Origin of the sequence: Terrimonas sp. (assembly GCF_003075435.1) — a bacterium.
Classification (GTDB): Bacteria; Bacteroidota; Bacteroidia; order Chitinophagales; family Chitinophagaceae; genus Agriterribacter.
In genome coordinates this window covers 403,701-461,371 of record NZ_QCZJ01000001.1, presented here as the reverse complement: position 1 = coordinate 461,371, position 57,671 = coordinate 403,701, and the positions used below count along the sequence as shown (strand labels likewise).

The 57,671-nt window shown below is 41.1% G+C and carries 48 protein-coding genes and 1 pseudogene (2 of these 49 cut by a window edge); 18 read left to right on the top strand and 31 right to left on the bottom strand.

Features of this window, described 5'->3' with window-relative positions:
• The 4 genes from DC498_RS01835 to DC498_RS01820 form a co-directional block, all read left to right on the top strand.
• Positions 1-1,481, top strand: the 3' portion of a protein-coding gene (locus DC498_RS01835) for a TonB-dependent receptor plug domain-containing protein (protein WP_116872404.1). The gene continues 925 nt to the left of window position 1, outside the view; only the last 1,481 of its 2,406 coding nucleotides appear in the window; the start codon falls outside the window, past its left edge; its stop codon occupies positions 1,479-1,481.
• 211 nt (positions 1,482-1,692) lie between these two features.
• Positions 1,693-2,238: a hypothetical protein gene (locus DC498_RS01830; RefSeq protein WP_133176733.1), complete on the top strand. Its 546-nt coding sequence runs from the start codon at positions 1,693-1,695 to the stop codon at positions 2,236-2,238.
• A gap of 141 nt (positions 2,239-2,379) precedes the next feature.
• The gene (locus DC498_RS01825; protein ID WP_116872402.1) at positions 2,380-2,556 is read left to right on the top strand and encodes a type II toxin-antitoxin system Phd/YefM family antitoxin; all 177 of its coding nucleotides are present in this window, start codon (positions 2,380-2,382) and stop codon (positions 2,554-2,556) included.
• Between the two features lie 82 nt (positions 2,557-2,638).
• A complete protein-coding gene (locus DC498_RS01820) occupies positions 2,639-2,914 on the top strand; it encodes a Txe/YoeB family addiction module toxin (RefSeq protein WP_116872401.1) in 276 nt (91 codons plus the stop codon).
• Here the strand turns inward: DC498_RS01820 and DC498_RS01815 are convergent.
• Complete coding sequence (locus tag DC498_RS01815; RefSeq protein WP_116872400.1) at positions 2,911-3,960, bottom strand: ABC transporter permease; 1,050 nt, start codon at positions 3,958-3,960, stop codon at positions 2,911-2,913. The two genes, DC498_RS01820 and DC498_RS01815, sit on opposite strands and share 4 nt — an antisense overlap.
• A 3-nt stretch (positions 3,961-3,963) precedes the next feature.
• Complete coding sequence (locus DC498_RS01810) at positions 3,964-5,106, bottom strand: BT_3928 family protein (RefSeq protein WP_116872399.1); 1,143 nt, start codon at positions 5,104-5,106, stop codon at positions 3,964-3,966.
• A 102-nt stretch (positions 5,107-5,208) separates the two neighbouring features.
• Between DC498_RS01810 and DC498_RS01805 the strand changes: the two genes are divergently transcribed.
• Complete coding sequence (locus DC498_RS01805) at positions 5,209-7,125, top strand: OmpA family protein (RefSeq protein ID WP_116872398.1); 1,917 nt, start codon at positions 5,209-5,211, stop codon at positions 7,123-7,125.
• An 836-nt stretch (positions 7,126-7,961) separates the two neighbouring features.
• The gene (locus tag DC498_RS01800) at positions 7,962-8,780 is read left to right on the top strand and encodes a phytanoyl-CoA dioxygenase family protein (protein WP_116872397.1); all 819 of its coding nucleotides are present in this window, start codon (positions 7,962-7,964) and stop codon (positions 8,778-8,780) included.
• Positions 8,781-8,991: 211 nt separating this feature from the next.
• Here DC498_RS01800 and DC498_RS01795 read toward each other — a convergent pair whose 3' ends face one another.
• On the bottom strand, positions 8,992-10,350 hold the full coding sequence (locus DC498_RS01795; RefSeq protein WP_116872396.1) for an AGE family epimerase/isomerase: 1,359 nt from the start codon (positions 10,348-10,350) through the stop codon (positions 8,992-8,994).
• Positions 10,351-10,728: 378 nt separating this feature from the next.
• On the opposite strand from DC498_RS01795, the gene DC498_RS01790 reads away from it, so the two are divergent.
• Positions 10,729-12,258 (top strand): alpha-amylase family glycosyl hydrolase, encoded by a 1,530-nt coding sequence (locus DC498_RS01790; protein ID WP_116872395.1) that lies wholly within the window; start codon positions 10,729-10,731, stop codon positions 12,256-12,258.
• A 152-nt stretch (positions 12,259-12,410) separates the two neighbouring features.
• The gene (locus DC498_RS01785; protein WP_116872394.1) at positions 12,411-13,814 is read left to right on the top strand and encodes an MBL fold metallo-hydrolase RNA specificity domain-containing protein; all 1,404 of its coding nucleotides are present in this window, start codon (positions 12,411-12,413) and stop codon (positions 13,812-13,814) included.
• Positions 13,815-14,309: 495 nt separating this feature from the next.
• Here DC498_RS01785 and DC498_RS01780 read toward each other — a convergent pair whose 3' ends face one another.
• From DC498_RS01780 to DC498_RS01755, 6 genes are all read right to left on the bottom strand, one after another.
• Positions 14,310-15,662, bottom strand: coding sequence for an alkaline phosphatase family protein (locus DC498_RS01780; RefSeq protein ID WP_116872393.1), 1,353 nt, complete (start codon positions 15,660-15,662; stop codon positions 14,310-14,312).
• A gap of 10 nt (positions 15,663-15,672) precedes the next feature.
• Positions 15,673-16,884, bottom strand: coding sequence for a metabolite traffic protein EboE (gene eboE / locus DC498_RS01775; protein ID WP_116872392.1), 1,212 nt, complete (start codon positions 16,882-16,884; stop codon positions 15,673-15,675).
• Positions 16,884-18,041 carry a 3-dehydroquinate synthase gene (locus DC498_RS01770; RefSeq protein ID WP_116872391.1) on the bottom strand — a complete coding sequence of 386 codons (1,158 nt, stop codon included), beginning with the start codon at positions 18,039-18,041 and terminating at the stop codon, positions 16,884-16,886. Before DC498_RS01770 ends, eboE begins: the two co-directional genes overlap by 1 nt.
• A gap of 79 nt (positions 18,042-18,120) precedes the next feature.
• Positions 18,121-19,005 (bottom strand): UbiA-like protein EboC, encoded by an 885-nt coding sequence (gene eboC, locus DC498_RS01765; RefSeq protein ID WP_116872577.1) that lies wholly within the window; start codon positions 19,003-19,005, stop codon positions 18,121-18,123.
• A gap of 13 nt (positions 19,006-19,018) precedes the next feature.
• Positions 19,019-20,005: a TatD family hydrolase gene (locus DC498_RS01760; protein WP_116872390.1), complete on the bottom strand. Its 987-nt coding sequence runs from the start codon at positions 20,003-20,005 to the stop codon at positions 19,019-19,021.
• Positions 20,006-20,034: 29 nt separating this feature from the next.
• Positions 20,035-20,919, bottom strand: a complete 885-nt coding sequence (locus tag DC498_RS01755) for an EboA domain-containing protein (RefSeq protein ID WP_116872389.1) — start codon at positions 20,917-20,919, stop codon at positions 20,035-20,037.
• Between the two features lie 290 nt (positions 20,920-21,209).
• On the opposite strand from DC498_RS01755, the gene DC498_RS01750 reads away from it, so the two are divergent.
• Positions 21,210-22,550 (top strand): M24 family metallopeptidase, encoded by a 1,341-nt coding sequence (locus DC498_RS01750; RefSeq protein ID WP_116872388.1) that lies wholly within the window; start codon positions 21,210-21,212, stop codon positions 22,548-22,550.
• A gap of 18 nt (positions 22,551-22,568) precedes the next feature.
• On the opposite strand, the gene DC498_RS01745 is transcribed toward DC498_RS01750, so the two are convergent.
• From DC498_RS01745 to DC498_RS01720, 6 genes are all read right to left on the bottom strand, one after another.
• Positions 22,569-23,069 carry a copper resistance protein NlpE gene (locus tag DC498_RS01745; RefSeq protein WP_116872387.1) on the bottom strand — a complete coding sequence of 167 codons (501 nt, stop codon included), beginning with the start codon at positions 23,067-23,069 and terminating at the stop codon, positions 22,569-22,571.
• A 120-nt stretch (positions 23,070-23,189) separates the two neighbouring features.
• Complete coding sequence (locus DC498_RS01740; protein WP_116872386.1) at positions 23,190-23,750, bottom strand: hypothetical protein; 561 nt, start codon at positions 23,748-23,750, stop codon at positions 23,190-23,192.
• A gap of 87 nt (positions 23,751-23,837) precedes the next feature.
• On the bottom strand, positions 23,838-24,581 hold the full coding sequence (locus DC498_RS01735; protein WP_116872385.1) for a LytR/AlgR family response regulator transcription factor: 744 nt from the start codon (positions 24,579-24,581) through the stop codon (positions 23,838-23,840).
• A complete protein-coding gene (locus DC498_RS01730) occupies positions 24,578-25,609 on the bottom strand; it encodes a sensor histidine kinase (protein ID WP_116872384.1) in 1,032 nt (343 codons plus the stop codon). The genes DC498_RS01735 and DC498_RS01730 overlap by 4 nt, the downstream gene beginning before the upstream one ends.
• 10 nt (positions 25,610-25,619) lie before the next feature.
• The gene (locus tag DC498_RS01725; RefSeq protein ID WP_116872383.1) at positions 25,620-25,979 is read right to left on the bottom strand and encodes a DUF4288 domain-containing protein; all 360 of its coding nucleotides are present in this window, start codon (positions 25,977-25,979) and stop codon (positions 25,620-25,622) included.
• Positions 25,980-25,997: 18 nt separating this feature from the next.
• Positions 25,998-26,783 carry a LiaF transmembrane domain-containing protein gene (locus tag DC498_RS01720; RefSeq protein WP_116872382.1) on the bottom strand — a complete coding sequence of 262 codons (786 nt, stop codon included), beginning with the start codon at positions 26,781-26,783 and terminating at the stop codon, positions 25,998-26,000.
• 316 nt (positions 26,784-27,099) lie between these two features.
• Here DC498_RS01720 and DC498_RS01710 point away from each other — a divergent pair, with 316 nt between their 5' ends.
• On the top strand, positions 27,100-27,675 hold the full coding sequence (locus DC498_RS01710) for a hypothetical protein (RefSeq protein WP_116872380.1): 576 nt from the start codon (positions 27,100-27,102) through the stop codon (positions 27,673-27,675).
• An 85-nt stretch (positions 27,676-27,760) separates the two neighbouring features.
• Here DC498_RS01710 and DC498_RS01705 read toward each other — a convergent pair whose 3' ends face one another.
• The 5 genes from DC498_RS01705 to DC498_RS01685 all read right to left on the bottom strand — a co-directional run bounded on the left by DC498_RS01705 (position 27,761) and on the right by DC498_RS01685 (position 36,792).
• Positions 27,761-29,005: a Na+/H+ antiporter gene (locus DC498_RS01705; protein ID WP_116872379.1), complete on the bottom strand. Its 1,245-nt coding sequence runs from the start codon at positions 29,003-29,005 to the stop codon at positions 27,761-27,763.
• Positions 29,006-29,728: 723 nt separating this feature from the next.
• Complete coding sequence (locus tag DC498_RS01700; RefSeq protein ID WP_116872378.1) at positions 29,729-31,885, bottom strand: FN3 associated domain-containing protein; 2,157 nt, start codon at positions 31,883-31,885, stop codon at positions 29,729-29,731.
• Positions 31,885-32,910: a 6-bladed beta-propeller gene (locus DC498_RS01695; protein WP_116872377.1), complete on the bottom strand. Its 1,026-nt coding sequence runs from the start codon at positions 32,908-32,910 to the stop codon at positions 31,885-31,887. Before DC498_RS01695 ends, DC498_RS01700 begins: the two co-directional genes overlap by 1 nt.
• A gap of 98 nt (positions 32,911-33,008) precedes the next feature.
• Positions 33,009-34,466 carry a DUF1501 domain-containing protein gene (locus DC498_RS01690; RefSeq protein ID WP_116872576.1) on the bottom strand — a complete coding sequence of 486 codons (1,458 nt, stop codon included), beginning with the start codon at positions 34,464-34,466 and terminating at the stop codon, positions 33,009-33,011.
• A 4-nt stretch (positions 34,467-34,470) separates the two neighbouring features.
• Complete coding sequence (locus DC498_RS01685) at positions 34,471-36,792, bottom strand: PSD1 and planctomycete cytochrome C domain-containing protein (protein ID WP_116872376.1); 2,322 nt, start codon at positions 36,790-36,792, stop codon at positions 34,471-34,473.
• Between the two features lie 111 nt (positions 36,793-36,903).
• Here DC498_RS01685 and DC498_RS01680 point away from each other — a divergent pair, with 111 nt between their 5' ends.
• Positions 36,904-37,488, top strand: a complete 585-nt coding sequence (locus DC498_RS01680; RefSeq protein WP_116872375.1) for a Crp/Fnr family transcriptional regulator — start codon at positions 36,904-36,906, stop codon at positions 37,486-37,488.
• Positions 37,489-37,697: 209 nt separating this feature from the next.
• On the opposite strand, the gene DC498_RS01675 is transcribed toward DC498_RS01680, so the two are convergent.
• From DC498_RS01675 to DC498_RS01660, 5 genes and pseudogenes are all read right to left on the bottom strand, one after another.
• Positions 37,698-38,549, bottom strand: coding sequence for a universal stress protein (locus tag DC498_RS01675; RefSeq protein WP_116872374.1), 852 nt, complete (start codon positions 38,547-38,549; stop codon positions 37,698-37,700).
• Between the two features lie 480 nt (positions 38,550-39,029).
• Entirely contained in the window at positions 39,030-39,467 is a 438-nt protein-coding gene (locus DC498_RS26495; protein ID WP_240627829.1) for a PDDEXK nuclease domain-containing protein, read from the bottom strand.
• Between the two features lie 180 nt (positions 39,468-39,647).
• Positions 39,648-40,033: pseudogene (locus tag DC498_RS26490) on the bottom strand (DUF1016 N-terminal domain-containing protein); the annotation flags it as partial.
• 1,638 nt (positions 40,034-41,671) lie between these two features.
• Complete coding sequence (locus DC498_RS01665; RefSeq protein WP_116872373.1) at positions 41,672-42,961, bottom strand: hypothetical protein; 1,290 nt, start codon at positions 42,959-42,961, stop codon at positions 41,672-41,674.
• Between the two features lie 20 nt (positions 42,962-42,981).
• The gene (locus DC498_RS01660; RefSeq protein ID WP_116872372.1) at positions 42,982-43,560 is read right to left on the bottom strand and encodes an RNA polymerase sigma factor; all 579 of its coding nucleotides are present in this window, start codon (positions 43,558-43,560) and stop codon (positions 42,982-42,984) included.
• 780 nt (positions 43,561-44,340) lie between these two features.
• Here DC498_RS01660 and DC498_RS01650 point away from each other — a divergent pair.
• On the top strand, positions 44,341-44,730 hold the full coding sequence (locus DC498_RS01650; protein WP_116872370.1) for a hypothetical protein: 390 nt from the start codon (positions 44,341-44,343) through the stop codon (positions 44,728-44,730).
• Between the two features lie 46 nt (positions 44,731-44,776).
• Here DC498_RS01650 and DC498_RS01645 read toward each other — a convergent pair whose 3' ends face one another.
• Genes DC498_RS01645 through DC498_RS01635 form a run of 3 tightly spaced genes read right to left on the bottom strand, consistent with a single transcriptional unit; the run spans position 44,777 to position 50,635 of the window.
• The gene (locus DC498_RS01645) at positions 44,777-46,138 is read right to left on the bottom strand and encodes a RagB/SusD family nutrient uptake outer membrane protein (RefSeq protein ID WP_116872369.1); all 1,362 of its coding nucleotides are present in this window, start codon (positions 46,136-46,138) and stop codon (positions 44,777-44,779) included.
• A gap of 16 nt (positions 46,139-46,154) precedes the next feature.
• Positions 46,155-49,334, bottom strand: a complete 3,180-nt coding sequence (locus tag DC498_RS01640) for a SusC/RagA family TonB-linked outer membrane protein (RefSeq protein ID WP_116872368.1) — start codon at positions 49,332-49,334, stop codon at positions 46,155-46,157.
• A 17-nt stretch (positions 49,335-49,351) separates the two neighbouring features.
• A complete protein-coding gene (locus DC498_RS01635; RefSeq protein WP_116872367.1) occupies positions 49,352-50,635 on the bottom strand; it encodes a TlpA family protein disulfide reductase in 1,284 nt (427 codons plus the stop codon).
• A gap of 474 nt (positions 50,636-51,109) precedes the next feature.
• On the opposite strand from DC498_RS01635, the gene DC498_RS26720 reads away from it, so the two are divergent.
• From DC498_RS26720 to DC498_RS01615, 4 genes are all read left to right on the top strand, one after another.
• Complete coding sequence (locus DC498_RS26720; protein WP_116872366.1) at positions 51,110-51,340, top strand: helix-turn-helix domain-containing protein; 231 nt, start codon at positions 51,110-51,112, stop codon at positions 51,338-51,340.
• A 513-nt stretch (positions 51,341-51,853) separates the two neighbouring features.
• A complete protein-coding gene (locus DC498_RS01625; RefSeq protein WP_116872365.1) occupies positions 51,854-52,273 on the top strand; it encodes a hypothetical protein in 420 nt (139 codons plus the stop codon).
• Positions 52,274-52,285: 12 nt separating this feature from the next.
• Complete coding sequence (locus DC498_RS01620; RefSeq protein ID WP_116872364.1) at positions 52,286-53,440, top strand: AAA family ATPase; 1,155 nt, start codon at positions 52,286-52,288, stop codon at positions 53,438-53,440.
• Positions 53,433-53,906, top strand: coding sequence for a hypothetical protein (locus tag DC498_RS01615; RefSeq protein ID WP_116872363.1), 474 nt, complete (start codon positions 53,433-53,435; stop codon positions 53,904-53,906). Before DC498_RS01620 ends, DC498_RS01615 begins: the two co-directional genes overlap by 8 nt.
• A 31-nt stretch (positions 53,907-53,937) precedes the next feature.
• Here the strand turns inward: DC498_RS01615 and DC498_RS01610 are convergent, their stop codons facing one another.
• On the bottom strand, positions 53,938-54,819 hold the full coding sequence (locus tag DC498_RS01610) for a hypothetical protein (RefSeq protein ID WP_116872362.1): 882 nt from the start codon (positions 54,817-54,819) through the stop codon (positions 53,938-53,940).
• Between the two features lie 87 nt (positions 54,820-54,906).
• Between DC498_RS01610 and DC498_RS01605 the strand changes: the two genes are divergently transcribed.
• The gene (locus DC498_RS01605; protein ID WP_116872361.1) at positions 54,907-55,449 is read left to right on the top strand and encodes a hypothetical protein; all 543 of its coding nucleotides are present in this window, start codon (positions 54,907-54,909) and stop codon (positions 55,447-55,449) included.
• A 159-nt stretch (positions 55,450-55,608) separates the two neighbouring features.
• Here DC498_RS01605 and DC498_RS01600 read toward each other — a convergent pair whose 3' ends face one another.
• A complete protein-coding gene (locus tag DC498_RS01600; RefSeq protein ID WP_133176732.1) occupies positions 55,609-56,190 on the bottom strand; it encodes a hypothetical protein in 582 nt (193 codons plus the stop codon).
• Between the two features lie 142 nt (positions 56,191-56,332).
• Positions 56,333-56,524 (bottom strand): type II toxin-antitoxin system RelE/ParE family toxin, encoded by a 192-nt coding sequence (locus tag DC498_RS26715; protein WP_370443888.1) that lies wholly within the window; start codon positions 56,522-56,524, stop codon positions 56,333-56,335.
• A 1,114-nt stretch (positions 56,525-57,638) separates the two neighbouring features.
• Between DC498_RS26715 and DC498_RS01590 the strand changes: the two genes are divergently transcribed.
• Positions 57,639-57,671, top strand: the start of a protein-coding gene (locus DC498_RS01590; RefSeq protein WP_116872359.1) for a hypothetical protein. Its footprint extends 186 nt past the window's final position; the window shows 33 of its 219 coding nt (coding positions 1-33); its start codon is at positions 57,639-57,641; its stop codon lies off the right edge, out of view.

The following is a 57,671-nucleotide window of genomic DNA, read 5'->3' as shown; positions in this document are numbered from 1 at the left end:
GGGTGCTTCACCTCTCGGTATTTGATGGTGATGATAAACTTTTGGCCGAAAGGCTTTGCTTTGTGCTGCCGCAGCAGTTAACCGTAGGCAGACCTGCATTTCCTAAATTATATTTAAACAAGCAGCCGCGCGGAGCTAATTCCATTGATATTATTCCTGATACTAATTATACACATTACGCTGTATTAATAGCAGACGGCAGTGTGAAAGATATACTGAGCGAAGAAAATATTTTGAGCACGATGTGGCTTACCGGTGATTTTACTACTGCGATTGACGCACCTGCGCAATATTTAGGTGTGGATGCCAACACAGCAGGGCTTGACGCTTTACTCATATCTGAAAAATGGAAAAGATTCAAATGGGATGATCTGCTTGCAGGAAAATTTCCGGAAATAAAATATTTACCCGAGCCATATATTTCTTACAAAGGAACAGTGTACGGAAATGGTGGTATTATAGCCAACCAGAGTGTAAACCTGATTTTTTATTTTAAAGATTCTACGAACCAGTTTACCCAGGCTACTACTGATTCAAAAGGCGTATTTGAGCTAAAGAACATGATATATGAGGAACCGGTAAAAGTATATTACCAGGTTAACGGGAAGAGTACTTTCAGAGATGTATCTATAACTTTTGAACCATTATTCCGCTCCATTGATTTTAAAGGGTCGTTACCTGTGAGTGGTTTTAAGCTGGTGAAGCGCCCTGCCAAAGACCCGGTTCCTGATGACATAGCGAGGGCGATGGCTACAAGGGCTAATCAAAAATCTGCTGACGAACAATTTAAAACCCTGCAGGAAGTAAAAATTGTAGCACAGAAAAAAAGTAAATCGCAGGAACTGAATGATAAGTTGAGCTCAGGCATGTTTAAAAGCATGAATGAAAATGTATTTGACCTGGTAAATGAAAACCAGGACGCCCAAAGTGCGCAAAACATTTTGCAATGGTTGCAGGGCCGCGTAGCCGGCTTGCAGATACAAATGCAGAACGGAAACTATGTGCCTATGATAAGAGGTAGCCAGGTTGGTTTATATCTTGACGAAATGCAGGTAGATGCTTCTGCCATTAATAGTTTGCCCGTAAGCAATATTGCGATGGTTAAGGTGATTAAAGGCGCATTTTTAGGGGGTATCGGCGGTGGCGGCGGTGGCGCGGTAGCTATATATACCCGCCGCGGAGATACACAGCCTGCCAATGCGCAGAAAACACCTTCATTAAGCAACAGTACATTGCTTGGATTTGATAAATCTGCGCCTTTTACATCGCCTGATTATAAGGACAACTCAATCAAAATAGCCGATAAGGATAAAAGAGATGTACTGTATTGGAACCCGTTTCTGGAGGTAGAAAGAGGAAAGCCTGTTACTATCCGTTTCTTCAATAATGATGATGCGAAAAATTTGCGTGTAGTGATCATTGGCTTTACAAAGGATGATGATATTCCGCTGTTTTATGATGATAAGTTTGGGTTGCAGTAAAATTTTCTGTTTTTCGCTATTGAATGCTCGTAAGAATACTAATATGCGGCTCAGTAATATTCAAGAATTTTACTGATGCTATGATAGTTTTCCTATGTGTGTGTATATATATATATACACAGAATATAGAACGTTATATGCTGGGTTTTCGGAACGAGTAAAATGAGATAATAATATGAATTAGTTTCATATATACTATAATAAACGTTTGATGCGGACATCTCTGACTTTTATCATAACAGTGTTGCTCGCTTTGACTTCTTTTGGACAATCTACCAAAAAGGTAATGAAGAAAATGGGGCAAGATCCAGTTATATTCATAGATAGTATTGAGGTAGAAATGAGTATTTTATGGGCACTTAACCCAGTTGATATTTCAAACATTAGTATTGTAAAGCCAAAGAAAGCTAAAAAGCTTTTCGGGAATAGAGGTATAGATGGAGCTGTTTATGTAACGACCAAAAAAGCAGCAAAAGTTGCTTATTGGAATTTTTTTAGAGAAAAATCAGAAAATTACAAGAAATTAATAGAAGTGCCGGAAGCTGATACTATAGTTCAATATGTATTAAATGGAGAATCTCTATCTGATAGTTCCGCACCGGGCAGCTTATTCCTTATTACAGACAAAAATTTCGAAAGTATATCGATTATTGACAATAAGGAAAATTTTTTAAATGGCAATATCCCTCAACGTTATATAGTTGCTATTAACGCAAAAAGACCGAAAGGACTTTTAAAACCATCAAAAGAGAAATAGTTGCAATATACAATCTATCATCCTCGCCGGAGGCGAAAAGACAGCTGTGCGTAGCGAAGACGCCACGCACAGCGGAAGTCAGAGTTGATTTTGATATTCGTACAATATTTTGTACATTTTTACGTACATAAATAAAGCATAATGCAAGCAGTATCCATAACTCAGTTAAGAAACAATATCAAAAAATACCTGGATGATGTTTCTAAATCCTCAGATGTTATCGTGGTTTCCAGAGCAGCAGAGGAAGAAGCTGTTGTGATATTATCAATGAAGGAATATAACTCACTTTGCGAAAGAGGGCATCTCCTGTCAACCTAAGCCAATAGACAAAGATTACAAGACTCAATCAAACAATTGAAGGCAGGAAAGACCCGTAAATTCAAATTATAAAATCGCTGCTATGAATTTTGAGTTTACGGAGATTGGCTGGGAAGACTTTCAATACTGGATAGAAACGGATAGCTCAATTGTTGAAAAAATTAAAGACTTACTGAACAAAATTAAAAGAACTCCTTTTCAAGGAACGGGAAAACCTGAGCCACTCAGGTATGATTTGAAAGGTTACTGGTCGAGACGAATTACCGGCGAACACAGGATTGTATATAAAGTTGAAGGCAAAAAAGGCGCAGATCAGAAATGCTACGTTGTTCAATGCCGCTTTCACTATGATCACTAATCAATCTTCACCCTCGGATCCACAATACTATACAATACATCAGCCAGTATATTGATGATAACAAATAGCGTGGCTGTGATAAGGACACTGCCCATCACCACGGGAAAGTCGAGCTTGTCAAGCGCATCAACGGTTATTTTACCAATACCTCTCCAACCAAAAATATATTCCACAAAAAAAGCGCCGGCAAGCAGTTCTGCAAACCAGCCAGTAACCGCAGTTAATACAGGATTTAATGCATTGCGAAACGCATGTTTGAATATTACTGTTGATTTGCTTAATCCCTTGGCATAAGCGGTTCTTATATAATCCTGGTTCAGCACATCCAGCATGGCGCTTCGTGTAAGCTGCGTTATAATAGCTAACGGGCGTATACCTAATGTGAGCGCAGGCAGTATAAGATTTTTCAGCGAGAGGTATTTTTCTCCGGTATAATCATCGTATTCGTAATAGCTGCCGGTAAGATTTAAACCGGTATACTCACCTAATATAACCGCAAAGAAATAGGCGATAAGAATACCGATAAAAAATGATGGCGCTGATATACCCAGCACGCTTGTAAAAACAGCAGAAGTATCCCACCATGTATTTTGTTTTACCGCTGCCAGTACACCTAAGGCAATGCCGAGAATAGTAGCAAACAACATGGCAGCCGTAGCAAGCAACATAGTACCGGGCAACGCTTCAGAAAGAATACTAAGCACATCTTTTTTTGTTTGATAAGAATGCCGGAGGTATGGAAGCTTGATCGCGAATTTAGTTTCTCCGCCAATAAAAATGCCTTTCAATTGTTTTTGCGCTATTTCCTCTTTTGAATGAATGCTTACCGGAGAAATATCTTTTACATAGTATACAAACTGCTTCCATTTGGGCTGATCGAGATAAAGTTCTTTGCGGATATTCTGGATGGTTGTGCTGTCGCCGGTTTGACCAAGCACCAGCCTTGCAGGATCACCAAAACCCTGGAACAGGAAAAAGACAATGCATACTACTCCTGCCAGTACCAGTAAAGCATAGATTATTTTTTGCAGGATATAGCGTATCAAGTGTTAATTATTTATAACTGATAATGCTGAGGGAATTTCGTTGAAATCAGCAACACCCCATTTATTTAAGATAGTTCCCTGGTGAATAAGCAATATAGCCGGGCTGGTGCGTGCCGCGGTTTTAATCGGTACTACATCGCATTTTATCCAGGTAAGATCAGTATACTTATGCAGCAATGCCTGGTTGTCTTCCATATTATTGCTGATAGCAAATATGCTGACGCCTTTTTGCGCAGCGGCTGCATGTATTATATCAAATTCCTCCAGCCACTTACCATTGCTTGCATCGTCTTTCATAAACAGGAATAATGAATGACCGGGAATACCCAACAAAGCATTGGTTGTATCATTACCATTGAGTGTTGTTAATACAAAATCCTTAATCGGAGGCTCTGCGTTGCCTTTTCTTATTACCTTATCATACCGTTTTACAAAATGATAGAGTGAATCGTCAAAATCATCAGGGAAGTTTTCCGAAGTAAATTCAACAGTTTGCCCCTGCTTTTGGTAAACGAATGTAATAACCGTACTATCAGGTATTGCACCTGCAGGCATCTTCATCTTTTCAGCGATATTATTGCCTTTTTGAAATGGTAAACAATCAACAAAGGGCAAATGCCTCAATACATGAAATTGCATCCAGATACTGAATATTAATGAAAGCGCAATAATGCCTGCGCTGATAAAAACCGGGAGTACCGGTTTGATTTTATTTCTGTAAAAAAATATTACCACAATAAAAATGGTGAGAAATATATCTTTTACAAAAGATGCCTTTGGGGTTAAGGGTATACAATCACCAAAACAACCACAGCTCCTGAACTTGCCCGACAGGTATGCATAACCGGTGAGGAAGGTGAAGAAAACAATCAGTATCAACAGCAGCCAACTGAACAGCGGCATGCGCCAGCCCACCAATACCGCCACTCCCGCAACAATTTCAAAGCATATCATAATAATGGAGAATGCAAGTGCAAATCCATCCATAAAATGCATGAGCCCGGGCAAAAAGCCGGATTGCGCCCATACTTCAAAAAACTCCTGCATTTTATAAGCAAGGCCAAGAGGGTCATTGGCTTTTACCAGTCCGGAAAAAATGAACAGAACGCCTACAATAACACGGAGAACAGAGATTAGTGACTTCATGTGGTAAAGATAATATACACACATTAATTGTATGCCTTAACATTTTATTGCCCTAAGCGGAATAAATTTTGAATAGATTCGTTTATCAATCCGGTATTATTAATGAAGCATTTCTACATCATACTTACCAATATTTTCCTGAGCATTTCCTTTTGCTTTGGGCAGCAATACAATGTTGAAAAAATAAATAAAAAAGCAATCACGCAATATAACCTGGCACTTGACAGGGCGCAGAACGGAGAATACGATAAGGCGCTTGAGTTTGTTGATAAAGCCATCCAGATAGATGCCCGGTATCTTGACGCTTATCTTACCAAAGCAGGCATTTACGGAGAACTGAGAGATTATGAAAACTGTGTCGCTAACTATGAAAAGGCTTTTGCATTAGATGCGGAATACAGCAAAGATTATAAGCTGCCTTATGCCATCAATCTTGCCGGGTTAGGCAAGTTTCAGCAGGCACTTGATGCAGTAACGCAATTTCTTGATAACCCTAACCTTAATGAACCCAGCAGGAAAGCAGGTGAATATCGTAAGCGTTGCTTTGCATTTGCTGTGCAATACGATAAAGATCATCCTGCAAAAAATTATGTATTTGCACCAAAGAACATGGGAGACAGTATCAATACTGCCGACCTGGAGTATTATCCTTCTGTTACCATAGATGATAAAACGCTGGTATTTACAAGAAGGGTGAGAGGGTATAATGAAGATTTTTTTGTGAGTGACAGAACATCCGGCGCATGGACAAAAGCCAAAGGTATTGATGGCGACCTCAACAGTAATTTTAATGAAGGCGCCCAGAACATTTCGCAGGATGGGGAATGGCTGGTATTTACCGGCTGCAATTTCCCGGAAGGGTTGGGAAGTTGTGATCTGTTCTTTTCTACCAAAACAAAAAAAGGCTGGAGTGCTCCTCAGAATCCGGGACAACCTTTAAATACAGAGTTCTGGGAATCTTCGCCCTGCCTGTCGCCGGATAAACGTGAATTGTATTTTTCAAGCAATCGTCCCGGTGGCTTTGGCGGCAAGGATATTTATATATCGAGAAAATTGCCTAACGGGCGATGGAGTGAACCTGAAAATCTGGGAGAAAAAATCAATACGATAGGTGATGAAAGCTGCCCCTTTGTGCATGCCGATAATCAAACTTTATACTTTACATCGAATGGGTTAACGGGTTATGGCGGTGACGATCTTTTTTTAGCGAGAAAACAAGCGGATGGTTCCTGGGACAAAGTTGAAAACCTGGGCTACCCGCTGAATACAACCGGTAATGAAGGCAGCCTTGTTGTAGCCGCTGATGGCAAAACGGCTTATTATGCCAGTGACAGAGCTGATACCCGCGGCGGACTTGATATATACACTTTCGAAATGCGTAAAGATTTGCAGCCTAACAAAACATTATGGGTGCAGGGTACAGTATATGATAATAAAACCAAAGAGGGTTTGCCTTCGGCTGTTGAGCTGATTGATATTGCAACAGGTCAGTTATTATCCAAAGTGCAAACCAATGAAAGCGGGAACTATCTTATCACACTGCCCGTTGGTAAGGATTATGCGTTTAATGTTAACCGTAGGGGCTATCTTTTCTATTCCAAAAATTTCCCTTTCAGTAAAAATGTAAAAGATTCAACTTATACTATTGATATAGGACTGCAACCCATTGAAGCCAATGCTTCTGTTATTCTCAATAATATTTTCTTTGATGTAAACCAGTTTGAATTAAAGCCGGAGTCTGTTGCCGAGCTTGATAAGGTAGTGCAACTGCTGATTGATAACCCGGCTGTTAAGATATTGATCAGCGGGCATACAGATAATACCGGTAAAGCGGCTGATAACATTAAACTCTCCGAGAATCGTGCAAAAGCGGTGGTTACTTATTTACAATCAAAGGGCATAGCTGTTACACGTTTGCAACACAAAGGTTATGGAGCATCCAAACCGATAGCAGACAATAATACCGAAGAAGGCAAGATGCAAAACCGCAGAACGGAATTAACAATTGTAGCAAAATAAGCATTGAGACAGATTCTTCCTCTTCGTACTACGCTCAGTAATGTACTACAGTTCATCCAGATTCAGGGGTAGCGATACAGAGATTTCGCTTTTAAGTTGAATAGTTATACACTTTGTATTAGTGCTGGCAGTAAAATACAAACACTCTCCCTCGTCCTTTCGAATACCCAATCTGTGTCAGGAAAAATATAAGAATGACATTTGCTTTCTTTCTACAAACAGTTGTCCACTATGCGGCAGGATGCCGGTTACAGCTTATAAGTTCACGGCTTACCTGTTGCATTATTCACTGGTTATTTCACAGAGGTACACGAAGGCTACACAAAGAGCCACAAAGAATAATAAAACACTCTGTGTAACTTTGTGTATCCTTCGTGGCTCTTTGTGTAACAAACCCATTTCCGCCGGGCAGACACCGAAATTCGTGGCAGGAAATATAACAGGGGTTATTTAAAAATAACTTCGCGCATGCCCAATACACAGAATAGAACACGGATAAAACGGATATGGCGGATATTTACGGAATGTATCGGTGTTTATCAGTATCATCAGTGTATTCCGTGGCTATTCTATAAAAAGTATTTGTTCTAATGCTAAATCATTATACACACGGCACAACGCAGGAAACCTGATTTTCAATTCATACGTAATGATGTCATTATAAACGAGCAACACGTATTTTATTTTATCTTCGCGAGGTCGGGATCGAAATGACGATGCCCGCAACCTTTTTTCTAAAAGCGAAATCCCTGGGGAGCGATAGCATAATTTTAGAAATGAACTGCGCTTGGTAAATTAACCACTCTTCTTTAACTTGTTATTCAAAATCAACGATTATGCCTGTTATTTCTGATCTTCCTCTTTTAAATGATACTATAACAATTCCTGCAGAACAAATCGGGGCTTTTCGTAAAGACGGGCATACCTTAATAAAAAACGTATTGAACAAAGAAGAGGTAGCTGTTTACCGGGATATACTGGTGAGCGCAGCGGAAAAATTCAATACAGAAAAGCGGAAGATGGAAGACCGTGATACCTATGGTAAAGCCTTTTTGCAGATCATGAATTTATGGCGCGGTGATGAAGCGGTGAAAAAATTTGTGATGGCAAAACGTTTCGCTACAATAGCTGCTGATTTATTGGGTGTGAAAAACGTGCGCATATACCACGACCAGGCGTTGTTTAAAGAACCGGGCGGAGGTCCGACACCCTGGCACCAGGATCAATATTACTGGCCGGTTGATACCAACAATACCGTAACGATGTGGATGCCGCTGGTTGATATATCAGTAGAAATGGGCATGCTCACTTTTGCATCGGGATCTCATACAAATGGCGCAGTGTTCGATCATGAAATTTCTGATGAGTCAGAAGAAGCGTTTGATAAATATGTAAAAGAAAAAGGTTTTCCCGTAACAAGAGCCACAACCATGCAGGCAGGTGATGCCACCTGGCATTATGGGTTTACCATACACAATGCGCCGGGCAATAAATCTTCGGTTATGCGTGAGGTTATGACGGTCATATATATTGCAGATGGCGCTACTATTACCGAACCAAAAAACAAATGGCAGGAAGCCGACAGGCAAACCTGGTTTTTAGGCAAAGATGTTGGAGAGTCCGCTGCGAGCGAGATTAATCCGTTGGTGTTGTAAAAAGCTGCCCTTCCCTGCCTTCCCGGAGCCCGCCTCAACGCATCATCCGGGCAGGGGAAGGAGACCAATGCACGGCCATCGCTTGTCAAAGAATGATTTGTATTGTTTGTTCGGTTTCGATGAAGAGAGGACACAGAGAATGATTAATATATTATGCGGCTTTATTCCCCGGTGGTTCAAAACATTTTCATCCCGCAGTTGTGGGATCAAATCATCTCATTTTCAAATTTTCTTTCCTCAACTCCTGTATACAATTGTGCAACGACCGGAAAGTGTGATAAGTGGCTTTCCATATATGCCCTTTGAGTGATTTTTTGAGCTCGGGTTGTTTATCAATGCCGCCTTCATACCAATCACCGTATACGTGATCAACGAGGTATGTATTGGTATAGTTCCATAGCTGTTTGAATTTATCAAAATACCGTATCGGGTCGTTGGGGAATTTATCTGCCATCAGCAATAAAGTATTCAAACCTTCAGCCTGCGCCCACCAGTTTTTAGTATCTTTTATAATACTGATAGAATCATTCTCTTTAAAATAATATCCCTCATCATAAAAGCCGCCTTTCTTATTATCCCAGCCGTTTTTCAATGCATGATCAACCATTCGCTTACCAACTGCAAGCGTTACAGTATCATTGGTATTGCCGAGTGCATGTGATGCTTCCAGCATGAGGTAGGCTGTTTCTACATCATGCCCGAAAGAAATATGATCGAGAAAGCGATGCTTTAATATTGTTTCCTTATCCGTGTCTCTGAATGATACAGGCGCCCAGTCGGGCTGAAAAAATAAAACGAGATTACCTTTGGGCGTGGTTATCTTGTCACGGATCAGTAGCAGCATTTCGTTTAGCCGTTCCCGTAACAGGGCATCCGGCCAAACCTGGTATAATTCTGTAAATGCTTCGAGCAGGTGAATAGAGCTGTTCTGGTCTTTATATCCTACATCTGATGTTGAAGGTGTATCTGCTGTTCTCTTTACCGGCTCACCATCTCTTTGCATATGCTGGAAATATCCTTTGTATACGGGGTCGTGACTGTGTTTTTCTAACCAGTTAAAAGCCTCCTGTGCAAATGTCAGAGCCTCCGGGTCTTTTGTGGCTTTATAATAAGCCGCAACGGCATAAATACCAAAAGCATTGCCATAAGCTTCTTTCTGTACAATGCCATTTGTTTTCGGATTACCTTTTTGATCAACAAGTGTGAAGAACCCTCCGTATGTGCTATCCCACATCTTATCTTTCAAAAAACGAAATCCTTGTTGAGCCCCTTTTTTATAATAATCAATACCAGGGTATACCGCTGTGGCTTTGGCATTTACCCAGGTGTGACGCGCCTGCGTAACGATCATCTTATCCTGGCTGGCAGCAGGTTTAAAATCAAATGTATAGGCAGTTATAAATCCACCATATACTGTATCTATACTTTGCGGGTACCATTTGTCCAACTGCTCCTGCTTCATGGTATATTCCATTGCTTTTGCAATTTTCAGGCGTTCGGCTGTATTGGATGATTGGGATAAAGCAATACACGGCGCGATAGTGATAAGAAAGCAAACAAGCGATTTCATCGTGAAAAATTGTGGAATTGATTTGGCTGATTAAAGTTACAATTTAAGAAACAGACAGTTTATTTGAAAGGGTGCATTTACCTGATGCCGGACAGGCAGTCACCATCTGATAAAACATATATGCTCAGGAATCTTAGCAGTTATATGGGACTCCGCTAACCTTATTACCTTATTGGCTCAGACAGTTTGGCTTTTAAACAGAAAAATGTGAAGTTATAAGGTAATAAAGTTAGTGCTCTTAGTTACGATTGGTTATTAAGGTAATAAGATCTGGATGTTAATACCCATACAGTTTTCATTTACCCCTCTACCTTACACCTTCTATCCTCAGCCTTCTTCTCAAATTGCCAGCCGTTACTTATATTGCACTGCTGCAATATGATGCACAATAACGATAACAACAATGCAAACAATGCTGAAGTGATCTATCACATTTTTCAGCGTAGCTTTTTTGACAGTAATAGTGATAAGCATGGCGATTTGAACGGGCTGAAGGAAAAGCTTGATTACCTGCAGGAACTGGGTATTACGTCTGTATTACTCACGCCCTTAAACAGTTCTCCTTATTATCACAATTATTTTGCTGACAATTTTGAAACCATTGACCCGGAATATGGAACAATGGAAGATTATTTTTCACTGGTGCATGAAGTGCATAAGCGGGGCATGAAGATATATATCGACATGGAAGTGCAATATGTAACAGAGGATCATTTGTGGTTTAAGGATTCATTTGAAAATCCGTCTTCGCCTTATTCAAATTTTGTGTTGTATAAGGACGAAGAAAATAAAATACCAGATACCATTATATATGATACTACAGGATTACTTGGTTATGATGGTATATATAAGAAAATTACAACTGTAAACCTGCTGAATGAAGCAGTACAGCAGTATATGTACAGGAATTTCAGTAACTGGATTGATCCCAAGCAGGACCGTAGCTTTGATTACGGTGCTGATGGCTTTCGCCTTGATCACATGATGGATATGCTGGACGGAAAAGAAAAGTTGAGTAACCTGTTTTCGTCTTTCTGGAAGCCATTGATAGCCTCATTGAAGCTGATCAATCCCAACCTTATATTTATTGCGGAACAAACCAATTGGGGCTCCTATGGCGAAGAATATATTAATGTAGTCGGGGCTGACCGTGTATTCGCTTTTCCATTACGCGAAGCGATTTTATCATTCAATAAAGACGAGATAAGCACTGTGGCGGAAAAAACTTTTTCCTTAACGGAGAAACAGGAGCAGCAAATCGTATTTATTGAAAATCATGATACGCACCGCTTTGCTACAGCAGTATTCAGGGGCATTGGGAAAATGCGGGTGGGCGCTGCTTTGAATTTATTACTTGGGGGAACACCTGCTATTTATTACGGACAGGAAATCGGAATGAAGGGAGGCGGCGGTTTTGGAAAATACGGTAATTCGGATGGTAATGATATACCCAGAAGAGAAGCTTTTAAGTGGTATAAAGATATTAATGAACCCGGCATGTGTTTATGGTATGAGAAGTCCGGACCCTGGTGGGACGACAGCACATTGACGGAGAAGGATAATATTTCACTTGAGCAGCAAATAAACAATCCGTCTTCTTTGTGGAATTATTACAGAAAGCTTATCCAGCTTCGCCGGCAGCATCCTGCATTGATATCAGGGATATATAAGACAATCCAAAATGATTCAGGTGTTTTATTCTCTTTTACCAGGAAAACAGAAGAAGAAATTATTTTAATAATAATTAATTTATCCGGATACAGGCAGAAAGCCATAGTGCATATAGAAGCTGACCTTAGGGAAAATGCTGTGCAACTGCTGTTTGGTAACGCAGGGCTGATATTTTTTGCAGATACAGCCAACGTTGAAATATCGCCATACCATACAGCGGTTTGGAAATTGAAATGACAGGAGCTATTATATTTTATTTAATGTATTTTGTTAACTGTTTGGGAAGAGGGGTATTTATATAGATATTAACCGTTAATTCGTGTAATTAAAATCAAGGTATACTAACTTCTACCTGCAGATCAGCGGTAGTGTAAAAACAAATTTGCAATATGAAAATCGCATTTCACGGCGCAGCCCGTACCGTTACCGGATCAAAACACCTGATTACATTAAAGAATGGAAAAAGAATATTACTCGACTGTGGTATGTACCAGGGGCTTGGTAAAGAAACAGATATATTAAACCGCGACTGGGGATTTAACCCACCCGAAATTAATTACCTGATATTGTCTCATGCGCATATAGATCATAGCGGGTTAATTCCCAAGCTGGTGAAAGACGGATTCAGGGGAAAGATATTTTGTACCCCGGCAACACGTGATCTTACAGAAGTATTGCTTGAAGATTCGGCAGGTATACAGGAAGATGAAGTAAAATATATCAATAAGAGAAGAGCTGCTACCGGGCAGCCTTATCTTGAACCATTGTATAATACGGAGGATGCTAAAAAGGCAGCCGATCTGTTCAATATAGTGGATTATGGCAATTGGTTTACCATTGAAAACGGGATTGAGTTTTTATATACTGATACCGGGCATATTATTGGCAGTGCTGCTGTAAGTTTGAAGATTACTGAAAATGGGCAGACAACAGCAATAACCTTTAGCGGCGATGTTGGCAGATACAGGGATGTGATTTTAAAATCACCGCAGAATTTTCCGCAGGCGGATTATATTCTTATTGAATCTACCTATGGAAACAGCCTGCACGATAATTTTGCAACTACGCCGGATCAACTGTTAGAATGGATAAATAAAGCCTGCCTTCAAAAAAAAGGCAAATTGATCTTACCCGCGTTCAGTGTTGGCCGCACACAGGAAATATTATTTTTTCTTAATCAGTTGGAATTAGAGAACAGGTTACCCGCCCTGGATTATTTTGTTGACAGCCCGCTAAGCGTAAAATCAACGGAAATCGTTAAGCGGTATCCCCAGTATTTTAATGCCACTATTCAAAAAATATTAAAGAGCGATCATGACCCGTTTGGATTTAAAGGATTGAAATTTATTAAAACGGTTGAAGAATCCAAGCTGCTCAATTTCAGGAATGGCCCTTGTGTTATTATTTCGGCAAGCGGCATGGCTGAGGGTGGAAGGGTTAAACATCATATCAGCAATAATGTTGAAAGCAGCAGAAACACTATTGTGTTTACAGGCTACTGCGAGCCACATTCGCTTGGTGGAAGGCTTGTTGCAGGTGCAAAAGAGGTAACGATTTTTGGTGTTGAGCACGAAGTGAACGCGGAAATAGGTTCTATCCGCAGTATGAGTGCGCATGGCGATTATGAAGACCTGAGCCAGTTTTTAGCATGCCAGGATCCCCGGAAGGTAAAAACACTTTTTTTGGTGCACGGAGAATATGATGTGCAACAGGATTTTAAAGTGAGATTATTGAAGAAAGGGTTTATGGATGTGCAGATACCGGAAAGGCATTATGAGATAGGGTTGGGGTAAATTACGGAGACTAAAGTATCTGGAGAATATAGCAGGTACGAAGTTCGGAGACTTCATACAGCGGGAATTCAGTGCTGATAGCAAAATGCAAACACGCTTGTCCGTCATTTCGATCCCGCTCTCATGAAGTTAGAATTAAAAGTATGTTGCGGCGGGAGAGAAATCCGTTGGGCAGTAGTACAAAATTTGAGCATTAGTATCAAAGCCCGGTAGATATCTATCAACTGGTGCAGGTCTCCCGACCTGTACCTCGAAATTACTTTTTCTGTCACTTCAATACACGCTTATAATATAAAGTAGCCCTTACTTGCTGCCTTGCTACTACTTATCTTAATTTCTTAAATGGGCATTGTATAAATAGCAGGGCTATTATTATGGCGAAACAAGTAATGCTCAGGCATCAGGTCAGCTACACACAACGCCAGCGCTACAGATCTGCGCCAGCTCCGGGCGGAAGCGGGCTTCTCATGTTTCACTTCTCACCTCTCACATTTGCTATCCCGCCAAACAATTCCATATACGCTCATACACTTCCGTAGCTTCAAGCGCTGTATCAGCTTTACTATTATTGCTCGAAAATACCGCATGATATTTCTGGTCGGCAAAAATGCTTCCGTGCGAACCTTTAACCAGCGTTGCATCCAAAGGAATTACATCCATCACATAACGAAGCCCTAATTTTTTTCGCAACAGCTTATAACCTGCCCTGGCTTTTGAGGTCATGAATAATTCTGCCGGATCGTATCCCGGCTTTTTGTGTATATCAACCACTCTCGCATAATCCGGCGCAACAGCATCATCAAGCCAGAAATAATAGGTGAACCAACTATTGGGCTCAGCAACCAATACCAGGTCGCCGGAGCGTTCATGATGGATATGATATTGCTTTTGCTGCTCTTTATCGAGCACAAGCGCAACGCCCTGTACATTGCTTACAAGCGAACGAACCTTTTCAAATACAGACGGATCATTTATATAGATATGCGCCACCTGGTGGTCAGCTACGGCAAAGGCTTTTGAAGCACCGGCATCTAACAGCTCCAGTCCGCGTTCCACGCGTATGCCTAATAGATCTTCTTTCCGTAATAACCTGTTGATGTGAATGGGATTGTTAACCGGCATGATACCATATTCTGAAAGCAGTATAATGCCTGCGCCGGCCGCTTTATAATGTTCAACCAATTGCTTTACTATATCATCAATCTCTTTTAAGTGGGTTCCGATCTGTGAAAGGTCATCACCATATTTCTGCAGGCAATAATCAAGATGCGGCAGGTAAATCAATGTAAGTGTAGGATCATATTTTTTATCTGTGAACAAAGACGCATCCGCTATCCATTTTGTGGAAGTAATGTCAGCTCCGGGTCCCCAGAATTTGAATAAGGGGAACTGACCTAATGTTTGCTGCAATTCATCACGCAAGCCGGCGGGATGCGAATAGCAATCCGGCATCTTCCGCCCGTCTGCCAGGTAGTTGGGGCGGGGTGTAACGGAATACTCCGCGCTGCTGTACATATTATACCACCAGAACATTTTGGAAGTGGTGAAAGACGGATCAATTTTTTTTGCACACTCCCAAATTTTTTCTCCTTCCACCAGCTTGTTCGATTGCTTCCAGAATTTTATTTCACAGTCTGTTTTATCATACCAGCCATTGCCAACAATGCCTGTTTCAGAAGGCCACCTGCCGGTTATATAAGCAGATTGCACAGAAGTGGTAACGGCAGGTAATACAGGCGCAATGGTTTGTAACCCATGTGTTGCCGTAAATTGTTTTATGAACGGCGTATACTCTCCTATAAGACTGGATGATAATCCCACTACATCAATAACAACGGTTTTTCGCATTTGTATGGCATTAATGATTGTTCAATATATCTTTTACCCATTTTAATTCCCTGCTGACAGATTGGTCAATAGGCAAGCGCATAGCCGCAGGCAATACTTCCCATGTATATGTTTCCACTTCCAGGTAGGGTGTAAAAGGTTTCGCTTTCTGAATATCAAGCACGGTCTTAATATCTGCCTGTGTTGATTGCAGAATATCATAATGCTCAATAAATAACGGAACATGATAATGTGCGCGCCATTCTTCAACACCCGGATGATCACGGTCTGCAAGCGCGTCGGGCATATCAGGATAGCGTAAAAATGTACCGTCTTTTTTCCTGGCTACCACCTGGTGCAGGTAAACAGGTTCATTAAAATTTTCAAATGCGGCAATAACTTTTTCTTTCCCGGCTGCGGAACCGTTAAGTTGCCCTTTTAATGCCGCGCTCACCTGTATTCTCCCGGTTTTTATTCCTGCCTGTTCAAATTCTTTGATCATCGCCGCATGATCTTCATAACCTACGGCAAAGTGGCATATATCATAACAAAGCTGGATATGCGTTTTGATCTCTTCTTCAGCAACATGCTTATTTAATCCTTTGGTTTGCTGCAAATGTTCAATACCTAAGGGCAACAGGTACTGCACATACCATTGCAAAAATTCTGTGCCATTGTCTAACAGCCCGTCCGGCTCGGGTTCAATATCAATGTGGATCGTTTTTCCTGTTTTTTGCCTGATCCCGATCAGCTTATCTGCAACAGTTAACAGGTTGGCAGTCGCTTTTTTTATCACATCATCCCATTCGCTTTTCCTGTGCCAGTGGCGATAGGTGAGGGGCGGAGTTGAAACGCCACCTTCCATGCCATCCGGCAATAGTTCAGCCAGTATTTCCGCGAGCCGGATAGTGTATGCTATACGATCATTGCTTAACCAGTCGGGCGTATGTACCTGGTCTTTAACCACGGTGTGATGAAAGCTGCCGTAAGGAAAACCATTTATAATAAAAACATACATGTCATTTTCCTTAAGCCATTGCTTAAATGCCTGCAATACGTTTGGCTGCTGCAAAGTTTTACTGGCGGCATCAGCAAGCCTTAACCCCACCCCGAAGGGTTGATCAGGTGCAAGCGCTTTTTTAATAGCAGGAAGATTTTCTTTTAATTTTTCAAAATGATCTTCCCAGCTTTCGCCTGAATGTATATTGCTGCAATAGGTTAAATGACCGTAAGAAGTTTTCATTATTGTTTAATTTGATGATATTGTTTTAACCAGTCAGAAGATCTTTTCAGTAACGCGATATCAAGTTCATGCACTTCTTCTCCCTTGCCGATCTCTTTTAAAAGCATTATAGTGAGCTTGCCGCCCAGGTGTTCCCGGAACTCGTGCAGCCCTTTTATCAGCGGACTATCATTACCTGAAATTTCCATCAATGGATGGGTGATGTCAAACCCGAGATCAGTCAATAGTTGTATCACCTGCCGCGTATCTTCTTCACTAAGCCAGCCGCAGAGATGAGAATATACGGTGTCGAGCGCTATACCCATTGCAACAGCTTCTCCGTGGCGGATCTCAAATCCGGATAGTTGTTCCACCTTATGAGCGCTCCAATGGCCGAAATCAAGTGGACGTGATGATCCTTTTTCAAACGGGTCGCCGTCTGCTATATGATCTACATGCAATTGGGCGCAACGTTTTATCTGGTATTGCATAGGCGCTGCTTCGCGGCGGTTTAAAGCCTGTGCGTTCTCCGTAAGCCATATATAAAACGGTTTATCTTTTATCAAAGCCACTTTAACAGCTTCGGCAATACCTGAACGCCAATCCCGGTCAGTGAGTGTAGACAGGAAGTGCGCATCATTAAATACGGCTACCGGTGGCGCGAAAGTGCCGGTGAAGTTTTTTTTGCCTTTATAGTTGATGCCATTTTTAACTCCAACCCCTGAATCGTTTTGCGATAATACTGTTGTTGGTATTCTTATATGGCGGATGCCCCGGTGTGCAATAGCCGCGGCGTAACCTGCCATATCAAGCACCGCGCCGCCCCCGATGGCGGCAATGTAGGAGTGCCTGTCTATACCATAGCGGTCAACTGCTGATATGATCTCATTAACGTAAGTATCGGTATTTTTACAAGCCTCTCCGCCGGGTACGGTCAAAATATCATCAATCAGTATTACCTGCCTGTTTTCCTGAAAATATGCGCGGATATTATTAACCAATGAAGGGTGTGTTTGCGCAACGCCGGCGTCTATTACAAAAAATATTTTTTTTGCTTCACCGGCTGTATCAGATTGTAAAAAATCAGCGAAAACAGTATTTTGTTGCTGGAATAAATGACTGGTAAAATAAACTTTATATTCAAAAGGTACGCTGAAACGTTGTTGTATATGATCCATTTCTTACAAAAAATTAATACTTCACAATAATTAAAAAACCAAAATACATTTTTATAACATATACGCATAACCGCAAATGTTATGTTACCGCAAAAAGGCGGGCCAGTAAAATGGATACCGGCAGCAGAACGACAATAACACATGCCAGGTAAATTTGTCCGAAAGCTGCTGCCCACGCCGCGTTCATTAATATTAAAGCGATTACCCCGGCTTTTACCGCTTTACCTATCAGCGGGCCGGATGGTTGCCTGATGGCTTTTACCAGCGGTGGCATGATCATAAAACAAAAACCCGCGATAAAAATTATAGCTGTATGCCAATGGTTCAGCGTTATGCCGAATGCAAGTAATGTTGTTATTACTATAATGTATAAACATACGGCAACATACAGGTTTGTTTTATTGCCGCCATGCACTTCGCCCCCGCTAACCGTGGTAATGGCTGCAATATATACAACAGGTACCAGGGCTAAATACCACCAAACGCTGATTGCAGCAGGTATAATGCTTACGCCCAGCAGCAGGTTTAAGCCTCTGCATAAACCCATTGTAAACGGCCCGGCAATAAAATGGTGCTTACACCATTTATCATAAATAAGGGCGCAAACCGCAATAGCAACGGATAATGCGGCAGAGGCTGCACTAATATTTGCGGCTGCGATAATGCCCCCGAGCAGTAACAATATTCCCCAGATGGCAGCGCCTGCTTTAGTTACTACCTTTGAAGGTATAGGACGTTCAGGTCGTTCAACCGCGTCAAGCTTTGCATCAAACACATCATTGAAAACAACGCCGCCGGCATATAAACCCATCGTTGATAATGCTAATAGTACTACAGGTGTCCATGAAACATTATGGTCAGATGTGTCTAAAAAATATCCTGATATGGCAATACCTGCCAGTATATCTGAAACGGCTGTAATAACATTGGCGGGTCTTGTTAAACGGAGCAATCCCATTATCATCTTCACCGCAGCCTTATTTAATAATGATAGCGTTTTTATCAACACGCGGTTGCTGACCGCCGCGTAAAACAGTATTGCCATTGAATTTCCGGCTCTGGTCTATTGCTTTACCGCCGCTGAAATCAGCCTCATCAATTTGCCCGCTTTGCGCAAAAGCGGTGATGGCATTTTTATATGTTGCCAGGTAAATGTCTTCGTCTGTAATTCCTTTTTGTTTCATTAACGCGGCTGTTTTAGGCACAGCCAGCGGATCGCTGATACCCCAGTCGGCAGCAGAATTTACCATAATGCGTTCGCTGCCGTATTGTTTAATGATCTCTACCATGCGCTCATTACCCATTTTGGTAAACGGATAAATAGTGAATGCAGCCCAGAAACCTCTGTCCAGCACTTCTTTTACCGTTTCTTCATTGTTATGATCCACGATCACAGTATATGGATCAAGCCCGTGTTCCAGCGCAATATCCATACTGCGGGTTGTTCCTTTTTTCTTATCACGGTGAGGTGTATGTATCTGCACAGGCAGGCTTGCTTCTTTTGCCAGTTCCAGTTGCAGGCGGTAATATTTTTCTTCCGCGGCGGTTTGGTCATCAAAACCAATTTCACCTACGCCCACCACGCCTTCTTTATAAATAAATAATGGCAATATTTCCATCACCTGTTCGGCAAGCGCTTCGTTATTGGCTTCTCTTGAATTAAGCCCGATAGTGCAATAATGTTTGATGCCAAACTGCGATGATCTGAAACGTTCCCAACCTATAAGGCTGCTGTAATAATCTAAGAAAGTGCCTACCGCGGTACGGGGTTGTCCCAGCCAGAAGGCGGGTTCAATAAGCGCTACCACACCGGCGTCTGCCATAGCCTGGTAATCGTCGGTGGTGCGGGATGTCATATGCACATGCGGATCGAAAAAACGCATCCCTTTTATAGTGTCAAGATAGCTGGTATCGTTACTGCCGGGTTGCAGGTCTTTTTCTGTCAGGTCTCCATTACAACACATAATTACTGGATTAAAGTGTAAAAAATATTTTATAAAGCAGCAAGCTCTTCTTTAGCAAGCGTATGCCAGTTGAGCTTACCTGATTGAATAGCATTATTTATTTCAGGAAATTGGTTCAACAATGTTTTAGCAGGTTGGTAGCTGCTGCCATAACACGCCAGCAGCGCGGCTTTTTGCTCAACAGGATCACTGCTGCCTGCAACTTTTTGTATGTCGCTGAAATTATGCGCGTCAATGAACGGCGAAACACATCTCCACAATTGCGGATGCACGGTTCGCAATGCCGCCCACCGCTCATGCGCATAGTCGCAGAGCGTATCAGCAAGGGGTTTGTTTGTTCTTTTATCAAGACCAATAATGCGGTCAATATCTTTCTCTGTAAAAAAAGCTTTTAGTACCAACTGGTTCCATGCTGCTTCTTCAAGATATTCTGCCGGGTAAGGATTATCGCAAATAATGGTTTGAAGCACATCGCCTATATTACTTCGTATACCTTCCGCGCAGCGGGCAGTGAATTTTCCGGGATATGCAAGCACAGGCAATGCTCCATACAGCGCCACCAGTTCATTTACTTCGGCCGCGGTAAAAAGGTTATCTATATTCTTAAGATAATCAGCTTCGCTTATACCATCCTGTTGTAATAATAACCATACCCGGCATAAACGGTCAATGGTATATCCCGCCAGTGAAAACCCCGGGCGTATTTGCTGTATGGCATCTGATTGTTCCGCTGATAGTGTTATAACGGACTTCCCTGTTTTACGCGGGATCAGCACAAAAGTCTTATTGAATCCTGCTATACCACCTGCTAAAGATTCCTGCTGCTGTAACCAGCTCCACACTTCGGGATTAACCTGTTGTTGAACGATTTGGGTGATAATGGCTTTTAATCGCTGTACAGGGTAAGCATACATATTAATCTTTTTAACATTGGGGTAATAAAACTAATTTAATCCGCGCCTCAACCATCCTGTCCTGTGATGTTGGGGGGACAGCAAATTTATGATTTTATATGCTGTAATTATAATTGCACTGGTTTCCGGGAGATATAATTTTCAGCATAGGATAAAATGCTATCAATGATCACTCAACTACCCTTAACTTCTTACTGTTTTAAAATGATAAACATAGATTTCTCTATACGAATTATCTGTATGCATGTCCATCATCTTACTTGATATATTTGCAGTATATAATATGTATCATGACCAAAAAATTACTGTTAATCCTTTTCTTTTTTAATGTCATTGTTTCTTCAAAGTCACAGGTACTTTTTTTACGTGAGCAATCGCGTGTAATGGATGAACTGCTTGCTGAAAGGCTTGACAGCCTGTTGCCGCAGCTCATGCAAAAAAATAATATTGATATGTGGATCGTGATGTCGAGGGAGTATAATGAAGACCCGGTTTTAAGAACAATGCTGCCATCCACATGGCTGTCTGCAAGAAGAAGAACTATACTGGTTTTCTATAATAATCCATCTAAAAAGCAGTATGAAAAACTGGCTGTTGCAAGGTATAATGTTGGTACCAGCATTAAAGCCGCGTGGGATATGCAGCGGTTTCCGGATCAATGGGATGCGCTGGTAAATGTGATAACCTCCCGCAATCCTAAAAAAATAGGACTGAATTATTCCGCTGATTTTGGGCATGCAGATGGCATTGACCATACCTGTTACCAGCAATTCCTGGATAAGCTGTCGCCCGCATTAAAATCAAGGATTGTATCTGCAGAAAAACTGGCTGTTGCCTGGTTAGAAACAAGAACAGCCCGTGAAATGGAAATATACCCTCAGCTGATTGATATCAGCCATCGCATAATTGAGGAAGGTTTTTCAGAACGCGTAATAACGCCGGGCATTACAACTACTGAAGATGTGGTATGGTGGTTCCGGCAGAAGATAGATAATATGGGTTTGACAACATGGTTTCATCCCACAGTTGAAATTCAACGGAATGATCAGCAAAGTGCAGGGCAAACGAGGAATTTTTCAACCAGGCAGGATGAGCAGGTAATTATGGCGGGAGACTTGTTACACTGTGATTTTGGTATCAGCTATCTGCGGCTTAATACAGATATACAGCAACACGCTTATGTATTAAAACCGGGTGAAACTGCTGCGCCGGAAAGCATACAGCAGGCTTTTGCCAATACGAACCGTTTGCAGGATATACTTACTGCTCAATTTAAAGAAGGCAAAACGGGTAATGAAATATTAGCAGCCGCGCTGGCACAGGCAAAACAGGAAAATATCAATGCTACCATTTACACGCATCCGATCGGTTTTCATGGGCATGCTGCCGGAACAACAATAGGCATGTGGGATATGCAGCATGGTGTGCCAGGCAGTGGTGATTATCCTATGCATTACAATACGGCTTATTCAATAGAGTTGAATGCGGCTACAAACATACCGGAGTGGAAAAAAACAGTGCGCATCATGCTGGAAGAAGATGGCTTTTTTGATGAGCATGGTTTTAGATATATAAAGGGTAGACAGAAAGAAATATATCTTATTCCCCGTATAAAGCAGCATGTTAAATAGTGTAAGATTGAAAAGCGCTTATGGGTTTCTTTTTAAAGTATAATTGAGATTTGAAGCTATGATGTTCTGATCTTTATCCAGCATTAAAACAGCCGTGTCTGACTGCTTTAAAAAATAGCGTGAATCATCAGGCTCTTCGTAGTTAAGAAAATAAACAACGGCTTCTTTGTCTGTTTTAATTCCTTTTAAAATATCCCATTTACCTGTACTGGTAAATGTGGTATCGCCTGTTTTGCCACCAAGATAAGTTTCTTTAAGCGTATAACTATTGTTGTCAGAATTTGCTGCATCCTGGTATAACGTTAATTCTGTTTTTATTCCTCCGCAATCAGCGCAGGGTATCACCCCTTCAAAAGTGCCGAGCAGCACGGCGTTGGCAGAATCCAGTTCCCTGCCTCCTCTATTTTTTGCCGCCAAAGCGGAATCAATTACAGCACTGTCAGCATTTGCATTGTCGCTTCCGCTCCTGCAACTTGTATAAACAATGATTAAAAAAAACGGCAGCAATAATTTTTTCATTATGAGGTATTTTTTCAAAGATAAGATATGTGTACATTATCTTTAAATACAAAGTAATGCAAGGTTTTGTAAAAAAAAGTTGCCTTATGCAGGCAACTCCCAAAAAATAATTTGATGATACTAAAAATTAAACCCGGCTCTCAGTCCAAGCAGCGACGGGCGGATTTTCACTCCCTCAAATTTCGCCAACGTAGATTCATAGCGCAGACCTAACTCGAATTTTCCGAGATTTAAGCCAATTGACGGAGCATAAGTAAAGCCACCGCCTTTTAATTTTTCTACATCATCAATACTTTCAGATTCTTCGTTTACAGTATATAAAACATAACGTGAATAACCGGCTTCGCCCATAACAAAGAATTTGCCGATGATGTACTTGTAACCAAGTTTCAAAGGCACATGGGTGCCTATTTTAATCTCTTCATCGTCCGTGTTTACTGATTTAGGAAAAACCAGCATACCACCCGGAGTAAAGGTTACATAACCCGGACCTGCTTTTACGGAAAAGCGCAGGCTCATTCCAAATTCGCCGCCGAATGTGTGTTTGAAATCCTTATCGCCAACCAATGGTCCGGCTTCAATGCCAAAGCCAAAGCTGAATGGCTTATCATCTTTTTGGGCATTTGCTTTAGTAATAAAAAGGGCTGTTGTTGCAAGAGCAACAAAGAGGATCTTTTTCATGGATAATTGTTTGATTTATAATACCCCAAAACTATTTAATCAGGTTCGCGGGGTTCAACAATATTGAACGGTTGAAGTATGATTTTATTATAATCCCAATACCTGTTTGAGCTTTGTATAGCCTGTTTTGCTAACAGAAACTTTTTCCCCGGAGCTTAAAATAGCAGTATAAGTGTCTTTTTCGTAAGGATCGAGTTTGGTAATATATTGAACGTTTACAATATAAGACCGGTGTGTTCTTACAAACTGCCCGCCACCTAACAATGTTTCAAAATATTGCATTGTTTTATTCTTCAGGTATTCACCTTCTGAAGTATGTATTTTCACGTAGTCATCGGCAGCCTCAATAAAATAGATATCCTGTAATGGAATGATCTTTATTTTATTACTGATTTTTACAACAATCCTGTTTTGGTTAAGCTGCTGCTGAACGGTGGCGTCAGCTAATGCGGAATAATTACTTATGTTTTTATCGGTGTTTTGTTGCGTGATCCATTTTTGCATACTCTTATCAAACCGCTCTTTGCTGAAAGGTTTCAGCAGGTAATCAATGGCATGCGTTTCGAAAGCGCGGATAGCATACTCATCAAATGCTGTTGTGAAAATTACCGCCGGTGGATTTTCTAATAATTCCAGCATTTCAAAGCCATTGATCTTGGGCATTTGTATATCAAGAAAAATAAGATCAGGCTGGTGTTGATTAATTGCTTTTACACCTTCAAAACCATCATTGCATTCCTGCACGATACATATTTGAGCATGATCCGCCAGGTATTCCTTCACTATATTTCTTGCCAGCGGTTCGTCGTCTATAATTATCACTTTGATCATTGCTGTGGAATTTTTACCCGGGTTACAAAAATATTTTGTTTTGCGGAGGTTGTAAGCAGATCATTTCTTGAAAATAAAAGGAACAATCTCTTATGTACTGAACTTAATCCGAAGCCTGTGCCTTTTACAGGTTTTGATATTTCGGCATCAAAAGGATTTTCAATTTGTATGATCAGCATTTTGTCGGATATTTTTGCATCAATGCTGATGGTGATCTCTCCGGTAGTATTATATAATCCGAATTTAATGGCATTTTCAACAACAGGCTGTAGCAGCAATACAGGCAGCTTCATCTGCAGCGCTTTTTCTTCTGACTGAATTTGTGTGGATAGCCTGTGCCCGAACCTTACTTTTTCAATGTCAAGATATAATTGCAGGTACTCCAGTTCTTCTTCAAGCGTTACCCATTTGTGTTCTTCCTTTTTTAAGGTGTTCCGCAGATATTCAGATAACTGCTGTATCATTTTTCTTGCTTCAGCGGGCTGGCTCACAACAAGCGCGTTTATTGAATTAAGGCTGTTGAACAGAAAATGAGGTTGTAATTGCTGTCTTAGTTTATAGAGCTCAGCGTCTTTGGCTATCCTGTCGGCTTCGTTTTTTCTTCTTTCCTGCTCCTGTTGTTCCTGCAGTGTATAAAACAAAACATTTACAAGCGTAATGCATCCCAGTATCAATGCGCCAAATGCAAAGCGTACAGGTATGGATTGAGTGAAGAGATTTAATGAATGCTCCTGTATGATGTATGATAATATCCATCTTGTAACAGAAATCCAGACGCCTGCAAGTATGATGCAGGTAAGCGTATAATACAATAACTGATCTTTACGCGGAAGATAATATTTTAAACTAATGATTACAGCACCACTGATTGCAGCCAAAAGTATATTGCTTACACTGCTGTCAATCCAGGCTTCTTCAAGCGTATAATTCCATTCAAGTAATATGCATACATGTACAGAGCTCCATGCCAGCCAAAACAGCACAAAGTATAGCCTGAACTTGTTTTTTGTGAAAACTGATAAAAACACTGAGCTATTTTTATAATGGCTGTAAATATTGTTGGGTGCTGTTTAACTGCAAATGCGCTGCTCTTTTATGCACTAATTCTGTATAAAGATCGCCATTTTCTTTTTCTTCGATCCTGCTGTATAATTCCGCGCCATCAATGAGGTTTGCAATTTTATAGAGCTCAGCAACATTAATAAATTTCCACTGCACTAATTTTTCAGCATTGTTGTAAAAACAATCTTCTTCCTGTTTGCCGATGCTAAAGGCTTTTTGTAATGCGTCTTTTTCATTTTCCGCGGTAACGAGCCTCAGCTGTTCATCAAACTGCGGCGTATGATCACCATCACCACAAATAATACGATATACAATTTTTGCGAGGAACCAGTTCATAACAATTGCTTTGGTAAATTAATAACTTTTAATTTCTATACCGCCGAATATTGACGTACCATCTATCACAAGTACTTTATTAGGGTCTGTTGCAGTGATATGAGCCGGGCGCTTGTCTTCAAAACCGGCAAATATGGAAGTGGCTGCAGATTGTATTGTCCAATGAGGCGGAACAATGATTTTTGTACCTCCGAATATCTGGGTTATATCAAGTAACACCCTGCCATTGATATCTGCCTGTGAGCAGTTGATTTCAGTGCCGCCCATGAAATTGGTAATATCACCACCTTTAAAATTTTTAGAGAATATTATTTTTTTTGTGCTGCCTAATATCGCGGTGCTTTCAATAAAATCTTCTCGGTCATTGGCATTTGGTCCGCTGTATTCCGGGAAGCCGGCTATATTAACATTGCTTGAGGTGTTTTGAAGATTTTCTTCCCTTGCCCGGGATTGGTTACGAAGCCATCTTTTCCTGGAGCCAGCGCCAAAGATCATTACCAACCCTACCGCCATAATTACAAATGGCCAGAGATAAGGTCTGAGGTTCGCTTCAGGCACAACCCTGTCTACTAAAAAAATACATCCCAAACCAATCAGCACTATCCAGCCCACACCCCTGAATCCATGTTTTAACCCAATAAATATTCCTATCACGATCATTAACATTGGCCAGCTCATTATCCAGGATGGAAAGTCGGCAGACAGTGTTTGTTTTAAAAAGAAGCCGACACCGATCAATAACAGGAATAATCCTGCCAGCACCGAACCTGTTCTTCCTTCGTTTCTCAATTTTTCGCGATCCATTTTGTTTATTTTTTATCAAAACTATGCCTGTAACAGGTATGAAGCAATGGCTAAGAGGTAATAAGTGTTGTTTTACCGGTAAAATGCAGCTTTTTGTCGGCAAAAATTCTTATCGCTGAAAAATTTATCTTAATTCGCGCCATTTTGCCAATATCTGGTTGCTGTACTGCAATTAATAAAGCAGGTGCGGCAAAAAATAAATGAACTACCATAATCAATAAACAGAACGCGATAGTGTACAATGCTCTGAGTAAAAAAACTATGGCAGTATGTATTTTTGCCTGGCAATAATGCCGGGGTTTTAAAATGATGTAATATGAAAATTGTTTCTTTATCAAAACTAATATGCCATTTTATTGTTGCTGTTTCTTTATTTTTTTCAGGCGCCTGTAAAAAAAATAGTGATACTCCAAACGGCAGCGGATCCGATTACTATATGAGATTCAGGATTAACGGAGCGCTTATTGAACACAAAGGACAGGCGGAGGGCAATTTTAATAAAGCCACTTCGTCAAGCTACGCGGCTTCGTTTGCCGGGCTAAAAGAAGCACTGGTTGCAGGTAAAAATAATATGTCTGTTATATTGGGTACGGAAGCGGAGAATAAAACAGGGGTTACTTATACAAATTATACCACTGCAACCAGCGGATCCGAAAAAGCAAAGGTGCTGAATATAGTTTATCTGGATGACGCAGGTAATGCATATTTATCATGGGCGGAAGAATTTGCCCCTGCTATTCCATCAGGAACAAAAACGAACGCCCAGGTAAAAATAACAGAAGCTGCATCTGCATATCTTAAAGGCAGTTTCTCAGGAACTTTATATAATAACGATTATACAAAGGAGTTTTCTATAACTGAAGGAGAGTTTTATGTAAGAAGAATAAATTGATATTGCCTTTTCACTGAAACATGCTTATGCCAAAAAACAGCGTTTATTCCCATTGGCAGGCAATGCATTTTGTTTAAAATGAAGCTTATTTTTTGCTGTTGATCTTTTTTACGATCCACGGTAGAGAAAACCCCTGCCCGATAAGCGAAAAAAGGACTACCGCGATGGAGAGAAAAATAATATCTTCCCGCATCGGAAAAGCAGTTCCATCTTCTAATATGGTAGGAAGGCCTATTGCGATGGCAAGCGATACTATACCACGCATGCCCGACCAGGAAATAATTAAACTTGTTTTACTGTCATATAATGCTTCTTCACTCACTTTACGTTTCCCCCGGAAAGCCCGCAGCAAACTTATTTGTTGCCAGTAAACCCTTCCCAGTCTTATAGCAAATGCTACTATTGTAATAATTGCTGCATAACCAACATACGACCACACTTTTGCAGGTTCCATTTTTTTAAGTACGATCGGAAACTGCAAACCTATTAAAACAAAGATTAAACCATTAAGTAAAAAAATAATCACTTCCCAAAAATTGCGGGACTGTGCCTTTAGCCTGTCAGGAAATTTTTCCCGGCTTAACCACGACATACCTAAACCGAATCTTACCACAGCAATTACGCCTGATACTTTAAAATGTTCTGCAACGAGATAGGCAACAAAAGGCATTAATAAGGTCAGGCTTATGATAAACATATCATTGCTTCTGAAATACCTCAGTACATATCCCGTTAGCCAGCTTATTAAAAGTCCAATTAAAAAGCCGCCGCCAAGCACAAACATAAAGTTGAGAAATGCTTTCCAGAAAACAAATGCAATACCCGTAACCGCCGCAACAGCAAAGTGATAAGCAACAAGTGCGGAAGCATCGTTTACAAGGCTTTCGCCTTCCAGTATTGTAGTGGTTTTGTGAGATAAACCTAACCCTTTTGTAATGCCTATGGCGGCAACGGCATCTGTGGCAGAAAGTATAGCGCCTAATACAAAAGAAACAGGCCATGTCATGCCGGGTATAAGGTAATGTGCTGCAACAGCTATGCCTGCAGTAGTCATAAACACCAATCCAATAGCCAACGCACTGATCGTGTTCATATTTGTTTTGAAATCCTGAAGTGAAATATTAAATGCGGCATCATATAATAACGGTGGCAAAAAAATCAGCATTACTATTTCCGGGCTTAATTCCATCTCGGGCATTGCCGGCATTATACCTACGGCAATCCCTACAAGTATCAGTAAAACAGGAACAGGAATTTTTATTTTCTCGGCAATGGCAGATGCGCTTATCATTAATGCCATTATAATGAGAATGATCGTATAATTATTCATCAGGTTTTTATTAAGCCTTTTATTCTTAGTTATACCTCAATCAAAAATAGAGTAAAAGCAGGATACAACGATTTAGGGTTTGCTGTTTAACTCCCGGCATTTATTTTTTTAAGTTTTTACCAGTAACCGGGTTAGCCGCCTCTTTTTGTATGGTTTCGCCGAAGGTGAAATTGAAAAAATGCGAAGCATATTTTTTCAAAAGACAAAAAGCAGCGGCGTTCCGGTTACGCAGCCCGCCGGCTGTGGAGGCAAAAAAGGTTCGTAAAATTTAATTATGGCGAAACAACTGCATGGTTTTTGAAAAATTTGATTCAAAACCCTTGCGGCAATTTAATAACCAAAGCATGAATATACAATGATCTTTATCGGAATATCACCAAAATGGAGTTAAACAGCAAGCCCGATTTAGTGTGCTCCGGTAATGAGATACCTTTGGACTTTATCATTGACGATCGCCAGTGGCAGACAATCAATCTTATATTTGATAGCTTTAGATGAGTTCGGGCGAAGAGGATGAAGGTTCTTTCTTTATGAATATACCTTTAGGGCCGTGGGGCATTGCGTATTTTTTTACATTACTGCTGCCCGGAAAGTAAACTTTTTTATTCCTGCAATTTAGCTCCTGTAGAGCCCTGATTTGAAAAAATATAAGAATAGAAAATCAATTTTCATGAGGGACTCGCGTTAAAAGCACATTGCCTCATTCACTATTCCAACCCTGCCCTAATCCAATACCACTTCACTCACAAATACCCAACCTGGCTGACCCTTGCCGCCGTGCCATTCAGGAATGGTGCGCAGGTGTTTGGCTATTATCTTCATACATTGCACTTCGGTGGATGGAAAGGCAACCTGTAATTGCAGGTGTTCGGAAAGTTCTCCTTTTTGAGCAGGTGTGGGCTTAATGCTGCCAAGCAATTTCAGGTTTTTCTGATCTGCTCCGCCCCAAATTTCCACTGCTTCGGGAGGGAATATATAGCGCCCTAAATTTTTTGCTGCTATTACTACGGCAGATTTAACGAAGGTGGGTTTATTGAACAGCATATAATATTCCGCCTCATCTTTCTGGTAGCCATACCAGTCGCCATTGGCAACATTATCAAAGCTGCCGAACTCGCCATCAGTTAATGCTTTTTCAGAGGTGGGTTTATACCTCCCATCGGTTTGGGTGATCAGAACAACGGAATCCGGTTTTACACTCCTGTGTATGAATGAAGATTGCGTGGAACCGCTGCCATACCATCCCGGCTTAAATGCCCTTGCCTTTAGCGTGGTATTTTTTGTAATGGCAAATGGTGCTGAATATACGGGGCTGTTCACACTATCCGGCTCGGTGCCATCGGTAGTATATCTTATTTCCACCCCTTTAAACGGGTGTTTGATCTCAGCTTCAATATCTTTTTCAAAAATACCTGCTGCAGGCTTTATTACCGGGGCGCTCAACGCCATCATTTCACCGCCTTTATCTACAAAGCCGCTTTCTATTACCAGCTTTGGAAATTTAGTGCGAAGCCTTTGCAATGCTGTTGTATCAATCTTTGTATCCCAGATATATACGGATGAAAGGTCTGGCAACGGTAAGATTTTTTCCAGCGCATTAGCCGTGGTGGCTGTGCCTGAAAGCGCCACTTCACGCAGGCTTTTTACATTGCTTAATAATGCGATGCCGTTATCTGTAATGTCAGTATAATTCAGGTTGAGCCTTCGCAGGTTAGGCATTTGCTGAATTACTTTCATGTCATCATCCTTCACCGGCATACGTGCAAGATTAAGTTCCACTATCTGTTCTTTCAGCGGTAATAATTCTTCCAGCGATTTTGACGTGTATACATTTCTTCCATATAAATTGGCTACCAGTGCCGGTGAGTTTTTACCCAGGGGAACAACTACCCGGTAATTATTATTTACCGCAAGAATTTTCTCTTCATCCGCTGCTTCAAAACTATATACCGGTTCTGCGGAAGCGGTGTTTTCTCCGCCAGGGATGAGGTAAGCTGTTGATAATATCCTGAATGAATCTGTTTCAGGCAGGCTGAACAGTTTCGCTTCTGTAGCAGCGCCCGATTTTATCCAGTTATATAAAATAGCAGCTTCCATTTCAGTAAGCTGCGGTTTTGAAGCCGGCGGCATACGCTTTTTATCTTCTGCAGGAAGATGAATACGATGAATGATCAGGCTGGTATCAGGATTGCCCGGTATGAATAACGCGCCGTTTTTTCCTCCTGCCAAAACGCTTTCCAGGTCAGATAATTTCAGCTTGCCTTTTGTGCTGGATTCACCATGACAGCTCACGCATTTTTTTTCGAATATGGGTTGAATAATATCCGCGAAAATAATTGCCTGGTCTGGTGGCACAACCTGTTGCTGATACCCTTTTATAGGCGCCAGCACATAATCACTGCCGTGGGTAAGGTCAGCGCCCCAATGCCCGGTGAAGATAATGGCTATAGCAGCAACGGCAGTAAATGATCTTGTAAAAGCAATATGCCCGGAGAGCTGCGGGAAATAAGAATAAAAAAGATACCCCAGTATCGAAACTATAACGCCACCCCATTTGTGCAGCTCCAGTGTTTCGCCTGATCTTCCATCTTCAAAAGATAACAGCATGCCCATAATGGCAGTGATGGATGCTGATAAAGCCGCCGCAAGCCTCAGCAGGTTCAGCCATTCATCAGTGTTGCTTTTTGCGTTAGGTATCCATACGGTAAAAAAGGAGAGTAATAATAATACAATAGGGAAGTGCAGAAACATGGGATGCATTCTTCCGGCAACGGCCAGCCAGGCTGGTATTTCCATAATGTTTTGAAATACTACCAGGAAAAATAAAAATACCATGCTGCCAAATAATACACCTGACGCGATCTTCGTGATTTTTCGCATTATACCCTCGTGAATTTATATGGATATACTTTGCCGGATGCCCACTGTGCTACATATACATTGCCTTCATCATCTACACATACATCATGCGGATGAACAAAGATCTTTTCAGCCTGCGCCATAGGTTGCAGTTTGCCATCAATGTAAACGGGTTCGGTACCTCCAATGTTTGAAACTACTTTATTGTTTTTGTCGAGAATGGTTACAAAGCCTGTTTGCTCTGCCTGTAAGTTTGGTGAGCGCAGCACCGCGGCATATAAATGATCTTTATGAATAACAGGCCGGCATACACATGCACCGGGCAATTCAATTACCTCAATCAGTTTTCCATCCATGGAAAAACGCTTGAAGCAATTTTTTGTTCTGTCGGTAATGAGCAGGGTATGTTCTTTTTGCCGCCGGTCAACAGTGATGCCATGGGCATTATCAAGATTTTCGAGCTTATCGCCCTTTCCGCCAAAAAAATGTTTCAGCTTTCCGTTCTCATCATAGTGCATAATGTATTGTGCGCCGTATCCGTCTGCAATATAGAAATCACCATTTTCCAATACGGTTGTTTCAGTGGGCACAAAAGCTTCTTTCTTTTCGTATACGCCGGTTTCCGCGGGATAATCTATGGTCAATAATATTTTACCATCAAGCGTGGTTTTATATACCTGGTGCTTGTTGGTATCTGTAATAAAAAGATATTCTTCTTTGCCGGCGCGTTGTAAGGTAAGCCCGTGCGCACCGGGAAATTCATGTCCCCAGTTTTCTAAAAGCTTTCCCTTTTTATCGTAGATGAGAATATTATTTTTTGTTTCGTTGGTGAGGAGTATGATCCTTCCTTTCCTGTCCTGCACCATTTCATGGCAATCATTTACCGGGTATTGGGCAGGGTTAAGCGCTCCCCATGCCGCGTTCATTTTAAAGCGCATATTATTATGGCCATATACAGGATCATTTTTACCTGCAAACATATCTTTGGCAATAGCAAACGAAGCTGTGGCTAATCCGGCTTTCTGAATAAAGGCTCTTCTTTTCATAAATATCTTTTGAGTACTTTTTTAATTTGAAAATTTGAAGTTGTGGTAATTTGAAAATGTATTTCCGGCAGCAGACTTCTGCAAGGGCAGGATAAGCACTACGCAATAATATCCCTCACCACATGCCCGGATACATCCGTAAGCCGGTAACGCCTTCCCTGGAAACGATACGTAAGGCGTTCGTGATCGAAGCCCAGTTGATTCAGTATCGTTGCATGAAAGTCGTTTATATGCACCGGGTTCTTTACGATATTATATCCAAACTCATCTGTTTCGCCGTATACCATGCCGGGTTTAATGCCACCGCCTGCCATCCAAACAGTAAAGCAGCGCGGATGGTGATCGCGGCCATAATTATCTACACTCATCTTGCCCTGGCAATAATTGGTTCTTCCAAATTCTCCGCCCCATATCACTAAAGTTTCATCTAATAATCCTCTTTGTTTTAAATCGGTAATAAGCGCTGCTGATGGCTGATCAACATCTTTTGCCTGCCCGCGCATTTCATTAGGCAGGTTACCGTGCTGGTCCCATCCCTGGTGGTATAGCTGAATAAACCGAACGCCATTTTCAGACAGTTTACGTGCCAGCAAACAATTGGCGGCATAAGTACCGGGCACCAAACATTCAGGGCCATATAGTTTTACAATATCATCAGACTCCTTAGATACATCCATAATTTCAGGCACGGCGGTTTGCATACGGTATGCCATTTCATATTGCTGTATCCTTGTTGCTATTTCAGGGTCGCCAAATTCTTTCAACTGCATTTCATTCAATGCTGCAACTTTATCCAGCATCTTACGGCGGTTTTCCCTGTCCATTCCATCAGGATCCTGCAGGTATAATATCGGGTTTTCACCACTGCTGAATTGTACACCCTGGTGAATGGAATCTAAAAACCCGTTTGACCAGAGCTTGGAGTATACACCCTGCCCGTTTCCTTTTCCGCGGGATAACAATACACAAAATGCCGGCAGGTTTTTATTTTCTGTGCCCAAACCATAGCTCACCCATGAGCCCATGCTTGGACGGTTACCCTGTTGTGCCCCGGTTTGAAAAAAAGTTAATGCAGGATCATGATTGATGGCTTCTGTATGCAAAGAATGAATGATGCATATATCATCCACGATTTTTGACATGTGCGGAAAAACTTCGCTTACCCACGCTCCTGATTGACCGTATTGATTGAACTTATAGTAGGAGCCAACCAGCGGAAATGATTTTTGAGAAGAAGTCATGCCGGTAAGCCGCTGACCATTACGGATAGACTCCGGCAGATCCTGCCCCATCATTTTTACAAGCGTAGGCTTGTAGTCAAATGTTTCCAACTGGGATGGAGCACCATTCTGGAACAAATAGATCACTCTTTTTGCTTTTGGCGCAAAATGCGGAATACCGGGAATAAAGCCAGCTTCCTCTTCAGCGGCATTGCCATCAAACAAGCCGGGAATAAGCAATGAGCCCAACGCTGCGCTGCCCAGTCCTATACTCAGGCGCGACAAAAATTTGCGCCTGTTGATGTTCAACCCATGTTCCAGAATTTCTTTTTCCATAGCACTATGTTTTTGTGATGGCTTCATCCATATTATACATCACCTGTATGGTTTGCATCATGGCAGCCAGTTCAGGTGAAGGCGCTGACTTCAATGTATATTCACCCGGCTTCAATGTTTTTTCAATATCCCCGGGGTGTGATTTAAAATACATTTCCTGTTCCTGCAGGTAATTGGTTAGCAGGTCAAGCTCTGCTTTTTTCGGATGCCGGTTAATGATGCGCATGAACGCATTGGTTACAGATGCTCCGGCGGTTTGTTTTTGTTGTATCAGGTTATCCGCAAGCGCTTTTGTAGCTTCCAGTACTGTAGGGTCGTTCATCATGATCAGCGCCTGTAAAGGCGTGTTGGTTCTTGAGCGTTTTATTTCGCACTGGTCGCGGTTGCTTGCATCAAAGATCATCATAGATGGCGGAGGCACAGTGCGTTTGATGAATGTATACATTCCCCTCCTGTATAAATAATCCCCATGATCCTGCTTATATGTGGCGAGTAATCCCCTGCCGGAAGTAGCCAGCTCCCATAATCCCGGCGGCTGGTAAGGTTTTACACTCGGTCCGCCGATGGTAGTATTCAATAATCCGCTGCTTGATAATACCAGGTCGCGAACCATTTCTGCGCTTATGCGTATCCGTGGGGCGTAGGATAAATAAATATTCTGCGGGTCAGCTTTTAATTTTTCGGGCATAACCACAGATGACTGGCGGTAAGTGGCCGACATATAGATCTGCTTCATCAGCCGTTTAATATCCCAGCCGTTTTCCCTGAAGTCAACCGCAAGCCAGTCAAGCAATTCAGGGTTGGTGGGTAAATCACCCTGCATACCAAAATCTCCTGCGGACTTCACTATGCCAACGCCAAAAATTTCCTGCCATACGCGGTTAATAAATACTCTTGCCGTTAATGGGTTGCGCGGATCAAACAGCCATTCCGACAAACCCAGCCTGTTCTTAGGTAAGGTATCAGCAAACTTCATGATGGATTCAGGTGTTCCTGCAAAAACTTCTTCTGCCCGCTGATCATATACTCCGCGGGAAAGTATATAAGTTTTGCGGGCGGTATCCATATCTTTCATTACAGAAACCTGTAAGCCGGCAGTATCGCTGCGGTTTAAAAAACTCAATATGCCATTCAAATCTTCCTGGGTAACATCCATTCTCGGGTTTTTAGCAAAAGTTTCATGTCCACCCACGGTTGATTCTAAACCTACTTCTTTTATGCTGTTAAAGAAAGATGAAAGCTGGTAAAATTCTTTTTGCGATACCGGGTCGTATTTATGATCGTGGCATTGCGCACAGGCAATGGTCATACCGAGCATGGCAGTGCCAAACGTGTTTGTTCTGTCAATCACATATTCTACTCTATATTCTTCATCAATCACGCCGCCTTCTTCTGTTATTTTATGATTGCGGTTAAAGCCTGTAGCAAGAATTTGTTCTTTGGTAGGATCAGGCAAAAGATCACCTGCCAGTTGCCAGGTAATAAATTTATCGTAAGGCAGATTTTTGTTAAAAGCATATATCACCCAATCCCTCCAGGGCCACTGGCTGCGGTAATTATCGTCCTGGTATCCGTGCGAATCCGCATATCGCGCCACATCCAGCCAGGGAATTGCCATGCGCTCACCATAAGTTGGCCGCTGCAGTAATGCATCAATCATTTTTTCATATGCATTGGGGTCGGTATCGTTTACAAAACTATCAATCAAGCCAGGGGTAGGAGGGAGCCCTGTAATATCCAATGATATACGGCGGAGCAACCTTTCCCTGTCAGCTTCTGTATTAGGCGATAAACCCTTTTCCTCCATTTTCTTCAGCACAAAAAAATCAATATCGTTCTTTGCCCACTCTTCATGTTCCACTTTGGGTCGTGGCGCTTTAACCGGTGCAACAAAAGCCCAGTGGCGCTCATATTTTGCCCCCTGCTCAATCCATTTTTTTATAACAGCCACTTCGGCAGCGGTTAAAGCCGGCAGGTTGCTTGATACCGGCGGCATAATAACAGCAGTATCGGTGGTGCTTACCCTGAGAAATAGCTCAGATAATTCCGGTTTACCGGGCACCAGCGCATGTGCTTTTGGATTATCCTTTAATGCTTTATATGCATTTTCTGCAACATCAAGCCTCAGCCCGGCTTCTCTTTTATTAGCATCCGGTCCGTGGCAGTTAAAGCATTTGTCTGAAAGAATAGGGCGTACCTGGAAATTGTAGCTGATCATGCCGGACGAAGATTGCCCGGACGAATCTAACGGCAATGCGTACCTGAATATATACACGGCTGCTGCTCCCAGTAAACATACCAACCCAACGATGTATATTTTTTTCATGTGGCTTTTGTGGACACTCCTTTAAGTGTGTTAACAGGGTTTCACTATTAATGCCTTAAAGTTAAAACAAACCCGGCAATAGTAGTAAAAATACATGCTACATTCGCCTTTATGGATGAAGCATTATCTCATATAAGGCAAATGATCAGTGCTGTGCAACCGCTTACAACGCAGGAATGGGTTGATTTTTCCGGTATCTGGCGTCCCTTCAGCGCTAAAAGAAAAGAACTGCTTACCCGCCAGGGCGAAACGGAGAAATATCTTTACCTGGTGCTGGAAGGTGTGCAGCGGGTGGTGTATTATGATGAGCAGGGCAGGGAAGCCACTGTGGTTTTCACCTATCCACCTTCTTTCGGCGGCGTACTGGATGCTTTTTTAACGCAGCAACCATCCAGGTATTTTTATGAAACGCTTACGCCATCCGCTTTTTTGCGCACTTCCTCTGACGAGATACAACAACTGATGGACAGCAGCGCCAATTTTGAAAGACTGATCCGCAAGGGCGTAACAGATGCGCTTTCCGGTGTGCTGGAACGTATAGTTGAACTGCAATGTTTTTCTTCAGAAGAAAAGTTCAGGCAACTGCTGAAACGAAGCCCGCATATACTGCAATTAGTGCCGCATAAATACCTCGCAAACTATCTTGGCATTGACCCAACCAATTTCAGCAAGCTTATTAATTCGGTGAGGATTTGAAGTTGTGGAACCATTAAGAAATTAAGTTAGTTAAGACTTTTAAACTTAATGTTCTTAATGCCTTAATGGTAAAAGAAAACTGCTGCTAAGTCAAGTCAATTATGTTTGTATGTTAATGTGAAAAGTGAGGCTTGCCTGCCGGCATACAGTGGATAAAAATGAAAGACGTATTTCATTGCTCACATTTCACGTTTGACATAGCACTACCGTTAACGCCTGTCCGGTATAATAAGCAAAGGAATTGTGGTATGATAGGCCATGCTCCTGGTAGCACTGGGTTGAACCAGCCTGCTGAGGAAGCCCCGTTGCTGACTCACCATTGCAACCATTTCTATATTATGGTCTTTGATATACTGCTGCAATGTTTCTTCAAACCTGCTTCCTGAAATATGTGCTGTTATTATATTTTGTTTCGGGTATGTTTTCGTTAAAAAATATTTGTAATCATCCAGGTTGCGGCTGTGATCAACAAAATCAGGTCCGCTGCTGCTGTCTTCATCTGTAAATACCACCACATGTATATTGCTTTTAAATAAGCGGGCAATGTCAAATACCGGGTTAATCAATGCTGCATCTTTTTCAAAGTGGTTGGTGGCAAAAAGAATGTCATGCGGCTCATTCCATGCATAGCTGTAAGGTACGGCAATAACCGGCACGGTGCTGCTCCCGGTAATGGCTGCCGTTTTGGTGCCCCACAGTTTTTCTCCTGCTCCCCCGGCGGTTCCCATTGTGCCCATTACCACCAGGTCGGCATTCGTATCTTTAACTGATGAAAGGATATTGTCTTTTACACTGCCTGTTTTAAGCTGTGCCTCAACAGCTACAGCTTCCGTTTCGCGTATGGCTTCCTGCAGTAATTTCAGCTTTTGCCTTGCTTCTCCCAGCAGCTGCTCTTCCTGGTCTTTTTGCACGCCCATATAATCCATATACATGCCTGCATCGCTTTCAATGGTATGCACCAAAACAATGTTCCACTGCAGGAACCTGGCTATTTGCACGGCAACATTCAATGCATTGTTGGCACATGCTGAAAAATCGGTAGGAACCAATATCTTTTTCATAATAGAATTTTAAACCGGATCATTGAGCAGTCCGCTTAATACCCGCTATAAATGTTCTGTAAAGCAAACATTTTATAGCTGCATAATTACTGAAAATGATCAAACCCACAGATGAGAAATATCATGTGTTATTTAATATTCAGGTAATATAATTGTTGTTAGGTAAGCGGAGCTGTTGCTATTCTGATCAAACGTAATTTGATTAGCAAGAAAGCCTTTTTATCAGGTTGAGAGATGCCTGTTAGCAGGGAAAATGTTTTTTGATTTTTATGTGGCCGGCCGCACTGCTATCCTGCCGGCAGGATAGCAGCTTTCGTTGTCACTCACTTCAGGGTTCTGTACGCTATTAGGCAAGGGCGTAGTGTCATCTAAGTTTTCACAGCTATCTATTTCCCGGAAATTTTATAACCCATCCTGATAGCGAATGTGTGGAAATGATCCCCGTTTGAAAAATAATTTCCTGTATTCGATATAGCAGGTTTATTCATTAAGCGTTTCTTCTATCGCTGCCCGTAGTTCCTCTTTGTTGGGCAGGTACAGTTGATATTTACTTACAAATAATTGCGAAGAAACATTGTGCATAGCATATTGTATCAGCAGGTCATCTTTCTCTCTTGCCAGCACAATACCGATAGGCGGGTTATCTCCTTCCGTTTTTTCTTCGTTCTCAAAATACCCCAGATACATATTCATTTGTCCCACATCTTCGTATCCGGCCTCGCTTTTCTTGAGATCTATTAAAATAAAGCACTTGAGGATCCTGTGGTAAAAAACCAGATCAACATAATGATGCCTGTTGCCCAGCGTAACCCGGTATTGCCTGCCAATAAAAGCAAAGCCCTTGCCCAGCTCAAGCAAAAAATGCTGAAGATGCTCAATGATCCGGCTTTCCAGCCCGGTTTCGCTATAATGGTACAGCTCCGGTATTTTCAGGAAATCCAGTATATAAGGGTCGCGGATAACATCTTCAGGCCTGGAAACAGATTGCCCCTGCTTTGCCAGGTGTAAAATGCCCTCTTTGTCTTTAGAAGCAGCCAGGCGGAGGAATAGAGATGCCTTTTTCTGTCGCTTTAATTCCGGGATAGACCATTTTTCAAGAATGGACTGCTTTTCGTAAAAGCTACGCTCAAGCTTATCTTCAATTTTCAATAATTCCACGTAATGCGACCAGCTCAATAAGTGAGAAGCCTTCTCACTGGATACTCCAGGTAAAAAAGCCTCATATAGATGAGGTTGCTCCTGCTAAACCCCTTACCGTGAAGGCGGTTTAGGTCTGTAGCAAGATTATTAATCAAAGACTTACCATACACCGCACGTTCCAGGCCACCCTGTTCAAATTCAACAATATAGCGGCCTATTTCCCAGTAAGTAGTTACTAACTGTATGTTTACGGCCTGAACGGCTTGTTGCCTTCCCTGGTTGTAAGTGGCAGAGATCTGGCTGACAAGCTCGTTATAATCCTTTTGATTGGTCAGGTTGTTCATAAGTAGCAAAATTTTTTATAAGCGAAATATTGATCAAACGTACATGAAATTTTTCATTCATAAAACCTGCCCGTTGCGGCAGGCGGGTACACAAAGGATGAATGAAAAATTTTATGGGAGTTCCTCTTTTTTCTACTGGTATGTGTATTCATATACCAGCATAAAAGAGTGAGTATTTCGGCATGTGAAGACATATACCGATGGGAAATAGATTGCATTACACAGCATTTTGTAAATTAAGTGAGTTATGAATCACCAGGAAGAACACCGGGAGCTGTATATCCGCATTGGTGAAATATATTTTTGGATGGCGAATACGGATGCGGTTTCCGTCTTTTCGACCGAGCCAACACGAACACTATAGTTTAATGCAACTTATGCGAGGGAGAAATCTGCCGGGTATTTGTACTAATGCTCAACATCTGCACTACTGCCCAACAGATTTCTCTCCCGCCGCAAGATGCTTTTAATTTAATTTTCAGAATGGCGGGATCGAAATGACGGCGAGAGTGTTTGTATTTTTGCCGTCAGCACTAAGGCAAAGTTTGTAATTTTTGAACCACACGGTCATTATGCTACCGCACCTATAGGAAACGGAATCTCAATTCCCTCATCAATCCTCTTTTATTGTAATACATTTTAAGTAGCTGATACTGACCTGCCATTCTTCAAACATTCACCCGCATGCGTTACTTCCCTTACATCAACCAGGTGCGCGGCTTCTACCAGATTTACCAAATAGATTGCATTACACAGCATTTTGTAAATTAAGTGAGTTATGAATCACCAGGAAGAACACCGGGAACTGTATATCCGCATTGGTGAAATATATTTTTGGATGGCGAATACGGATGCGGTTTCCGTCATTTCGACCGAGCCAACACAAACACTGTAGTTTAATCACTCTTATGCGAGGGAGAAATCTACTCGGCTTTTTGTACTTATGTTCAGCATTCGCACTACTGCCTAACAGACCTGCCTGCCGGCAGGCAGGTTTACCTTCGGTGAGAAAAGTTCTCACCAACCGTAATAGTCGTTTAGTGTATTACAACCTGAGGGCGGGTTCGAAATGACGGATGCAGTTTCCGTCATTTCGACCGAGCCAACACAAACACTGTAGTTTAATGCAACTTTTGCGAGGGAGAAATCTGCCGGGCATTTGTACTAATGCTCAACATCTGCACTACTGCCTAACAGATTTCTCTCCCGCCGCAAGATGCTTTTAATTTAATTTTCAGAATGGCGGGATCGAAATGACGGCGAGAGTGTTTGTATTTTGCCGTCAGCACTAAGGCAAAGTTTGTAATTTTTGAACCACACGGTCATTATGCTACCGCACCTATAGGAAACGGAATCTCAATTCCCTCATCAACCCTCTTTTATTGTAATACCTTTTAAGTAGCTGATAACAACCTGCCATTCTTTACACATTCACCCACATGCGTTACTTCCCTTACATCAACCAGGTGCGCGGCTTCTACCAGCTTTGTCAAATAAATGTATACTGTTAGCGGGGCTGCTATAGCGGTAGTATCACTGTTCAGGGCATTCTGCACTACCTGCTCCCAGCACTGCAGCCAGTTGCTGAGCGACTGGTAGCTGAAAAACTGCTGAAATGCCCGGTAGGTAATGCTCTTCTTAATGCAGAGACTTTCTAAAAGCCGTTTGCATCGGTAAGAGGCCGTTTTTCTTTGCGGGGTCGCAAAAGCTGATCTTTTCGCCCTTCTCATATACCGTAATACCCATTCTGCGGATTTCCGAATATACCTCTTGAGGGGAGGCCCGGTAGCATATGGAAGTATTAATACGTAGCTGCTCAGGGATACAATTAAGGCTCTCCACCTTAAAGCCGTACCATTGGCTCATGTCTACTACAAACTGCCGTAACGATACGTTTCGATAGTTCCGGGTGGCTTTTGTCCAAACCAGTGCTTCCCTGATATCAACATCTTGCCTAAAAAATATGGAATCCGTTACAGCATTATTGGTTTTAGAGTAGCTTCTAACAACGATTTGATCTCCCGGGCAGCTCAGCTTCTTACTGCAACAGCCCTGCCTGCTGAGTGTTGCAAGGCTGCCACTGATAAGCGTGGCTTTGGTAAAATCTGGACGTACAAATACAGCAAAATTGCCACTGACAGTTTGCAACTGGCTGTTGGAGGTTTCCACTATTAATCTTCCAGGCTTTCCTTTTACCGGCATTTCAATATAGGCTTCTCCACTGATCTGCACATAACAGGTGTCCTTACCTGTACTGATAAAAGGGAGCTTCAGGGAAGAGCCTGCATTCAGGTGGATACTAACGCTGCCCGGCAGCTTGATGATATACTGCCTGCGAGCCGCTGTAAGCACTTCCAAAAATGGGTCTCGTGTTGTATCCACCGGCGTTGTTCCTGCCAGACGAGTAATTGCCAGTACGCCCGGCGCTTCCTGGCGGATATTAAGGTTATTGATCTGAGTAACTGACCCTGTAGAACCGCTGTCAACAGTTAAAACAATAGTATCACCCCACCGGATAAAGCAGGTAAATTCCGACTTCGGTATTTCATTCCGGGTAGGCATATTCTCACAATCACCTATTGTATTGCTGCCTGGCCATTGTTCGGTAATAAAATAATTGATAAGCATCCCCATCACTAGTAACAGGAAGGCAGCTCCTGCCAGTTTTTCGTATAGCAATATTTTTTTGTTGCGCCGTATGGTCTGCGCGTTGCTGATGATCTTTGCAAAGTCAGGCTCCCAACCTTTTAAAGCATCGTCCGTCTCCTGCTTTCCCACGGCATACAATACTGCCGCGGTCATGTCGAGCAGCTCTTCTTCTTCATATATTTTCCAGCAGGCTTTCAGCCGCTCAAGCTCGATGGCTGTTATCGAGCCTTCTATATATTTTTTGATCAGTTCTTTAACGTAACCAGCTTGGTGGATCATTGTAATTACTTTTTACATCCTCAAATAAAAAAGCTGCTTAAGGCATCTCCCATATAGCGCTTAATTTTTTTCAAAGCCCGGCTCAACTGGTTTTTTACGGTTTGTACGGATACCTTGAATTGTAAAGCGATCTGCTTGTGCGACACTTCTTCTATTTTGCTCAGCAGCAGTATATTTCTCTCCTGTGGAGGCAGCCTTTCCGCAGCTTTCCTGAAAAGCTCCTCCAGTTCTTTACGTTCTGTCTCTCCTGCTGTGTAGTCGTTTCCGGATAAGGAAAGATGGTTTTCCAACGGTTCTGTGTAATATTTTTTTCTCGCTCTTATTTTATCAATAGCTATATGATGGGCGATGGTTAGCAGCCAGGGTAAAGGTTTTTCTTTTCGGGCTGCTTCCTCCCGCTGCGTCCACAATACCAGCATGGTCTCTGCAATAACGTCTTTAATAAGTTCCTCATCGTTGCGGATATAGTTTTTGATATACAGCACGAGCACGGTTTTGAAAGCCCTGTAAATAGCCGACAACGCTGCTTCAGCCGATCCGGAATGTGTTCCCAACTGCCTGAAAAGATCGAATCCGTCATATTTAAGTATTTCCTCCATAACATAATGTTAGCCGGTAATAGTCTGCGAGAAACAGGTCAACTGAAACTCAGCAGATGATGCTTTACCAAAAAAGTTCAAAAAAAGTTGCCCTTCGGATGGTACGAAACCTGTTTTTTTTCGAGTCTATATGCGGGAGGATGTATATAAGGGTAGAAAACCGTTGCTGGTACTGCCAAGATAAAAAGAATGTTTCAGAAATAAAAGTAATTAGCAGGAAATGCCTCAATAAAAAAATGAAGAGCATTACGAAGCAACTATTGCCCAAGGTGTGATTGTAAAGCTTAGCAGTAAGTTATACTTTAATGAGTATTCAGAAGACAATAGTAAGTTTAAAAGATTTTTTTTAAATAGTGTATAGCTTATGCGGAAATAATCTGCACAGTAGTATATATCAAACAGCATTGCTAGAATATTGATGCTGCTTATATAAAATATTTGTTGCAACAAAAGCCGGACTGCGTTTCTATGCGCAAGGAATACAGACAGGCGAATTTCCGGCCCTTCTATCTTTCCGGAATATTGAATAGGATTTATTAGATCGGATAAAATTATTCCAGTATATAAAAGTAACTCTGGCATCGTAGTGCCTACCCACTACCGTTGTAATAGTACGGAACAAGGGCGTAAAGGATCGTTCTGTAATCTGGAAAATAAGGTCGGCTTTATAATTATTTATTTCTATTGGCACATTTCGCCGTGGTTACTGGGAATGCCTGCTGCCGTTGCCTTACGGGCATAAAAGCAGGTAATTTTTTTAAATCATAAAACTTTTAAATCATGATTAAGTATAAAAGGGTGATGATACCCGTATTCGCTGTTATAGCAACATTGATAATTGCACTTAGTGCTTTTAAAGAGAAGGAACCAGCAAAAGAACAGGTTGAAGGGAAAATTGTATTTGCACCGACGTATTTCCATTTTACCGGATCACCAGGGCAAGAACAGGACGTGACTAAATGGGCACAGATAAGCGCAGACGAATATACAGATACATATGCAAATTGTAACAAGCCAAATGACGGATGTAGGTTGAGAACAGATAGTACCCAAATGATCAGCGGAATTATAAGACCAAAATCAGTTGAGGTAAATGTTGTAGGGACTCACTTGAATCCTAAGACTTCAACAGCAAGTGGTGTGACTGCTGTTGGAAATCAGAATCCCTAAAAACTACACAGGTAGCCGGTAATTTTACCGGTTACCTGTAGTTTTGTTAAAGAGGATTCTGAGGCATACCTGTCATCGAAATAATATCAGCCGGTAAAGGCAGGGCGTATCTGTTCTCATTAGGATGCAAAGTATAAATAGTCCCATCTAAATTCCTTTTTAGAATAATATTAGCCCCTTCCTTGTTAAGGCGCTTAATATCCATCCACCGTAACCCTCTAAATACTAATTCCTTCCTTCTTTCTGCTAAAACAATGTTGAGCGCCTCGTTAGCGTTAGATGCTGTAAGATCAACAAATGTCCCAGCAAGAAACCTTTTCCGTAAAACAGTATTTAAGTCTTTCATGGCTTTAACTATATCTCCTTCTCTTGCAGAACATTCTGCCCTTGTTAGGTACATTTCTGAGGTGGTACAGCCTGTAAAATAATTTCCAAGGTCCCCGGTATATGTTCCCTTGAATTGAAAGCCATCAGGTCTTAGGCGAAAAAAAATCTTTTTTCTTAAATCAAAATTACTGTAAGTGTTGTATAGGTTAGAATCCACTCTCGCTACGCCGACACCAATCCCATACATCATTATTCCTGTTTGTCCATTTAAAATTATTTCTTTATTCGGAAATTCTTCAAATGGAAAAATTGATGTGCTATCCAGATTATTATAGTCTATTAACTCATCATGAATGTTAAGGGATAAATTAGCGTACTTGAACGCACTATCATAGTTTCTCATTGATAAATACGTTCGAGATAATATGCTAAAAGCTGCTTGTTTTGATGGACGCATTACATTTAATGGGCGATCCGGCAATAATAGAGACGCAGTTACAAGATCATTGATGATTTGCTCATATGATTGCTTTATCGATGATCTATTAGTACCGTGGTCAAAATCAGGGTCAACTTTAAGCGCAATTCCCAAATCAGTATCGGCTGTTTGTATGTCATATGCTTTTGAAAATATCCAACTGGCTTTCAGGAAAAATTCAGCCCGATATACTAATGCAGACCCTTTTACATTATCCCATTGCTTTCTATTTACAGAAGTGCGTTCAATGTTCTTAAGATTGTGTAAAACTTCGTTGGCATAATAGATCACGTCATATATTTGCGACCAATCGTTCTGATAATAATATTCGTAGTTCTCCCAAATGTATGCCTTTCTTTCGTTAAGGGACATTGCCTGATAACTTTGCCACGGAACGAAGTAATTGTCCGAAGATGCCTCATCATAGGTTGGAGATTTTTGGTTCATGATTCCGTTATTATCCAGTAAAGCCTGTAAATCTTTTATTGAAGAAGGAACCGCTAATTTTTTATCGGGCTTCAGGTCAAGATACTTCTTGCAAGAGAAAAGAAATAAGGAAAAAAGAGCTGCAAGCGAGAGTTGTATTAAATTCTTATTTTTCATAACAGATTGTTTATGGTTAAAAAGTGGCTTTAATGCCTATTGCGTACGTTTTCTGTGCAGGAATATTATCGGGTGATTCGGGATCAAGTCCCAGTTTGTTGGCTTTCCAGAGCAATCCAAGATTTGAAGCATTCACGTACAGTGTTAGGGTAGAAAATTTATTCTTCGTAAATGCTATTATCCGCTCATAACTTAAATTGATAAATTGTAACCGAATGTAGCTGCCATTGGTAACGGTTGGCTCTGACAGTGCATAAAAGGCATCCCGGAGTGCGTTAGCCGGGTATATGAACGAAGGAATTGTTGTCTTGTTTTCATCTCCAGATTGCATCCAGCGATTTTCATAATCAGAATGCCCGATACCTGCATTTACCAGTTGATCGTAATTAATGGTAGCACGCCGAAAGAAATAACCAAACTTGTAATATATATTAGCTGTTAGTGAAATGTCTTTGTAACGGAATGTATTACCCAATGCTCCAAAGTACTTTGGCGTAGCCGGTCCATGATAAATAAGGCTGTCAGGAGTTGTGAAAGTATTAATAATGGCAGAATAGTCAGCAGAGGGCATTTTATTAATAAAACCTCTCGGGTCGCCGGTTGCCGGATCAAGCCCTGCCCAGGGATAGCTGAAAATGGCATACAGGGGTTTCCCAATAATAGGAGTAATACTTTCACCAAATGTTCCACCCCATGTTACACCGGGTTGAGTATAATAGTCTGCTGTTTTGCTACTGTTGATATTGAAGATGACATTAGTATACCATTTAAATATCCCGTCAATGTTTTTGGATTGTAAACTAATATCCCAACCGCTTCCTTTCATATCTGCTATGTTTTTAATCACGGTGTTTATACCCAGCCCGGCAGTATAATCAATTGGTGACGGGCCAAACAGGTCTTTACCGTGTTTTTTGTAGTATTCAATACTCCCTGATAATATGTCTTTACTTGAGGAGAAATCGAACCCGACATTAAGAGTACTTACTTTTTCCCACCGGAGTTGTGGATTGTAGAACTGCTCAACCATCCCATAAGTAAGATTGGTCAGATAATCCGGAGCGCCATAATAACTCATGGTAGTTACTGCAGATTTACTTTGGTCTACATTGCCACTATACCCGTAAGTTAACCGCATCTTTAAGTAAGGAATAAATCCTGCTTTATAAAACGCCTCCTTAGATATATGCCATGCTGCGCCCGCAGACCAAAGCGGAGTCCATTTGTCATTGGTTTTTACGCCAAACAAATTGGAGGCATCCCTCCGGGCACTTCCCGAAAGCGTATATTTTCCCCGGAATGTATATGCACCGTTGCCATAAAAAGAAATAAACCTGTTGATCCTGTCTGCAAATGACGGAGAATTACTAATGTATCGGCTATCTCCAAAGATGGTAGGATAAGGATTAACAGGGTCTACTACACCGGTAGTTAGAAAATCATTATCATATCCATAAGTAGTGAACGCATTGCTATAACTATGCGTTTGCCTGATCTCGGAACCTGCAATAAAAGCAATGCTATGATCTCCTGATGTTTTGTTGAGATTGATCTGTGCGCGACCATTATGTGAAACAAATACACCTGTTCCCGTGGTTAAAACAGAACCTGGTGGCACATAATATCTGATCTGACCGTCAGGTGTATTTATTTGGGAAAAGGTATTGATCAGGTTTCTTGTTTCAAAACTTTCCATGTCCTTCAAATACCTGGAATCTGTTTGTTGGTTTTGGTATTGGTAAAGCAGATCAATGCCAAGAGCCGGAATGATCTGCCAGTTGATCCCCATATTTGCTACCATGCTCTTTGATGATGTGGTTTGCCGGTTATGCCGCCAGTCATCAAGTGGGTAATATTTCCAGTTTAATAGTTTACCACCGCCAATAGTATCTGTAAACCCTTCCCGGTAGGTGTTGGCAACGGCTGCAGGATTGCCATTTTCATCAACCAGGCTTAGATAGGGTATTTGTCTCCCGCCAATAGTAGCATTGCCGTAACCGCCTCTGCCATTTTCTGTTTTACTCATGGTATAGAAAATGCCCATATTAACACGTAAGGTTTTGAACGGCTGATAACTGTTTGCCATATTCAGATTTACACGGTCATACCGGTCTTGCAGTGCGCCAATGTTCTTATCATAACCGCCGGAAAGAAAATAGTTCATCACATTACCTCCGCCGCGGAGGCTTATAGCGTATTGCTGGTTGACCGCTTTCCGGTAAACATAATTTTGATAATCGTCCCGGATATCTTTATTGCCCAGGGCATTAAGTTGCGCAGCCACTTCTGTGCCGGAAAGTATGCCGTCTCTTTCTTTGATCATTAGTTCTACAGCCGGGGAAAGAGCAGGGAAATTAGGATTGGATTCATAACTATTGTAATAGCCCTGGGAGAAAAGGAATTTTTCCACGCCTATATAATCCTTAGATGACATCTGTGGCAGGTAATAAAGGTTGGGTTTTTCGGCAATAACCATATTGCTGTTAAATTCAATCCTCAAGGGCTCGTTAAACCGGCCCCGCTTAGTGGTGATCACAATCACGCCATTACCTGCCCGTGTACCCCAAACCGAAGCAGCCGCAGCATCTTTAAGAATAGTGACATCTTCTACGTCGTTGGGATTAATATTTGCTATATCTCCTTCGTAGGGGAAATTATCTACAATAATGAGTGGGGCTTTAGGGCCGTTAATAGTGCTCAGCCCCCGGATAGTATATCCTGTAGGGTTGTCTGTTTTGTTTTCAAACAACATTCCGTTTGTTACCCCTTTCAGCCGGTCTATAATGCCCGTGCTAACCTGGAGGTTAAGGGTTTTATTATCTACTTGTGTAAAAGAACCTGTTGTTCTTTCCTTTGGCAGAGATTGGTAACCATTGCTGAATATGGCAATGTCCTCTAATACTTTTACGAGTTGCTGCAGGTGAACGGTAAGAAAAGGAGTAGAGGAGTTAACCATCAGTACTATTGATTTATAGCCGGTATGGCTGACAGTAAGCGTATCAGCATATTTTCCTATAATGGAAAATCGTCCCGAAATATCACTTACAGTGTTGTTTCCGTGTATAGAAATGGTGGCGCCTGCAATTGGTTTGTTTTCTTTGTTCAGAACGACGCCTTGCAAAATGTAAGGATTTGATTGCTGTGCCAGCAAGGGCTGAATGTAAAGCACCGCAGCTAACAGGTAGATTAGTTTCATGCAGTTTAATTTTTTGATTAATTGGTGGTGATAATAGTTACAGGTAGTTCCCGTATTGCTTTTTCAACCCGGAAACCGGCATCTTGTAATGATTTAATAAGTGCGCTGGTATCATTCAGGTTTTGAGGCAGCTTAAGATCAATATTTTGGGACAATCCTGTTTCATCAATAAGTGGTGTAGAAAAGAAAGCATTTAATACATAAACCACCGTACCAATGGGTTGATTTTGCATGAACTTATCCTTGCTGTAAGCATCTAAATCCCAATTTGTTTCTCCCCCTTTGGTATAGGCCTTGGCAACGCCCGGAGTGGCGGTAAGTACCCAGCAGTCCAGCTTTCGTTTTTCTTTAGTTACTTTAAGATCAAAGGTTCTCTGCATATCCGATTTCAGGTGACTATAAAGCGCTTTTTCAGAAGTTAAAGGAACTACCAGGTCATAGCAATATAGCTGCTGATAGGGAGCGCTGCTATCTGGCGGCCCCATCAGTTTTTCAGCAGCCATACCTCGAAGCATTATCCTGTTTGCCGGCAATTTCATTTCTTCAGGGTAGGCCATTCTTACAATAATTGAGAATGGCTGATTGAATGCATAAAGCCGGCTTGTAGTAGCTGTATTTACCTGCCCTATGTTATTTTTTAATCCTTCTATATACCCGGTAAAAACAGAGCGTGATAAGAACACTTCTCCATTACCGCCATTTCCGTTAACATACAGCGGCTTGTTCACATCAAAATTTTTCAGGTCATTTTTTATATGCAAGGATGGGCGTTCGCCGCTCAGGAAGGCCTTAATATTATCCGGCGTTACTTCTTCAGAAGATGTAATAGCCAGTACAACTCCATTACTATCCAACCAAACTTCATGAGGCAAATACTGATGAGGAAAGTAATCATCCAACAGAGGGTTATCGAATGTTACCGGCAAACTAACAGGCTTGCCCGTTCTCTTTCCAACGCCGTCTATTATTTTCCTGATTTTCTTTTCATCATCACCAGATGCTTTGCTTCTGCCATTCACAAGCACTATCTTAATATCGTCTTTAAACTGTTGCTGCAGGGAATCCATGTACGGGAATAGCTTTATACAGGCTCCGCACCACGATGACCAGAAATCCAGGATAATCAGCTTGTCCTTATATTCGGATAGTTGTATTTCAGAACCGGGGTAGTTAACTACATTGGTAAGCACCAGGCCGGCGGGCAGGGTATCTCCTATACTGAGGGGCTTTATATTATTACTGGTTTGTGCAGTGCTTGGGTTATGGCATAGTAATGCCATTAAGCAAAAAATCCATTTCATTTTTGCAGTTGGTTTAGTACATAAAAAACAACCGCTGTTTACCCCGCAGGTACGGGGAGAAGCAGCAAGCCAATCATAAATATTGAAGAATCGGCAAGGGGAAGGAGCCGGTGACGGCTATAGTAAAACATGAGAAAAACTTTAAAAACTATGCCACAGCTCCTGCCCGTTGCCAGGTACTTACACCGGGTTTTTGGGCTTGCGGGCAAAGAGTAGGATATAGGAATGATAAAAAGCGGGTAACTGTACGTGCAGATAATCTATATCACTATTTATATATAGTGCAGAATAAAAAAGTGTTAGGGCAGGTGTTCTTCGCATGATCGCAGTAATAAAAAATCTGCAAGACCGGAAGTAGAAAATAGAATAATATTTATAAAATACTAACATCAGGCGCAATTATTAATATACTTACCTATAGGCAATTGACTTGTTTCAACATTTGATAAATCTTTGCTACTTACTTATTAGCAAGTGGTTAAAACAAAGATCGATACGTATGTGATAGAACAAATAAAAAACAAACGGCTTGAAAGAAATCTTTCTCAAGCAGATTTGGCTTTTGAATTAGGCGTGTCAGTTGGATTTATTGGAAAAGTTGAGAGTCCAAGATATACATCACATTATAATATTAAGCACCTGAATGAACTCGCCAAAATTCTAAAATGCAGCCCGCAGGACTTCCTGCCTAAAAAACCTGTATAAGAATATTCTTCTTTATCCGCTAAGATAGTTAATTTTTATTAAAATACTAACCTATAGGCGATTGTTTTTTGCAATGATTTTTTAATTACTAGGTAGACGAGTATTTTTTTATCAATCATTATAAGAATAGCTTGTGCCCTGACAAAGCCGACCGTTCCGGAGAACGGACCCAGTATAAATGCTAAGAAGGCCCACCCCCTTTGTAAACAAAGGTAGCTGGGCACTTAATCTCATTCTCGTACTGGATTGAATCGCCAGATTCAGAAGCTGGGACAAGTTGAGCGCCCTCTACTTATTAAGTAAGTTGAGCACAAAGCTCATTATTCTATACAGTTATCTCTCCCGAAAAGGAGAGGCTATATACAAATGAAGAACTATAAAATACAATATAATTAATTAATATATACGAAACGTATATTTTTGTATATATTTTGTTTATGTTATTGTTTTGTATGTAAATAAAAAATTAAATTTAAAGCAGTTTAATGACTTTTAAAGCTCAGTTTTTTTTAGATGGGTAAATCAATTAGTAAAACGGTTTCTGAAAAACCTAAAAAGGGGCGTAAGGTAAAAACTCTTGAAGATATACAAGAGGACATTAAATCCAAGTGTCTTTCTATTAAATCAATCATTGATAGTGGTAATTTGAATGCCCTTAAAGAGTTAGAGCCTCTTTTTTCAAAAGCCATGGCTGACGAAATAGGAGTTAATCACGGGCGTTTTTCTAATAAGTTCAGAAACCCCGTCAAGTTTTCAGTATCAGACATTCACCGATTTGCTTACTACATCGGATTTGAGCCCGACAAATTGTCGTCACAAATTAATAGCGAAATCCGTCTAAACAAATCTCTTGTTTCTGCCCTTAAAGAATTTAGGAAGATAAAAGAATTAAAACAATACAAGTCAGTATCTCGAAGGAGTAAGACTAAATAATGAAAAATAAGTATGGAGCATTTAGTTATAAATAAACTTGGGCCGATAAGATCAGCAGATATAGAATTTGCCGACCTAACCCTATTTGTAGGTCCGCAGGCAAGTGGGAAAAGTATATTACTACAACTTATTAAGCTCCTGCTTGATAAAAAACATATTAGAAAAACGCTTGAGCAATATGGGTTTATTTGGGGTAATAAAGAAGCCCAAATTTTAGATCGTTATTTCGGAGAGGGAATGTCAGGTGTTTGGGATAGTAAGACAGAAATTACCTTTAATAATAAGAGCTATCCTTTGAGTTTTTTGTTGCCTAAGAGAAAAGAAAGCATTAAAGGAGCAGAGGAGCAATTATTTTATGTACCGGCTCAAAGAGTTGTGTGCTTACAAAACGGATGGCCCCGATATTTTACCGAGTATGAAGATTCTGTTCCTTATGTGTTGAGGCAGTTTAGCGAAACACTGCGCCAACTACTGGAGCATGGCATAGGCAGAAGCGATACTATATTTCCTCAATCGCAACGATTAAAAGAACCACTTCGGGCATCATTTAATCAAAGCATATTTCACGACGGCAGGATCACCATAGATAAAACCGGAAAGAAAAGATTTAAGCTTGATTTAGGTGGTTCAAGCATCCCGTTTATGGCATGGAGCGCCGGGCAAAAGGAATTTATGCCGTTGCTTTTAAGTTTTTATTGGCTGTGCCCGCCATCGAAAACAAGCAAGAAAGAGAATATAGATTATGTTATTATTGAAGAGCCGGAAATGGGACTTCACCCGCAGGCAATTAAATCAGTCATTTTGCAGGTAATGGATTTAATGAGCAGAGGATATAAGGTAATAATATCTACACATTCTCCTGTCTTGTTGGAGTTTGCCTGGGCTTTTAAATTCCTGAAAGAGAAAGGTGGTGATTATAAATCTTTGGCTGATCTGTTTGATGTTAAAAAACTAACACCTCCGCTAAAAGAAATGCTGAATGATGTTTTGAAGAAAAACATTTGTACTTATTATTTTGACAGAGGCGACAATGAAAGTGTTTCTATTAAAAATATTAGCAGTCTGGATGCAGGCAGTGATGATAAAGGCATAGCTGAATGGGGGGGATTGTCTTCTTTTAGTACAAAAGCATCGGATATTATTTTAAAAGTAACAGCAGATGAGTAAAGGTAAAAAGCAGGCAAAAGATACTTTTAAAGAAGCCGTAAAAAACACCCCCGATGTAAGTAATGCATATTGCCCCGGTTTGCAGGCATTAGGAGGATATAGTAATAAGGTAGTATTGCAAGATCCCGGAAGATGCGAAGGAAGTGTTGATATAGATGGGACTACTGTGGCAATTTACCCGCAAGACAACAGGTGGGATTATTGCTTTTCTTATAAAGGCGAAACTTTTTTTGTTGAAGTACATTCTGCTGATACAGGAGAAGTAAGTACCGTTATACGAAAGCTGCAATGGCTAAAAGATTGGCTTCACAATAAAGCTCCACGTATTAATGCTATAAAAGCTACAAGCAGGCATCCCTTTTACTGGGTTCAATCTAACGGTTTTCATATTTTACCCAATTCTGCACAATACAGGCGAGCTATTCAGAACAACATCAAGCCGGTAGCAAGATTGGCTTTACCTTAAATTGCCGTCAATAAGTGAGAAGGCTTCTCACTTATTGGATATTCAAGTTAAAAAGCTTCATATAGATAAGGTTGCTCCTGCTAAACTCCTTCCTGTGAAGCCGGCTTAAGTCTGTAGCAAGATTATTAATCAAAGCTTTACCATAAACTGCACAATTAAGCAGAACAAGAGGTTTCAGAAAGGGCTTATTTTTTAAAGATGGGTTATAGACATATGTCCAGTATGTATTTATTTTTTTACCTGTTGCAAGTATGCTGTCTAATTCCTTTGTTACCATAATATCATCATCGGTACGATCCTGCCGGTAGAACAAAAATTCATTTCGGGAATGCAGGGTTATCAATAAACAATTACTACCTCTCCACCTGTTTATGCCATGAATGCCGAGACTATCCATGATATCATTGCGTTTTCTGAAATATTCAAATGCATCTTCTCCTTTAAACAGGTCTGCAGGTTTTAAGTTATCATAAAATACAGTGTCTTCGTTTACTACTTCGTAATCCCAGCTACTTGTTACGCTGATTGTACTATCCCAGTGTTTTATCATCTCAACATGAAAAGGAGGGAGGGTTACATATAGTGGAAACATCCGTAAAAAATACGCAGAATCAGAGATCCAGAACCTTTCCACACTATCTTTTGGATTTGGAATTTCTGCAATGGTTGCTCCCCATCCTATAGAATATATAAATGCGATATGCTCTTTATCTGCAAATACCCACTCATACTTATTAGCATTTCTTTTAGCATTAAAACGTACACTGTCATATTCCTGGATCGTATTACTATCCAGGTAATGAATAATTTTTGAAGCAGTTTCCGGTAATTCAGTTATACGATCTCTTTCCTTACGATTGTATGCAAAAACGATGGTAATAATTAAAAAAAATTCAAAACTCCGATATAGCATTACAATTGTTTATTTACTCCAAATAGTTTTTAAGGTAATAAAAAACAATTGTTTTTATGCATATTTTTAAACATCTTAAACCATGTTATGAACCCCGAAGATCTGAGGAAAACATATGCTGAAGCCCCGACAGAAAAATTGCTTGACATAATAGATAATAAATTTGAGTATACAGATGCGGCAGTTAAAATTGCATTGGAAGAACTTTCGAAGAGGGAAATTTCTGAAGCTGATATAAAAACTTATAAAGAAACTGTTGAGTCAAATTTTGAAAGTGCTATACGAAAATTAGTTTTTGATGATCTGAGTCTTGCTCAAAAAAACTTTTTTTATTTTCTGTGGATTCCGCTTATACATTTTGCAGTAAAACAGAATTTTAGGGATGATGGATATTACCTGAAGGTTAAACAGGCAACCTATTATTCCTGGGTTGGATTTGGACTACTGATGTTGTCTGTATTTATTTCTATTGAATTTGATCTTTCCGGGTTGTCAACATTGGCTATCTGGATCGCTGGATTTATACCTGCTTATGCTTTCGATGAAAAGTTTAACAGACGTGCGCTGATTTCAAGACTCAAAGAGAGATATAAACAGCCTGATAATGATAAAATTGGTGAAAAGAAATAGAATTAACTTACCAATTTTTATGCCCCTGCTGGTCTTTCAGTGTTAGGCGCAGGCAGGTCAGGCTTTAAATAAGTGTAAAAATTGTTTTATCTATTCAGTTCTCCGCAGAGTCTCAATGCCCAGCCATGTGTGTTGGCTGGACTCTGCGAGGCATACTCATCAACGTTGCCTTGTCAAATCTACATCCTGTAATAACATGTAGTTATAAACTTCATATACACCCTGTTCCCCGGTAATATAATATTTGGCAGAACTGTGCATATAATCTTCAGGTTGTATCGCAAGTGCTGGATTCCATCTGCATGGATTCATATGGATGTACTGCAACTTTTGCTCAATAAAATTAACACTTATACACTCTTTGTGATCAAATGAAGGCTCAAATACTTCATGTTTCTTATTATGAGATTTATCTGTGTCATTCACCAATTTTTGTAGTTGCACCAATATGCTATAACTATTTCGTTGCTCCAGTTGTGATACCAGCTCGTATGCCATGAAACGTTTACCATTGCCCACTATAGTATTAATAGATTTACCGGTATTCATAAAACCTATTACTGCATGCACATGATTGGGCATTATTACGTAACCTACAATATAATGTCCTTGTATTTTCAGATAATTAAACCAATTGTAAACTGCATAATAGCCATTGGTAAGCGAGAAAAGATGCAACCACCTGGCACACGTAAATGTGATGGAATATATTCCAAATGGTTCTGATATCTGGCGGCGCACCGGCATAGGTTAATACTAAGATATGAAAACATTACCTTAAACTAATACCCCTATTCCCCGCCTACCGCAGAGTCCAGCCAACACACATAGCTGGGCATTGAGACTCTGCGGAGAACTAAAAATATATTTTTGGATGGCAGTTTTATTCGTCAATTCTGTTTTTTAAGTCCATTCGTTCGTGTAGAATTCTGATGATTTCGATTTCATCTTCCGCAATTTGTTGATAGAATATTATGTGTTTCCCGGTTCTTAGTCCGAGTAAGTTACTGCTTATTCCATCGTATTGTTTTCCAGGTTCCGGGTTTTCTCCAATTTGCATGCAGGTAAACTTCAATGTCAAATAATATCTGTCAGCCTGCTTTTCAGACCATTTTTCAAAAGTATAATCCCAATATCATTTAAGTCGTCAGCAATCTCAGCTTTCAATGACGGACGAGACTGCTTCACCCGCCGTAACATTCTTTTAATTCAAATCTTCATGAGGGCGGGTTCGCAGTGACGGTAAAAGTGTTTTGTTTTTACAATCAGCACTAAAGCAAAGTATACAATGCCTCAACCACACGCCGTCATTGCGAGCCGCCTGCACAGTCTTGCAATGTCATGCTGTTCTGCGGCGAAGCAATCTCACGCTTGAATGATGAACGAGACTGCTTCATCCGCCGTAACATTCTTTTAATTCAAATCTTCATGCGGGCGGGTTCGCAGTGACGGTAAAAGTGTTTTGTTTTTGCAATCAGCACTAAGGCAAAGCATACATTTACTCAACCACTCGCCGTCATTGCGAGCCGCCGAAGCGACCTCAAATATTAAGAATGATACGCGGCGAAGCAATCTCTGTTATCGCTTTTATGATTGATGCTCCGCCTTATTGATTACCCGGAATGGCGTAAGAGTGATTTTATTTTTATAACTGGCGTTTTCTCCATAGGATATACACCCTTTATCCCCCTTGCAGCCAATGCTATTATAACGATACCGCCCCGTCCTTCTTCAAGCATCCACCCACATGCGTTACCTCCCTTACATCCACCAGGTGCGCGGCTTCTACCAGCTTTATCAAATAGATTGCATTACACAGCATTTTGTAAATTAAGGGAGTTATGAATCACCAGGAAAAACACCGGAAGTCGTATATCCGCATTGGTGAAATATATTTTTGAACGGCGAAATGACGGTTGCAGTTTCCGTATAACGACAAGTAATTTATTACTTAGGAAACCCTACCGTTTTCAGAATACGATTTGCCCAGTCAACTTTATCTTTAAACAGCGGCTGATCATCAGAATTCCCGTTCAGGGCTTTATCAATACTAAAATATTTGGAGAGCTTTAGCTTTGCTGATTTTATTTGTTTTTTGGGTTTCACGGCAAATCAAATCTACGCTTTTCTGCGCGCTAAAAGCTTTTCTCAACAATGTAGGATTCAACAAAACAATGTAAATTTGAACTATGAAAATTGCACTTCAATATGTTAACGACATG

Coding starts and splice junctions, on each gene's coding strand:
- DC498_RS01770 (WP_116872391.1), bottom strand. CDS start 18,041: ATGGATCATATACAACAACGTTTCAGCGTACCTTTTGAATATAAAGTT.
- DC498_RS01745 (WP_116872387.1), bottom strand. CDS start 23,069: ATGAAAAAATTATTGCTGCCGTTTTTTTTAATCATTGTTTATACAAGT.
- eboC (WP_116872577.1), bottom strand. CDS start 19,005: ATGATAATGGGATTGCTCCGTTTAACAAGACCCGCCAATGTTATTACA.
- DC498_RS01735 (WP_116872385.1), bottom strand. CDS start 24,581: ATGATCAAAGTGATAATTATAGACGACGAACCGCTGGCAAGAAATATA.
- DC498_RS01780 (WP_116872393.1), bottom strand. CDS start 15,662: ATGCGAAAAACCGTTGTTATTGATGTAGTGGGATTATCATCCAGTCTT.
- DC498_RS01685 (WP_116872376.1), bottom strand. CDS start 36,792: ATGAAAAAAATATACATCGTTGGGTTGGTATGTTTACTGGGAGCAGCA.
- DC498_RS01720 (WP_116872382.1), bottom strand. CDS start 26,783: ATGGATCGCGAAAAATTGAGAAACGAAGGAAGAACAGGTTCGGTGCTG.
- DC498_RS01695 (WP_116872377.1), bottom strand. CDS start 32,910: ATGAAAAGAAGAGCCTTTATTCAGAAAGCCGGATTAGCCACAGCTTCG.
- DC498_RS01620 (WP_116872364.1), top strand. CDS start 52,286: ATGGAGCATTTAGTTATAAATAAACTTGGGCCGATAAGATCAGCAGAT.
- DC498_RS01625 (WP_116872365.1), top strand. CDS start 51,854: ATGGGTAAATCAATTAGTAAAACGGTTTCTGAAAAACCTAAAAAGGGG.
- DC498_RS01785 (WP_116872394.1), top strand. CDS start 12,411: ATGAAAATCGCATTTCACGGCGCAGCCCGTACCGTTACCGGATCAAAA.
- DC498_RS01660 (WP_116872372.1), bottom strand. CDS start 43,560: ATGGAGGAAATACTTAAATATGACGGATTCGATCTTTTCAGGCAGTTG.
- DC498_RS01805 (WP_116872398.1), top strand. CDS start 5,209: ATGAAGCATTTCTACATCATACTTACCAATATTTTCCTGAGCATTTCC.
- DC498_RS01700 (WP_116872378.1), bottom strand. CDS start 31,885: ATGCGAAAAATCACGAAGATCGCGTCAGGTGTATTATTTGGCAGCATG.
- DC498_RS01800 (WP_116872397.1), top strand. CDS start 7,962: ATGCCTGTTATTTCTGATCTTCCTCTTTTAAATGATACTATAACAATT.
- DC498_RS01675 (WP_116872374.1), bottom strand. CDS start 38,549: ATGAAAAAGATATTGGTTCCTACCGATTTTTCAGCATGTGCCAACAAT.
- DC498_RS01795 (WP_116872396.1), bottom strand. CDS start 10,350: ATGAAATCGCTTGTTTGCTTTCTTATCACTATCGCGCCGTGTATTGCT.
- DC498_RS01635 (WP_116872367.1), bottom strand. CDS start 50,635: ATGAAATGGATTTTTTGCTTAATGGCATTACTATGCCATAACCCAAGC.
- DC498_RS01790 (WP_116872395.1), top strand. CDS start 10,729: ATGATGCACAATAACGATAACAACAATGCAAACAATGCTGAAGTGATC.
- DC498_RS01665 (WP_116872373.1), bottom strand. CDS start 42,961: ATGATCCACCAAGCTGGTTACGTTAAAGAACTGATCAAAAAATATATA.
- DC498_RS01645 (WP_116872369.1), bottom strand. CDS start 46,138: ATGAAAAATAAGAATTTAATACAACTCTCGCTTGCAGCTCTTTTTTCC.
- DC498_RS01650 (WP_116872370.1), top strand. CDS start 44,341: ATGATTAAGTATAAAAGGGTGATGATACCCGTATTCGCTGTTATAGCA.
- DC498_RS01615 (WP_116872363.1), top strand. CDS start 53,433: ATGAGTAAAGGTAAAAAGCAGGCAAAAGATACTTTTAAAGAAGCCGTA.
- DC498_RS01820 (WP_116872401.1), top strand. CDS start 2,639: ATGAATTTTGAGTTTACGGAGATTGGCTGGGAAGACTTTCAATACTGG.
- DC498_RS01740 (WP_116872386.1), bottom strand. CDS start 23,750: ATGAAAAAGATCCTCTTTGTTGCTCTTGCAACAACAGCCCTTTTTATT.
- DC498_RS01710 (WP_116872380.1), top strand. CDS start 27,100: ATGAAAATTGTTTCTTTATCAAAACTAATATGCCATTTTATTGTTGCT.
- DC498_RS01755 (WP_116872389.1), bottom strand. CDS start 20,919: ATGTATGCTTACCCTGTACAGCGATTAAAAGCCATTATCACCCAAATC.
- DC498_RS01830 (WP_133176733.1), top strand. CDS start 1,693: ATGCGGACATCTCTGACTTTTATCATAACAGTGTTGCTCGCTTTGACT.
- DC498_RS01605 (WP_116872361.1), top strand. CDS start 54,907: ATGAACCCCGAAGATCTGAGGAAAACATATGCTGAAGCCCCGACAGAA.
- DC498_RS01810 (WP_116872399.1), bottom strand. CDS start 5,106: ATGAAGTCACTAATCTCTGTTCTCCGTGTTATTGTAGGCGTTCTGTTC.
- DC498_RS01640 (WP_116872368.1), bottom strand. CDS start 49,334: ATGAAACTAATCTACCTGTTAGCTGCGGTGCTTTACATTCAGCCCTTG.
- DC498_RS01750 (WP_116872388.1), top strand. CDS start 21,210: ATGACCAAAAAATTACTGTTAATCCTTTTCTTTTTTAATGTCATTGTT.
- DC498_RS01610 (WP_116872362.1), bottom strand. CDS start 54,819: ATGCTATATCGGAGTTTTGAATTTTTTTTAATTATTACCATCGTTTTT.
- DC498_RS01825 (WP_116872402.1), top strand. CDS start 2,380: ATGCAAGCAGTATCCATAACTCAGTTAAGAAACAATATCAAAAAATAC.
- DC498_RS01725 (WP_116872383.1), bottom strand. CDS start 25,979: ATGAACTGGTTCCTCGCAAAAATTGTATATCGTATTATTTGTGGTGAT.
- DC498_RS01680 (WP_116872375.1), top strand. CDS start 36,904: ATGGATGAAGCATTATCTCATATAAGGCAAATGATCAGTGCTGTGCAA.
- eboE (WP_116872392.1), bottom strand. CDS start 16,884: ATGAAAACTTCTTACGGTCATTTAACCTATTGCAGCAATATACATTCA.
- DC498_RS01760 (WP_116872390.1), bottom strand. CDS start 20,005: ATGTGTTGTAATGGAGACCTGACAGAAAAAGACCTGCAACCCGGCAGT.
- DC498_RS01705 (WP_116872379.1), bottom strand. CDS start 29,005: ATGAATAATTATACGATCATTCTCATTATAATGGCATTAATGATAAGC.
- DC498_RS01690 (WP_116872576.1), bottom strand. CDS start 34,466: ATGGAAAAAGAAATTCTGGAACATGGGTTGAACATCAACAGGCGCAAA.